The organism is Pseudomonas sp. SJZ080, from assembly GCF_007828295.1.
In the GTDB taxonomy this organism is placed as follows: Bacteria; Pseudomonadota; Gammaproteobacteria; order Pseudomonadales; family Pseudomonadaceae; genus Aquipseudomonas; species Aquipseudomonas migulae_A.
This window is the reverse complement of sequence record NZ_VIUK01000013.1, coordinates 114,119-171,064: the sequence shown is the minus strand read 5'-3', so window position 1 is coordinate 171,064 and position 56,946 is coordinate 114,119. Positions and strand designations below refer to the sequence as shown.

Annotated in this window: 51 protein-coding genes (2 of these 51 only partly in view); 30 read left to right on the top strand and 21 right to left on the bottom strand. The window is 58.1% G+C overall.

What is annotated here, in order from left to right:
• Nucleotides 1–395, top strand: the 3' portion of a protein-coding gene (locus FBY04_RS18485; RefSeq protein WP_084319559.1) for a DJ-1 family glyoxalase III. The gene continues 157 nt to the left of window position 1, outside the view; the window shows 395 of its 552 coding nt (coding positions 158–552); its start codon lies off the left edge, out of view; the stop codon is at nucleotides 393–395.
• Here the strand turns inward: FBY04_RS18485 and FBY04_RS18480 are convergent.
• On the bottom strand, nucleotides 392–1,630 hold the full coding sequence (locus FBY04_RS18480) for an MFS transporter (protein WP_084319557.1): 1,239 nt from the start codon (nucleotides 1,628–1,630) through the stop codon (nucleotides 392–394). The two genes, FBY04_RS18485 and FBY04_RS18480, sit on opposite strands and share 4 nt — an antisense overlap.
• Nucleotides 1,631–2,008: 378 nt before the next feature.
• On the opposite strand from FBY04_RS18480, the gene FBY04_RS18475 reads away from it, so the two are divergent.
• The 3 genes from FBY04_RS18475 to FBY04_RS18465 are packed head-to-tail and all read left to right on the top strand — an operon-like array spanning nucleotide 2,009 to nucleotide 4,684.
• Entirely contained in the window at nucleotides 2,009–3,448 is a 1,440-nt protein-coding gene (locus FBY04_RS18475; RefSeq protein ID WP_084319555.1) for a cytochrome ubiquinol oxidase subunit I, read from the top strand.
• 3 nt (nucleotides 3,449–3,451) lie between these two features.
• On the top strand, nucleotides 3,452–4,459 hold the full coding sequence (gene cydB, locus FBY04_RS18470; protein ID WP_084319553.1) for a cytochrome d ubiquinol oxidase subunit II: 1,008 nt from the start codon (nucleotides 3,452–3,454) through the stop codon (nucleotides 4,457–4,459).
• Nucleotides 4,460–4,516: 57 nt separating this feature from the next.
• Complete coding sequence (locus FBY04_RS18465) at nucleotides 4,517–4,684, top strand: DUF2474 domain-containing protein (RefSeq protein WP_064680606.1); 168 nt, start codon at nucleotides 4,517–4,519, stop codon at nucleotides 4,682–4,684.
• A 77-nt stretch (nucleotides 4,685–4,761) separates the two neighbouring features.
• Here the strand turns inward: FBY04_RS18465 and FBY04_RS18460 are convergent, their stop codons facing one another.
• Nucleotides 4,762–5,886 carry a class I SAM-dependent methyltransferase gene (locus FBY04_RS18460; protein ID WP_145316071.1) on the bottom strand — a complete coding sequence of 375 codons (1,125 nt, stop codon included), beginning with the start codon at nucleotides 5,884–5,886 and terminating at the stop codon, nucleotides 4,762–4,764.
• A gap of 164 nt (nucleotides 5,887–6,050) precedes the next feature.
• Nucleotides 6,051–6,782 (bottom strand): LuxR family transcriptional regulator, encoded by a 732-nt coding sequence (locus FBY04_RS18455; protein ID WP_084319549.1) that lies wholly within the window; start codon nucleotides 6,780–6,782, stop codon nucleotides 6,051–6,053.
• Between the two features lie 337 nt (nucleotides 6,783–7,119).
• Between FBY04_RS18455 and FBY04_RS18450 the strand changes: the two genes are divergently transcribed.
• Nucleotides 7,120–7,896: a ferredoxin--NADP reductase gene (locus tag FBY04_RS18450; RefSeq protein WP_145316069.1), complete on the top strand. Its 777-nt coding sequence runs from the start codon at nucleotides 7,120–7,122 to the stop codon at nucleotides 7,894–7,896.
• Between the two features lie 42 nt (nucleotides 7,897–7,938).
• On the opposite strand, the gene mscL is transcribed toward FBY04_RS18450, so the two are convergent.
• Nucleotides 7,939–8,355, bottom strand: a complete 417-nt coding sequence (gene mscL, locus FBY04_RS18445) for a large-conductance mechanosensitive channel protein MscL (RefSeq protein WP_084319545.1) — start codon at nucleotides 8,353–8,355, stop codon at nucleotides 7,939–7,941.
• Between the two features lie 669 nt (nucleotides 8,356–9,024).
• Here mscL and radA point away from each other — a divergent pair.
• On the top strand, nucleotides 9,025–10,392 hold the full coding sequence (gene radA, locus FBY04_RS18440; RefSeq protein ID WP_007946583.1) for a DNA repair protein RadA: 1,368 nt from the start codon (nucleotides 9,025–9,027) through the stop codon (nucleotides 10,390–10,392).
• Between the two features lie 101 nt (nucleotides 10,393–10,493).
• Here radA and FBY04_RS18435 read toward each other — a convergent pair whose 3' ends face one another.
• Entirely contained in the window at nucleotides 10,494–10,862 is a 369-nt protein-coding gene (locus FBY04_RS18435) for a PilZ domain-containing protein (RefSeq protein ID WP_145316067.1), read from the bottom strand.
• 159 nt (nucleotides 10,863–11,021) lie between these two features.
• On the opposite strand from FBY04_RS18435, the gene FBY04_RS18430 reads away from it, so the two are divergent.
• The 3 genes from FBY04_RS18430 to yjiA all read left to right on the top strand — a co-directional run bounded on the left by FBY04_RS18430 (nucleotide 11,022) and on the right by yjiA (nucleotide 14,433).
• Entirely contained in the window at nucleotides 11,022–13,088 is a 2,067-nt protein-coding gene (locus FBY04_RS18430; RefSeq protein WP_084319541.1) for a carbon starvation CstA family protein, read from the top strand.
• 14 nt (nucleotides 13,089–13,102) lie between these two features.
• A complete protein-coding gene (locus tag FBY04_RS18425; protein WP_007895266.1) occupies nucleotides 13,103–13,300 on the top strand; it encodes a YbdD/YjiX family protein in 198 nt (65 codons plus the stop codon).
• Between the two features lie 161 nt (nucleotides 13,301–13,461).
• Nucleotides 13,462–14,433 carry a GTPase gene (gene yjiA / locus FBY04_RS18415; RefSeq protein WP_145316065.1) on the top strand — a complete coding sequence of 324 codons (972 nt, stop codon included), beginning with the start codon at nucleotides 13,462–13,464 and terminating at the stop codon, nucleotides 14,431–14,433.
• Between the two features lie 121 nt (nucleotides 14,434–14,554).
• Here yjiA and FBY04_RS18410 read toward each other — a convergent pair whose 3' ends face one another.
• Genes FBY04_RS18410 through FBY04_RS18400 form a run of 3 tightly spaced genes read right to left on the bottom strand, consistent with a single transcriptional unit; the run spans nucleotide 14,555 to nucleotide 17,341 of the window.
• Nucleotides 14,555–15,244 carry a GntR family transcriptional regulator gene (locus tag FBY04_RS18410; protein WP_145316063.1) on the bottom strand — a complete coding sequence of 230 codons (690 nt, stop codon included), beginning with the start codon at nucleotides 15,242–15,244 and terminating at the stop codon, nucleotides 14,555–14,557.
• 25 nt (nucleotides 15,245–15,269) lie between these two features.
• Nucleotides 15,270–15,974 (bottom strand): FadR/GntR family transcriptional regulator, encoded by a 705-nt coding sequence (locus tag FBY04_RS18405; protein ID WP_084319536.1) that lies wholly within the window; start codon nucleotides 15,972–15,974, stop codon nucleotides 15,270–15,272.
• 53 nt (nucleotides 15,975–16,027) lie between these two features.
• Complete coding sequence (locus FBY04_RS18400; RefSeq protein ID WP_084319533.1) at nucleotides 16,028–17,341, bottom strand: C4-dicarboxylate transporter DctA; 1,314 nt, start codon at nucleotides 17,339–17,341, stop codon at nucleotides 16,028–16,030.
• Nucleotides 17,342–18,197: 856 nt separating this feature from the next.
• Between FBY04_RS18400 and lanM the strand changes: the two genes are divergently transcribed.
• Nucleotides 18,198–20,210: a type 2 lanthipeptide synthetase LanM gene (lanM, locus tag FBY04_RS18390; protein WP_178118291.1), complete on the top strand. Its 2,013-nt coding sequence runs from the start codon at nucleotides 18,198–18,200 to the stop codon at nucleotides 20,208–20,210.
• Nucleotides 20,192–21,223, top strand: coding sequence for a lanthionine synthetase LanC family protein (locus FBY04_RS18385; RefSeq protein WP_145316057.1), 1,032 nt, complete (start codon nucleotides 20,192–20,194; stop codon nucleotides 21,221–21,223). Before lanM ends, FBY04_RS18385 begins: the two co-directional genes overlap by 19 nt.
• 129 nt (nucleotides 21,224–21,352) lie before the next feature.
• Here the strand turns inward: FBY04_RS18385 and FBY04_RS18380 are convergent, their stop codons facing one another.
• The 3 genes from FBY04_RS18380 to FBY04_RS18370 form a co-directional block, all read right to left on the bottom strand.
• Nucleotides 21,353–21,910, bottom strand: coding sequence for a hypothetical protein (locus FBY04_RS18380; protein WP_145316055.1), 558 nt, complete (start codon nucleotides 21,908–21,910; stop codon nucleotides 21,353–21,355).
• A gap of 285 nt (nucleotides 21,911–22,195) precedes the next feature.
• A complete protein-coding gene (gene glyA / locus FBY04_RS18375) occupies nucleotides 22,196–23,449 on the bottom strand; it encodes a serine hydroxymethyltransferase (protein ID WP_084319525.1) in 1,254 nt (417 codons plus the stop codon).
• A gap of 222 nt (nucleotides 23,450–23,671) precedes the next feature.
• The gene (locus tag FBY04_RS18370; protein WP_145316052.1) at nucleotides 23,672–27,520 is read right to left on the bottom strand and encodes a bifunctional diguanylate cyclase/phosphodiesterase; all 3,849 of its coding nucleotides are present in this window, start codon (nucleotides 27,518–27,520) and stop codon (nucleotides 23,672–23,674) included.
• 285 nt (nucleotides 27,521–27,805) lie between these two features.
• Between FBY04_RS18370 and ettA the strand changes: the two genes are divergently transcribed.
• Both ettA and gdhA read left to right on the top strand, forming a co-directional pair.
• Nucleotides 27,806–29,470, top strand: coding sequence for an energy-dependent translational throttle protein EttA (gene ettA, locus FBY04_RS18365; RefSeq protein ID WP_084319521.1), 1,665 nt, complete (start codon nucleotides 27,806–27,808; stop codon nucleotides 29,468–29,470).
• 371 nt (nucleotides 29,471–29,841) lie between these two features.
• Entirely contained in the window at nucleotides 29,842–31,179 is a 1,338-nt protein-coding gene (gene gdhA / locus FBY04_RS18360; RefSeq protein WP_145316050.1) for an NADP-specific glutamate dehydrogenase, read from the top strand.
• Here gdhA and FBY04_RS18355 read toward each other — a convergent pair.
• The 4 genes from FBY04_RS18355 to FBY04_RS18340 form a co-directional block, all read right to left on the bottom strand.
• The gene (locus tag FBY04_RS18355) at nucleotides 31,176–31,670 is read right to left on the bottom strand and encodes a GreA/GreB family elongation factor (protein ID WP_145316048.1); all 495 of its coding nucleotides are present in this window, start codon (nucleotides 31,668–31,670) and stop codon (nucleotides 31,176–31,178) included. The genes gdhA and FBY04_RS18355 overlap by 4 nt on opposite strands.
• Before the next feature lie 70 nt (nucleotides 31,671–31,740).
• On the bottom strand, nucleotides 31,741–32,097 hold the full coding sequence (locus tag FBY04_RS18350) for a hypothetical protein (protein ID WP_145316045.1): 357 nt from the start codon (nucleotides 32,095–32,097) through the stop codon (nucleotides 31,741–31,743).
• Nucleotides 32,098–32,292: 195 nt separating this feature from the next.
• On the bottom strand, nucleotides 32,293–34,146 hold the full coding sequence (locus FBY04_RS18345; protein ID WP_145316043.1) for a DUF4105 domain-containing protein: 1,854 nt from the start codon (nucleotides 34,144–34,146) through the stop codon (nucleotides 32,293–32,295).
• 216 nt (nucleotides 34,147–34,362) lie between these two features.
• Complete coding sequence (locus tag FBY04_RS18340; RefSeq protein WP_008154254.1) at nucleotides 34,363–34,851, bottom strand: DUF3015 domain-containing protein; 489 nt, start codon at nucleotides 34,849–34,851, stop codon at nucleotides 34,363–34,365.
• A 276-nt stretch (nucleotides 34,852–35,127) separates the two neighbouring features.
• On the opposite strand from FBY04_RS18340, the gene FBY04_RS18335 reads away from it, so the two are divergent.
• Both FBY04_RS18335 and FBY04_RS18330 read left to right on the top strand, forming a co-directional pair.
• On the top strand, nucleotides 35,128–37,566 hold the full coding sequence (locus FBY04_RS18335) for a Lon protease family protein (protein WP_084319511.1): 2,439 nt from the start codon (nucleotides 35,128–35,130) through the stop codon (nucleotides 37,564–37,566).
• 333 nt (nucleotides 37,567–37,899) lie between these two features.
• A complete protein-coding gene (locus tag FBY04_RS18330) occupies nucleotides 37,900–38,241 on the top strand; it encodes a hypothetical protein (RefSeq protein WP_017340866.1) in 342 nt (113 codons plus the stop codon).
• 5 nt (nucleotides 38,242–38,246) lie between these two features.
• Here the strand turns inward: FBY04_RS18330 and FBY04_RS18325 are convergent, their stop codons facing one another.
• Nucleotides 38,247–40,076: a hypothetical protein gene (locus tag FBY04_RS18325; protein ID WP_145316041.1), complete on the bottom strand. Its 1,830-nt coding sequence runs from the start codon at nucleotides 40,074–40,076 to the stop codon at nucleotides 38,247–38,249.
• A gap of 171 nt (nucleotides 40,077–40,247) precedes the next feature.
• Between FBY04_RS18325 and FBY04_RS18320 the strand changes: the two genes are divergently transcribed.
• The 3 genes from FBY04_RS18320 to FBY04_RS18310 all read left to right on the top strand — a co-directional run bounded on the left by FBY04_RS18320 (nucleotide 40,248) and on the right by FBY04_RS18310 (nucleotide 41,925).
• Nucleotides 40,248–40,736, top strand: coding sequence for a TIGR00645 family protein (locus FBY04_RS18320; protein WP_034148219.1), 489 nt, complete (start codon nucleotides 40,248–40,250; stop codon nucleotides 40,734–40,736).
• A 141-nt stretch (nucleotides 40,737–40,877) separates the two neighbouring features.
• Nucleotides 40,878–41,186 (top strand): DUF6482 family protein, encoded by a 309-nt coding sequence (locus FBY04_RS18315; protein WP_084319507.1) that lies wholly within the window; start codon nucleotides 40,878–40,880, stop codon nucleotides 41,184–41,186.
• Between the two features lie 121 nt (nucleotides 41,187–41,307).
• Entirely contained in the window at nucleotides 41,308–41,925 is a 618-nt protein-coding gene (locus FBY04_RS18310; RefSeq protein ID WP_017340863.1) for an FKBP-type peptidyl-prolyl cis-trans isomerase, read from the top strand.
• A gap of 112 nt (nucleotides 41,926–42,037) precedes the next feature.
• Here FBY04_RS18310 and FBY04_RS18300 read toward each other — a convergent pair whose 3' ends face one another.
• The 3 genes from FBY04_RS18300 to FBY04_RS18290 all read right to left on the bottom strand — a co-directional run bounded on the left by FBY04_RS18300 (nucleotide 42,038) and on the right by FBY04_RS18290 (nucleotide 43,982).
• Complete coding sequence (locus tag FBY04_RS18300) at nucleotides 42,038–42,295, bottom strand: hypothetical protein (RefSeq protein WP_084319505.1); 258 nt, start codon at nucleotides 42,293–42,295, stop codon at nucleotides 42,038–42,040.
• A gap of 206 nt (nucleotides 42,296–42,501) precedes the next feature.
• Entirely contained in the window at nucleotides 42,502–42,843 is a 342-nt protein-coding gene (locus FBY04_RS18295; protein ID WP_010467527.1) for a zinc ribbon domain-containing protein YjdM, read from the bottom strand.
• A gap of 170 nt (nucleotides 42,844–43,013) precedes the next feature.
• The gene (locus FBY04_RS18290) at nucleotides 43,014–43,982 is read right to left on the bottom strand and encodes a polyprenyl synthetase family protein (protein ID WP_015096895.1); all 969 of its coding nucleotides are present in this window, start codon (nucleotides 43,980–43,982) and stop codon (nucleotides 43,014–43,016) included.
• 240 nt (nucleotides 43,983–44,222) lie between these two features.
• Between FBY04_RS18290 and rplU the strand changes: the two genes are divergently transcribed.
• The 5 genes from rplU to FBY04_RS18265 all read left to right on the top strand — a co-directional run bounded on the left by rplU (nucleotide 44,223) and on the right by FBY04_RS18265 (nucleotide 47,984).
• A complete protein-coding gene (gene rplU, locus FBY04_RS18285) occupies nucleotides 44,223–44,537 on the top strand; it encodes a 50S ribosomal protein L21 (protein WP_007950961.1) in 315 nt (104 codons plus the stop codon).
• A 35-nt stretch (nucleotides 44,538–44,572) separates the two neighbouring features.
• Nucleotides 44,573–44,848 carry a 50S ribosomal protein L27 gene (rpmA, locus tag FBY04_RS18280; protein ID WP_017340859.1) on the top strand — a complete coding sequence of 92 codons (276 nt, stop codon included), beginning with the start codon at nucleotides 44,573–44,575 and terminating at the stop codon, nucleotides 44,846–44,848.
• Nucleotides 44,849–45,041: 193 nt separating this feature from the next.
• Nucleotides 45,042–46,265: an Obg family GTPase CgtA gene (gene cgtA / locus FBY04_RS18275; RefSeq protein WP_145316039.1), complete on the top strand. Its 1,224-nt coding sequence runs from the start codon at nucleotides 45,042–45,044 to the stop codon at nucleotides 46,263–46,265.
• 123 nt (nucleotides 46,266–46,388) lie between these two features.
• On the top strand, nucleotides 46,389–47,507 hold the full coding sequence (proB, locus tag FBY04_RS18270; protein ID WP_017340857.1) for a glutamate 5-kinase: 1,119 nt from the start codon (nucleotides 46,389–46,391) through the stop codon (nucleotides 47,505–47,507).
• A 12-nt stretch (nucleotides 47,508–47,519) separates the two neighbouring features.
• Nucleotides 47,520–47,984: a CreA family protein gene (locus FBY04_RS18265; RefSeq protein ID WP_007938427.1), complete on the top strand. Its 465-nt coding sequence runs from the start codon at nucleotides 47,520–47,522 to the stop codon at nucleotides 47,982–47,984.
• 184 nt (nucleotides 47,985–48,168) lie between these two features.
• Here the strand turns inward: FBY04_RS18265 and rpsT are convergent, their stop codons facing one another.
• Nucleotides 48,169–48,447, bottom strand: coding sequence for a 30S ribosomal protein S20 (rpsT, locus tag FBY04_RS18260; RefSeq protein WP_008154937.1), 279 nt, complete (start codon nucleotides 48,445–48,447; stop codon nucleotides 48,169–48,171).
• A 252-nt stretch (nucleotides 48,448–48,699) separates the two neighbouring features.
• On the opposite strand from rpsT, the gene murJ reads away from it, so the two are divergent.
• The 6 genes from murJ (at nucleotide 48,700) to ispH (ending at nucleotide 56,221) form a co-directional block, all read left to right on the top strand.
• Complete coding sequence (murJ, locus tag FBY04_RS18250; RefSeq protein ID WP_145316036.1) at nucleotides 48,700–50,238, top strand: murein biosynthesis integral membrane protein MurJ; 1,539 nt, start codon at nucleotides 48,700–48,702, stop codon at nucleotides 50,236–50,238.
• 129 nt (nucleotides 50,239–50,367) lie between these two features.
• Nucleotides 50,368–51,318 carry a bifunctional riboflavin kinase/FAD synthetase gene (gene ribF, locus FBY04_RS18245; protein ID WP_084319501.1) on the top strand — a complete coding sequence of 317 codons (951 nt, stop codon included), beginning with the start codon at nucleotides 50,368–50,370 and terminating at the stop codon, nucleotides 51,316–51,318.
• Nucleotides 51,319–54,150: an isoleucine--tRNA ligase gene (ileS, locus tag FBY04_RS18240; protein WP_084319499.1), complete on the top strand. Its 2,832-nt coding sequence runs from the start codon at nucleotides 51,319–51,321 to the stop codon at nucleotides 54,148–54,150.
• The gene (gene lspA, locus FBY04_RS18235) at nucleotides 54,143–54,655 is read left to right on the top strand and encodes a signal peptidase II (RefSeq protein ID WP_084319497.1); all 513 of its coding nucleotides are present in this window, start codon (nucleotides 54,143–54,145) and stop codon (nucleotides 54,653–54,655) included. The genes ileS and lspA overlap by 8 nt, the downstream gene beginning before the upstream one ends.
• Nucleotides 54,656–54,662: 7 nt before the next feature.
• Nucleotides 54,663–55,100 carry an FKBP-type peptidyl-prolyl cis-trans isomerase gene (fkpB, locus tag FBY04_RS18230; protein ID WP_174602658.1) on the top strand — a complete coding sequence of 146 codons (438 nt, stop codon included), beginning with the start codon at nucleotides 54,663–54,665 and terminating at the stop codon, nucleotides 55,098–55,100.
• A gap of 173 nt (nucleotides 55,101–55,273) precedes the next feature.
• Complete coding sequence (ispH, locus tag FBY04_RS18225) at nucleotides 55,274–56,221, top strand: 4-hydroxy-3-methylbut-2-enyl diphosphate reductase (RefSeq protein ID WP_084319493.1); 948 nt, start codon at nucleotides 55,274–55,276, stop codon at nucleotides 56,219–56,221.
• Here ispH and FBY04_RS18220 read toward each other — a convergent pair.
• A complete protein-coding gene (locus FBY04_RS18220; RefSeq protein WP_084319491.1) occupies nucleotides 56,190–56,744 on the bottom strand; it encodes a GspH/FimT family pseudopilin in 555 nt (184 codons plus the stop codon). The genes ispH and FBY04_RS18220 overlap by 32 nt on opposite strands.
• A 131-nt stretch (nucleotides 56,745–56,875) precedes the next feature.
• Between FBY04_RS18220 and FBY04_RS18215 the strand changes: the two genes are divergently transcribed.
• On the top strand, nucleotides 56,876–56,946 hold the beginning of the coding sequence (locus FBY04_RS18215) for a GspH/FimT family pseudopilin (RefSeq protein ID WP_084319489.1). Its footprint extends 403 nt past the window's final position; only the first 71 of its 474 coding nucleotides appear in the window; its start codon is at nucleotides 56,876–56,878; the stop codon falls past the right edge of the window.

The following is a 56,946-nucleotide window of genomic DNA, read 5'->3' as shown; positions in this document are numbered from 1 at the left end:
CCGATGCGATGCTGGTGGATTTGCTGGCCCAGCCGTTTGACTTGATCGCACTGCCCGGTGGTGCAGTCGGTGCTCAGCATCTGGCTGCCCATCAACCCTTGCAGCAATTGATCAAGGATCAGGCGGCGGCAGGTCGTCTGTTCGCCGCCATCGCCGAAGCCCCGGCCGTGGCCCTGCAAGCCTTTGGCGTCCTGCGACAGCGGCGGATGACCTGCCTGCCTTCGGCGAGTCATCAGCTGTCGGGCTGCAACTTTGTCGATCAACCGGTGGTGGTCGATGGAAACTGCATTACCGCTCAAGGTTCCGGGGGCGCTTTGGCGTTTGCCCTGACGCTGGTGGAACAACTGTGCGGCAAGGCGACCCGGGCGACGGTGGCGGGGGAGTTGGTCGTTTAAACCCTGGCCTCCTCAGCCGGCACATGCATGCGATCACGGTTGGCCAGTGTGGGGAATAGCTTGATCCACACACCGGTCACCACCAGCGTGCCGATGCCGCCCATGACCACCGCCGGCACGGTGCCAAACCAGTGGGCGGTGAGGCCGGATTCGAACTCGCCCAACTGATTCGAAGCGCCGATGAACAGACCGTTCACAGCGCTGACCCGGCCACGCATTTCATCCGGTGTTTCCAGCTGAACGAAGGACGCGCGGATCACCATGCTGATCATGTCTGCCGCGCCCAACACCACCAGCACGGCCAGTGAGAACCAGAACGAAGTCGAAAGACCGAACGCGATGGTCGCGACGCCAAACACACCGACAGCGGTAAACATCACCCGACCGACCTTGCGATCCACCGAGAAACGCGCCAGCCAAAGCGACATCAGCAACGCACCGACTGCTGGAGCGGAGCGTAGCAGACCCAATCCCCACGGCCCGGTCAGCAGGATGTCCTTGGCGAACACCGGCAGCAATGCCGTCGCGCCCCCCAACAGGACGGCAAACAGATCGAGGGAAATCGCGCCGAGAATATCCGGACGACTGCGAATGAAGCGGACACCTGCCAGCAGCGAATCCAGGGTCGCCTTGCCTTTGTTCAGGGGCGTTTGCCGGGCGGGCAGGTTGAGCATCAACAGGCAGGCGATCACATAAAGGATCACGGTCGGCCCGTAGACCCAGACGCTGCCGAAGGCATACAGCAAACCACCGAGGGCCGGGGCGACGATGGTTGCCGATTGTTGCGCCGACTGTGCAGCGGCGACGGCGCGGGGGAACAGCGCAGCGGGAACGATGCTCGGTAGCAGCGCCTGGGTGGTCGGCATCTCGAAGGAGCGAGCGGCGCCGAGCAGAAACGCCAGGACGAAGATCATTTCCCGGGTAACGTGGCCGGTGGCACCGCCAATCGCCAGTGTCAGCGCAATCAACGCCTGCAGTGACTGACAGATGGCCGCGACTTTGCGGCGATCATAGCGATCGGCGACATGCCCGGTGTGCAACATGAACAGCACCCGCGGGGCAAATTCCACCAGGCCGACCAGGCCCAGATCCAGCACGTTGCCGGTCAGTTGATAGAGATTCCAGCCGATGGCGACAGTGAGCATCTGAAAGCCGCTGGCGGTAAACACCCGAGCCAGCCAGAACGCGATGAAAGGGCGGTGATGACGTAACAGCAAGGGCGCTTGGCTGGGCATCTGAGGCGGATCTTGAGCGAGGGGAGGTCCGAGATTATCACCAACCTGTAACTAGAAGTTGCAGGGCTGGCAAATTTAGATAGCTAGACACCGATCCTGCAGGAAATGTGTTGCGACTGATTGCCAGGGCTATGAGGCAACCTGTCACGCGGCAAAAGACCACACCGTCCATCCCCCAAAACCGGACTACTCTTTCAGCCATGCTTGATCCAGATCAAAACCTTTCTGGAATTGATCCGGCGGCCAGATGGCCAGATTCCCTACGTGTGATGTTGGTAAAAAGAAGAACGAATTCAAATTCGCCACACTCCATATCCGTGGGGGCAGTGGGTGCAGGCCGCAAGCCTTCAGCCGGTATTACCTGACAGAGGAAGACTTATGTTCGGTTTGGAGGCGCTTGATCTCGCCCGAATTCAGTTCGCGTTCACCATCTCGTTCCACATCCTGTTCCCGGCCATCACCATCGGTCTGGCGAGTTACCTGGCGGTACTCGAAGGCTTGTGGCTGAAAACCCATAACGATACCTACCGCGACCTGTACCACTTCTGGTCGAAGATCTTTGCCGTCAACTTCGGCATGGGCGTGGTCTCCGGGCTGGTCATGGCCTATCAGTTCGGCACTAACTGGAGCCGATTCTCGGATTTCGCCGGTTCCGTGACCGGGCCGTTGCTGACGTACGAAGTGTTGACGGCCTTCTTCCTCGAAGCCGGGTTCCTTGGGGTCATGCTGTTCGGCTGGAACAAGGTCGGGCGCAACCTGCACTTTTTCGCCACGGTCATGGTCGCCATCGGCACGTTGATCTCGACGTTCTGGATTCTCGCTTCCAATAGTTGGATGCAGACCCCTCAAGGCTACGAAATCATCAACGGCCAGGTCATTCCAACCGACTGGCTGGCGGTGATCTTCAATCCGTCGTTCCCGTACCGCCTCATGCACATGGCAACGGCTGCGTTCGTGGCGACGGCGTTCTTCGTCGGTTCTTCGGCGGCCTGGCATTTGCTGCGCGGCAAGGACAACCCGGCGATCCGCACCATGCTCTCGATGGCCATGTGGATGGCCCTGATCGTGGCGCCGATCCAGGCGGTCATCGGTGACTTCCACGGCCTCAACACGTTGAAGCACCAACCGGCGAAAATCGCGGCGATCGAAGGTCACTGGGAAAACCACGGCGATGAACCGACTCCGCTGATCCTGTTCGGCTGGCCGGACATGAAAGCCGAGAAGACCAGATTTGCCGTTGAAATCCCGTACCTGGGCAGCCTGATCCTCACGCACTCCCTGGACAAACAGGTGCCGGCGCTCAAGGAGTTCCCGCCTGAAGACCGGCCTAATTCGACCATCGTTTTCTGGTCGTTCCGGATCATGGTCGGTCTGGGCATGCTGATGATCTTCACCGGTTTGTGGAGCCTGTGGCTGCGCAAGCGCGACAAGCTGTACACCTCGCGACCGTTCCTCTATCTGGCGTTGTGGATGGGCCCGTCCGGCCTGATCGCGATCCTCGCCGGTTGGTTTACCACTGAAATCGGCCGCCAGCCGTGGGTGGTCTACGGTTTGATGCGCACGGCAGACGCGTCGTCCAATCACAGTTTCATGCAGATGAGCATCACGCTGGTCCTGTTCGTCGTGGTCTATTTCGCGCTGTTCGGGGCCGGCCTGGGGTACATGATGCGTCTGGTGCGCAAAGGGCCGAAGATCGACGAAGGCGCGGAAACGCCCGATGGCGGTCCAGGCAAGAAACGTACGCCGGCTCGTCCGCTGTCCGCCGCCGACGATCCCGCCGACGCCGACCACGACCCCAGCCTGCAAAAGGAGATTTGAATCATGGGTATTGATCTTCCGCTGATCTGGGCCGTGATCATCATCTTCGGCATCATGATGTACGTGGTCATGGACGGTTTCGACCTGGGGATCGGGATTCTCTTTCCATTCATCCCGGGCAAGACCGACCGTGACGTGATGATGAACACCGTCGCACCGGTGTGGGACGGCAATGAAACCTGGCTGGTCCTGGGGGGCGCGGCGTTGTTCGGCGCCTTTCCGCTGGCGTACTCGGTGGTGCTCTCGGCGCTTTACCTGCCGCTGATTTTCATGTTGATCGGGCTTATCTTCCGCGGCGTGGCGTTCGAGTTCCGCTTCAAGGCCAAGGACGACAAACGCCACCTCTGGGATAAAGCGTTCATCGGTGGTTCGATCGCCGCGACGTTCTTCCAGGGTGTGGCTCTGGGGGCGTTCATTGATGGATTGCCGGTGGTCAACCGTCAGTTCGCCGGCGGTTCACTGGACTGGTTGACGCCATTTACGATGTTCTGCGGTCTCGCACTGGTGGTGGCTTATGCGCTGCTGGGTTGCACCTGGCTGATCATGAAAACCGAAGGCAAGTTGCAGCAACAAATGCATGACCTGGCGCGGCCGCTGGCCTTCGTGGTGTTGGCAGTGATCGGCATCGTCAGCATCTGGACCCCGCTGGCCCATGCCGAGATTGCCGCTCGCTGGTTCACGCTGCCGAATCTGTTCTGGTTCCTGCCGGTGCCGATTCTGGTGCTGGTGACCATGTACGGCCTTATTCGCGCCGTGGCCCGCAATGCGCATTACACGCCATTCCTGCTGACGCTGGTGCTGATCTTCCTCGGCTACAGCGGTCTGGGCATCAGCCTTTGGCCGAATATCGTGCCGCCGTCGATCTCGATCTGGGACGCCGCCGCGCCGCCGCAGAGTCAGGGTTTCATGCTGGTGGGGACGTTGTTCATCATCCCGTTTATCCTGGGTTACACCTTTTGGAGCTACTACGTGTTCCGCGGCAAGGTCACCCACGAAGATGGCTACCACTAGCGCACACCGCAATGGCGCAGGGTTGAAACCTGCGCCATTTCAGAGGAGATCACGATGATGGCTGGCAAACATTCCTTGCAGGAAATCGAAGCCGCAGAGAAAAAACCGCTCTGGCAGCGACTCGGCTGGCTGGCGATGATCTGGACCGGCAGCGTGGTGGCGCTGTTCATCGTCGCGAGCCTGATGCGCATGTTCATGAATGCAGCAGGCCTGTCGACGCACTGATTCGCAAGATCCCATCCCGATGCCTTGTGGCACGGATTTACAACCCTCCTGCGCTGGAGGGTTTTTTTTGCCCGGAGTTATTTTCGGGCTTTGAGGATCACGAACTTCGGTGTGGCTGCCACTTGTTCGACGCCGCGGAACAACCGCGCCAGCTTGCTGTGATACCCCAGATGTCGATTGCCGACGATATACAGCGCGCCGCCCACCACCAGTGCTTCCCGGGCTTGCTGGAACATCCGCCAGGCCAGAAAGTCACCCACCACTTGTTGCTGATGAAATGGCGGGTTGCACAGCACCACGTCCAGTGATTGTGGTTCCTGCCCGGCCAGACCGTCACAGGGACGCACGATCACGTCCCGATCACCCAGCGCTGCGCGCCAGTTTTCGGCAGCCGATTGCACAGCCATGAAGGACTCGTCCACCAGCGTGTAGTGCGCTTCGGGATTTTGCAGGGCACTGGCGATGGCCAGTACACCGTTGCCGCAACCGAGGTCGGCGACCCGCACCGCGCCAAGGTTCGTCGGCAAGTGCGGGAGAAACGCCCGCGTGCCGATGTCCAGACCCTCGCGGCAAAATACGTTGGCGTGGTTGAGCAGCTCGATGGACGGCGTGTCGAGTCGATAGCGGGTCGGGTAGGGGGACGTCGCGGGAGCTTTGGCTTCAGCCGTTGCGATCAACAGCCGGGCCTTTTTCACCGCCAATGAGGCCTGCACCGGACCAATGTAGCGCTCCAGCAAGTCCCCCGCAGCCCGCGGTAGATGTTTGATCATGGCACCGGCAATCACTTGGGCGCCGGGGGCCAGCTGATTTTGCAGGCGGATCAGTTGTTCCTCCAGCAAGGCCAGGGTTTTCGGTACCCGGATCAGCACCCGGTCAAACGGGCCGGTGACTGTTTCGCTGGCAGGCACGCTCGGCACCGCATCAAACGCCTGGCCGTTGCGGATCAGGTTCTTTTCCAGCCCCTGGAAGGCCAGGAACGAATCGCCGCTCGTGGTGACTTGAACCTTACCTGCCAGGCTGGCGGCCAATGCGCCGAAGCTGTCATTGAGCACCAGCACGCGGGTGTTCGCGGTCGGTTGCTGTTCGGCCAGATGGTTGAGCAGGTATTCGTCGGCGGCATCAAACGCTTGCAGCGGTTCGTTCTGCTGTTCGGGCTGGCGGATCAGGTCGAGGCGGGCGAAGGGTGTTTCGAGCAAAGGCATGGGGCGGGGCTCTGGGTAATCAACGGGTTTCCCGCGGCCCAGGGGCGTTGTAGCGGGCGAGACCGTCCAAGTGTACTGCGTCGTGAAGGTTCACACGGCAACACTCTGGAGGCGTCGCAGATGGTACGTTTTTTTCTTTTGGATTACTTGCAGGTTTTAACCGGTCAACGGATCGAGGTGCGGTTGAGGTAGCCGGCCTTGAGGGCGGCGATAATGGCGGCAATCTTGTTGCTGACCCCGAGTTTATCGATCGCACTTTGAATGTGGAAATGGATGGTTCGTGCGCTCAGATTAAGAATTTTCGCGCTTTGTTCTGCCGTCTTGCCGTCCGCTGCCAGTTCCAGAACGTCGATTTCCCTTGGCGATAGATGCGGGCCTGGCGGTTTCGCAGGACTCTTGGGCAGCGATTGTGCGATCAACGCATGGAGATGACTGCACATGAACACTGAGAAGCCAAGATTCTCATACAGCTCCATTGCCGTGATCGGACAATGGCTTCTGGCCAGGCTCAAAATGCTGCATAGGCCACTCTCTTCGTCGTGAAACGATTGTGACCAGCCGTGCTCCAAACCTTGCGCTACAAGGGCCTCCCACAGTGAAGGAACCTTGCAGAAAAGGTTTTCGCTCCATAGAACCGGCATCATGGAGTGATTGCAATGGGCTACTACTGGATCTATTGATTTCAGATTCTTTTGTTCATATTCGTTGTTCCAGTCGAGAGGGTAATTGTTGCGTCGGATGGTATTGGCTTGATTGTTTTTTGTTGGGTAAGTAGTTGAAATGGCGAAAAATTGAAACCCGATATTTTTCGCAAATCCAAGTGCAATCCGATATGCATTTTCTATGTCGGTCGTGTACGACAATTGGGTAAGCTGCGTTTCCTTCCACTGCTCCATTATGTATCTCCATTATCCAATCTTCTCTGGGGTGCTGATTGGATCCGAGATCCAGCACGCAACGAGTGTAGGATGAATCCTACATGTACGGTGAGACTATTTGGCTTGTTAGACCTTTAAAAACTAAATATCTGGTTCTAACAATATAGGTGTAAAAAGGATGAACATTGAATGACAGCCTTAATGTGAATTTTGCAAATTAACTGTATGGTCCGTAAAAGTTTATGTTTTTGGCGATAGGTGTTTTCACAATACGCATTAAAGGCACTACAAACAGTAAGTGTTTAATTTGCATGTTTTGCGGGACACTGGAGTCACCCGTTCAATGGAGCGCCCCATGACTGCCAGCGCAGAAAAATTCACACGCCAGACCCTGCTCGACGTCCAGCCGTTGACCCCGAACCTGTTCACTCTGCGCACGACCCGGGATCCGGGCTTTCGATTTCGTGCCGGGCAGTTCGCCCGGCTGGGGGTTACCAAGGCCGATGGCAGCACTGTGTGGCGTGCCTATTCCATGGTCTCTTCACCCTATGACGAGTTCCTCGAGTTCTTTTCCATTGTGGTGCCGGGCGGCGAGTTCACCAGTGAGCTGAGCCGGCTGGGCGAGGGCGATACCCTGCTGGTCGACCGTCAGGCCTTTGGTTACCTGACGCTTGACCGTTTTGCTGACGGACGTGATCTCTGGTTGTTATCCACAGGCACCGGCGTGGCGCCGTTTTTGTCGATCCTGCAGGACTTCGAAGTCTGGGAGAAATTCGAAAGAATCATCCTGGTCTACAGCGTACGTGAAGCCAGGGAGTTGGCTTACCAGGCCCTGATCTCGGGGTTGGCGCAACGTGACTATCTGGCCGAGTACGCACACAAGCTGCAATTCATCGCCACCGTCACGCGCGAGGAGCATCCGGGCACCTTGAATGGCCGGATTACGACGCTGATAGACAATGGCGAACTCGAGCGGGTGGCGGGTGTGGCACTGACGGCCGAGCATTCGCGGGTCATGCTTTGCGGCAATCCGCAGATGATCGATGACACGCGCAAACTGCTTAAACAGCGCGACATGCACTTGAGCCTCAGCCGGCGCCCCGGACACGTCGCGGTGGAAAACTACTGGTAAAAAAAACGGCGCCCCGAAGGCGCCGCTCTTGAATGCATCACGTCACTCAGGCCGGTTGTTCTGGGCCTTGAGCAGATCGCGAATCTCGCTCAGCAGCTCTTCTTCCTTGGTTGGAACAGGCGGCAGCGTTGGTGCAACGGCCTCTTCGCGCTTCAAGCGGTTGATGGCTTTGACGCCCATGAAGATCGCGAACGCGACGATGATGAAGTCGATCATGCTCTGGATGAATTTGCCGTACGCCAGCACCACTGCGGGGATATCCCCGTTGGCTGCCTTGAGCGTAATGGCCAGGTCACTGAAATCCACCCCTCCGATCAACAGGCCGATTGGCGGCATCACCACGTCGCCGACAAACGACGAAACGATCTTGCCAAAGGCTGCGCCGATGATGATACCAACGGCCATGTCGACCACATTACCCTTGACCGCGAAGGCCTTGAACTCACTTATCACGCCCATAGGTTATTTCCTTGTTACAGATGAGGTTGGTAACGCAGTGTAAATCAGTCAAAGGCATCTCGCTCGAAACAACTGCTTACAGCGTTTGCCTGCTATCGACCGGGTCCTCGGGGAAAAGTTTACAAAGTGCCATCATTTCTGAGCGATTGCCCGCACTGCCCCATCACTCTGGGGGCATGCTCTATCGGTGCCAGCGCATTCAGTCTGTCACTCGTCCGCCTCTGCTTGCCGCAATGGAGAGGTGCATGAAAGTTTGAGAGGGAATAAGCGATTGCAAATATTGGTTTGTTGCAAGGAACAATTAGATCCGGGATCTTTTACATTGTTTGTTTGAATGTATAGGTCGTGGGGGATGGCAAGTTGTGCGCGCCATTATATTGCCAGTAATTTGATGTGTTTTGTTGAGCCCTGATTTATTGAAGTAATGTTGTACGTTCTCCTGTCCAGATATAAAAGGCTTGTACAGCTTTTGTTTTTTATTGATTGATCCGACCCAGATCTGGATTGGGCTGTCGATGCGCAAAGTTGTACAAATTCTGTGGGACTGTCACTCGAAGGTTACGTTTCCGATAATCGAATAATTGCTGCTGAAGTTTCTTTCATTGGGCAACAGCTTCGCGCCGATTCAGTCCAGCTGAGCTATCATCGCGTTTTTTGCCGGGAGTTCAGATGGCCAAGGCCAAACGCATGTACGGCTGCACCGAGTGCGGCTCAACGTTCCCCAAGTGGGCGGGCCAGTGCGGCGAGTGCGGAGCCTGGAACACCTTGACCGAAACCATGGTCGAGAGTGGCGGCGCTGCGGCCCCCAGCGGTCGCACCGGCTGGACCGGCCAACAGGCGCAGATCAAAACCCTGGCCGAAGTCAGTGTCGAAGAGATCCCGCGCTTTTCCACCGCCTCCAGCGAGCTGGATCGAGTCTTGGGCGGTGGTCTGGTGGACGGCTCGGTAGTGCTGATCGGCGGTGACCCCGGCATCGGCAAATCAACCATCCTGTTGCAAACCTTGTGCAACCTCGCCAAAAGCATGCCGGCGTTGTATGTCACCGGCGAAGAGTCCCAGCAACAGGTAGCCATGCGCGCCCGGCGCCTGGGATTACCGCAGGATCAACTGCGCGTCATGACCGAAACCTGCATCGAAACCATCATCGCCACTGCTCGGCTCGAAAAGCCCAAGGTCATGGTGATCGACTCGATCCAGACAATTTTCACCGAACAACTGCAATCGGCACCGGGCGGCGTGTCTCAGGTTCGGGAGAGCGCGGCATTGCTGGTGCGCTACGCCAAGCAGAGCGGCACGGCGATTTTCCTGGTCGGCCACGTGACGAAAGAGGGCGCATTGGCCGGGCCGCGAGTGCTTGAGCACATGGTCGACACCGTGTTGTATTTCGAGGGCGAATCCGATGGTCGTCTGCGCTTGCTGCGGGCAGTGAAAAATCGTTTCGGCGCGGTCAACGAACTGGGCGTGTTCGGCATGACCGACAAGGGCCTGAAGGAAGTCTCCAATCCGTCGGCGATTTTTCTGACGCGTGCTCAGGAGGAAGTACCGGGCAGTGTGGTCATGGCGACGTGGGAAGGGACTCGACCGATGCTGGTGGAAGTCCAGGCGTTGGTGGATGACAGCCATCTGGCCAACCCGCGCCGGGTCACGCTGGGCCTGGATCAGAATCGTCTGGCGATGTTGCTGGCGGTGTTACACCGTCATGGCGGCATTCCGACCCACGATCAGGACGTATTCCTCAACGTAGTGGGTGGCGTGAAGGTGTTGGAAACCGCTTCCGACCTGGCGTTGATGGCAGCGGTCATGTCCAGCTTGCGCAACCGGCCATTGCCCCATGATCTGCTGGTGTTCGGCGAAGTCGGTTTGTCTGGCGAGGTACGCCCGGTGCCGAGCGGTCAGGAACGTTTGAAAGAAGCCGCCAAGCACGGCTTCAAACGGGCCATCGTGCCCAAAGGCAATGCGCCGAAGGAAGCGCCACCAGGGTTGCAGATTATTGCCGTGACGCGCCTGGAGCAGGCACTCGACGCATTGTTCGAATAAATCCAATCCCTTTGTAGGAGCCGGCTTGCTGGCGACGGGCCTTGAGCCTTGTGTTGTGCTTAGTGCCACCTTCGCCAGCAAGCCGGCTCCTACAAGGGGGGTCATGCGTCTATAAGCGCGCCAAGCTCCCGCTCCAGCTCTTGCGGATCGCCGAGGTTGAGTTCAATCAACCGCCGCAGGCGCTCAATGGATTCCAGGCTGATGTGTTTGCAGACGAACCCCAGCTGGCCGTGGTCATCGTGGGTCAACATCACATCCATCTTGATCTCGACGTCTTCGTTCAAATGTATATCAACCAGGAAATGCCAGTCCGGATTACCCAGCCATGGCTCTGGCTTCTCGATCAGCAGTCCCTTGAGGGACAAGTCGATCAGCTTCACCGGCCAGATGAATTCTCCTTGGCTCAGCTCGGTTCGGGCATCGAACGCAATTCGTTTGAAACGGCGGCGATCGGCAGGGTGTTCGCTCATGGCGCAATCCTCTGAATGTTCGCTGAATATAGACCCGCATTGTCTAAGCCTGCCAGCCAGTGCAAGCGTCTCGACCAATGTCGGGGTATGGCCTTTGCCGTCAGGAGAGCTAAACTCGGGGTGGCTGTCTTTCTTGTCCACCCTGGCTGGAATCATAAAATGAAAAATAATAATAGCCTGGCACGCCATCTGCCCTGGCTGCTGCTGGCAATCGTAGGAGCGTGCGCCCTTGGCGTAGTGGCATTGCGCCGAGGCGAGGCGATCAATGCCTTGTGGATTGTGGTCGCTGCCGTGGCCATTTATCTGGTTGCGTACCGTTACTACAGTCTGTTCATCGCTAACCATGTGATGCAACTCGATTCGCGACGGGCCACCCCCGCCGTGCTCAACAACGATGGTCTGGACTACGTCCCCACCAACAAACACATCCTGTTCGGTCACCACTTCGCGGCCATCGCTGGCGCGGGCCCGCTGGTGGGTCCGGTCCTGGCGGCGCAGATGGGTTATCTGCCCGGCACGCTGTGGCTGATTGCCGGCGTGGTGCTGGCCGGTGCGGTTCAGGACTTCATGGTCCTGTTCATGTCCACCCGCCGCAACGGCCGTTCACTCGGTGACATGGTCCGTGAAGAAATGGGCCGCATCCCCGGCACCATCGCGCTGTTTGGCTGCTTCCTGATCATGATCATCATCCTCGCGGTGCTGGCGCTGATCGTGGTCAAAGCCCTGGCCGAAAGCCCATGGGGCATTTTCACGGTGATGGCGACCATCCCGATCGCGATGTTCATGGGCATTTACATGCGCTACATCCGCCCGGGCCGCATTGGCGAGATCTCCATCGTCGGCGTACTGTTGCTGCTGGGCTCGATCTGGCTCGGCGGGCAGATTGCCGCCGATCCGGTCTGGGCCAAGGCCTTCACCTTCACTGGCGTGCAGATTACCTGGATGCTGGTCGGTTACGGTTTCGTCGCCGCCTCGTTGCCGGTGTGGCTGATTCTGGCACCGCGTGACTACCTCTCCACGTTCCTGAAAATCGGCACCATCGTGGCGTTGGCGATCGGCATCCTGGTCACCATGCCCGAGCTGAAAATGCCGGCATTGACCCAGTTCGTCGATGGCACCGGCCCGGTGTGGAAGGGCGGTCTGTTCCCGTTCCTGTTCATCACCATCGCCTGTGGCGCGGTCTCGGGTTTCCACGCGCTGATCTCCTCCGGCACCACGCCGAAACTGCTGGATAACGAGGTCAACGCCCGTTACATCGGTTACGGCGCCATGTTGATGGAGTCCTTCGTGGCCATCATGGCGATGGTTGCCGCGTCGGTGATCGAGCCTGGTGTGTATTTCGCCATGAACAGTCCAGCGGCAGTCGTCGGTGGTGATGTGATGGCTGTGGCACAAACTGTCAGCAGCTGGGGCTTTGCAATTACCCCGGAAGCGCTGCAAGCGGTGGCCAAGGACATTGGTGAAACCACCATCCTGGCCCGTGCCGGTGGTGCACCGACCCTGGCGGTCGGTATCGCGCAGATCCTGCACAGTGTCCTGCCGGGTGAAAACACCATGGCGTTCTGGTACCACTTCGCGATCCTGTTCGAAGCGCTGTTCATCCTGACCGCGGTGGACGCCGGCACTCGTGCCGGACGCTTCATGCTCCAGGACTTGCTCGGCTCCTTCGTGCCGGCGCTGAAACGTACCGAATCCTGGGCCGCCAACCTGATCGCTACCGCCGGTTGTGTGGCGATGTGGGGCTGGTTGCTGTATCAGGGCGTGATCGATCCGCTGGGTGGCATCAACACCTTGTGGCCGCTGTTCGGTATCTCCAACCAGATGCTGGCCGGTATCGCGCTGATGCTCGGCACCGTCGTGCTGATCAAAATGAAACGCCAACGCTACGTCTGGGTGACCATGCTGCCGGCGGTCTGGCTGCTGATTTGCACCACCACTGCCGGCTTCATCAAGCTGTTCGACGCCAACCCGGCCATCGGTTTCCTGTCGCTGGCCAAAAAATACAGCGATGCGCTGGCCAACGGTCAGATCCTCGCCCCGGCCAAGGACATCACTCAAATGCAACACGTGATCTTCAACGCCTACACCAACGCAACGCTGACGGCGCTGTTCCTGTTCGTGGTCTTCAGTATCCTGTTCTACGCGCTCAAGGTCGGCATTGCCGCCTGGGGGCAAAAAGAGCGTACGGATAAAGAAGCGCCATTCCAGGCCTTGCCGGATGCTTGATCGAGGAATGCAGCATGTTCAATGACCTGAGTCGCCTCGGTAAATACCTCGGTCAGGCCGCGCGCCTGATGGTCGGCATGCCCGACTACGACAACTACGTCGAGCACATGCAGACCAAACACCCGGACAAACCGGTGATGAGCTATGAGATGTTCTTCCGGGAACGTCAGGAAGCCCGTTACGGTGGCAAGGGTGGGCCGAAGTGCTGTTGATGCAACAGCCGGCTTGATGCAATCCCTGTGGGAGCGGGCTTGCTTGCGAAAGCGGTGTGTCATTCAACATTAATGTCGACTGACACGACCTCTTCGCGAGCGAGCCCGCTCCCACATTTGTTTTGTGTTGATTTCTCATTTTGTGAAACAGGAGACTCCAGTTGTCCTCTCCCATTCCCGTCACGATCCTCAGCGGCTTCCTTGGCGCTGGCAAGACCACGCTGTTGCGCCACCTGCTCAAAGCCGAGCACGGCCTGAAAATCGCCGTGATCGAAAACGAATTCAGCGACGCCGGCATCGACACCCAACTGTTGGGTGATGAGCCGGTGCAAGTGATGACGCTGTCCAACGGCTGCGTCTGCTGCACGATCCACACCGACCTTACAAAGGCGCTGTACCTGCTGCTCGAACGCCTGGACAGCGGCGAAATCGCCTTCGACCGTCTGGTGATCGAGTGCACCGGCCTGGCCGATCCGGCCCCTGTGGCGCAAACCTTTTTCATCGACGAAGAACTGCGAGAGCGTTACATCCTCGACGGCATCATCACCTTGGTCGACGCGGCACATGCCGACACTCATCTGACCCAAACCATCGCCCAGGCGCAGATCGGTTTTGCCGACCGCCTGCTGGTGAGCAAGCGCGATCTGGTGGAAGAGCCTGCTTTCACCGCGCTAAGCGAACGCCTGACCCGGATCAACCGTCGCGCGCCCATCCGCGTGGTTGACCACGGCAAGATCGACCTGGCCGAATTGCTCGACGTGCGTGGTTTCAACCTCAATGCCGACCTCGGTGGCGGTGTGAGTTTGCGCCCGGTCAGCAAGGCGCCTTCCATCGACCGCATTTCCAGCCTGGTGCTGCGCACTGACAAGCCGCTGGATATCGACAGGCTCAGCGAGTTCATGAACGAACTGCTGGAAGATCATGGCAAGCAACTGCTGCGCTACAAAGGCGTGCTGAACATCCTTGGCGAACCGCGGCGCATGGTGTTTCAGGGTGTGCTGAAGCTGTACGGATTCGATTGGGATACGGAATGGGCGGACGGCGAGGCGCGGGAAAGCGTGATCGTGTTTATTGCCGATGATTTGCCGGAAGACAAGATTCGCGAGGGGTTCGCGCGGGTGGCGGCGGAGTAAGGCCTGACATCTTCAGCGAGCTCGATGCCGCCTTCGCGAGCAAGCCCGCTCCCACATTTAACCGAGTTCCTCCAGGGGGAATGCGGTCGAATGTGGGAGCGGGCTTGCTCGCGAAGACGATCTAACCAGCAATACGATTTTGGCGGGACATCGGTTGTGAGTTCAGTAAAACTGCCTCCAATTGATCCAAATGCTGACTGAGCAAATCCTCGGCGGTCACTGCATCCCCGCGCTCCACCGCATTCACAATTTTCTCGTGATTCTGCCAATCACAATAACCCTCCACCTGCACATCAAATTGCGCAATCGCCAGCGAAGTCAGCGGCACCAGGCTGTCCAAAAAATGCGCCAACGGTACATTCCCCGCCATTTCAGCCAACTGCAGATGAAACTCCCCGGCCAGCCGAGTCGCCGCGCCACGCGCCGTGCACAGGCGCTCGCTATCGATCAAGTTGCGCAAGTGTTTCAGATGCTGAGGATGGGGCTGCTGACAGGCCAGCCTCACGACGGTGGTCTCAGTCAGTCGCCGGGCATGCAGCGTCTGCCGAATCTGCTCGCTGTCGAGCACGGCGACGCGGGGGCGATGGTGAGTGCGCAGCACGATGACTTGCTGATGGGACAGTTGCGTCAACACGCCACGAATGTCACTGCGTCGAACGCCGAACATCTGCGCCAGGCTTTCTTCAGTGAAACGGCTGGTCCCATGGATGCGTTGCTCGAGAATGGCGTCGAAGACTCGCGAGTAGAGATCATCCGCCGGCGGAGAAAAGGGCAGGGCGACAAGAGTGTGCGGTGAGGCGAAGCTGTTCATGGCTTGTCTCCGGTTTCAATAGGTTTCAACTGCCGAGGTTGTCGTCCGGAATATTCAATTCGATGCCCATCCGCTTTCCTTCGCGAAGGATATGGCGGCGCATTTCGGCACTGGCCTGGGCGCTGTTCTTACTGCGAATCGCGCGCACCACGGCCTCGTTCTCTTCCAGACGCTCAGCCAGATGCTCGGGGGAGTTGCGCAGCACTTCGGCGCTTTGCTTGAGGGCATTGCTCGTCTGCTGTACCACGCTCTGGAAGATCGGGTTCGAGGTCAGGGTAAACAGCTCTTCGTGGAAGGCGATGTAGGCGTTTACGCCGGCCTCGCTGTCGTTGGCCTCCAGGGCTTCGCGCATGTCCATGAGGGTCAGGCGCAGTTGCCCGACTTCCTTGCTGCTGATGGACTGCGCAACCAGACCGACGATAAACGGCTCAAGGGTGTAGCGCAGTTGCAGCACGTCTTCCAGGCTTGCACCGGCCACCGCACTGTCGTGGCTTTGGCTGTCGCTGAGATTGGCGTCCAGCACCACCACGCCTTTGCCCGGCATTGAACGCACCAGCCCGAGGGTTTCCAGCACGATCACCGCTTCGCGCAGGCTCGGGCGGCTGATGCCCAGTTGTTCGGCCAGTTCACGCTGGCCCGGCAACATCTCGCCGGAGCGCCACTGGCCACGGGCCAAGGCGGCCCGGAGTTTTTCTACCACTGAATTGACGACGGTTGACGAGGTAATCACTGTTCGCTCCAAGTCGCGATAAATGTGCCTGCCCGCAGGCAGGCACACGTTGTTTAAAATTCCTGCTGATGCGCCGGGGCAACCGGTTTTCTCGGCTGGAAGGTATAACCGACCTGACCGGAAAGTACTTTGTTCGCCCGTTGGATATCGATGTCTTTTTCCCAGCGCGCGATGGCCACGGTGGCGACGCAGTTACCAATCAAATTGGTCAGCGCCCGACCGATGCCCATGAACCAGTCCACCGCCAACACCAGCACCAGGCCGACCACCGGAATCGCCGGAATCGCGGTCAGCGTCGCCGCCAGAATCACCAGCGCCGAGCCGGGAATCCCGTGGGCGCCTTTGGACGTGATCAATGACACCAGCAGAATCGTCAGCAAATCGGTCATGGCCAGCGGCGTGCCGGTGGCATTGGCGATGAAGACGATGGCAAGGGTCAGGTAGATCGAAAAACCGTCGAGATTGAACGAGTACCCGGTTGGAATCACCAGACCCACCGTCGAACTGCCAATGCCCAGGTGCTCGAGCTTGCGCATGATTTGAGGCAGCACGGCATCGGACGAGGCGGTGCCCATGACGATCAGCAATTCTTCGCGCAGGTATTTGAGCAAGGGCCACATCTTCAGGCCCGAAAGGCGCATCACCAGGCCGAGAATCAATGTCACAAACGCCACACAGGTCAGATAAAACAGGCCGACCAGGCTGCCCAGGTGCTGCAGCGAGTCCAGGCCATATTTGCTGGTAGTGAAGGCAATTGCGCCGAACACACCGATCGGCGCCAGACGCACGATCATGCCCATGATGCGGAAGATCACGTGGCTCAGTTCATTGATCAGTCGGGAAATGCCTGACGCTGCTTCGCCCACCAGGTTGAGTGCACTGCCGAACAGCACTGAAAACAGCAGCACTTGCAGAATGTTGTTCTCCGCGAAGGCGCCGATGACCGAGGTCGGTATCAGGTTCATCAGGAACTGGGAGGTGGTTTGCATGTGCTGGCCGCGCTGGGCGATGTCGCCCATGTCGGCAGCGGAAAGCTGCTCCAGATGAATGTTCGCGCCGCTGCCGATACCGGTGGTGAACGCTAACACCAGGCCAATCACCAGGGCGATGGTGGTCAGGATTTCAAAGTAGATCACCGATTTCAGGCCGATCCGCCCGACCTTCTTCAGGTCGCCGGCACCGCTGATGCCGCTGACCACCACGCAGAACACGATCAGACCAATGAGCATCTTGATCAGCTTGATGAAGCCGTCACCGAGCGGTTTGAGCTGGGCGGAATATTCGGGAAGGGTCAGCCCGCAGACGATGCCGAGCACCAGTCCGAGAACCACTTGAAGGAAGATTGAACGCGAGCACCATCTGAGCATGGGAGGAATCCTGGTCGGTGTCCTGGCTGCCGTGCGCGGGGCGCATCGGATTCAGGACTTAATTATTGTGGTCTTACCGGTATGTCCAGTGCAGGCGCAGTCTACGCTGGGATTTTTTGGGAATACAAGAGGAAATCGAGAAATTGGCATGACCGGTCTGACCAGTGGTTGGCCAGCGGAATTGGGTTTTTCAGCGATGGTGACCAAGGACCGATGCAACGCTCACAGGAATATCGTCAACAGTCGGCGTCAAAAATGGGCGGTGATGAGTGTTCATGGGCATAAGGTTGTAAATGGATATTAAGCTGAACGTTCCAACGTTTTGATTGAGCCAGGTGTTATGGCACCAAGCGATTACCAATTCAGGTTTTTGTAATATCAGGAAAGTAATCCAGGGACAGGTTTTATTGGCTTGGACGGCTGGCAGCGCGTCTGAGTTTTACAAGGTGTTAAGAGGGTGGATATCTAAGTTGTTTATTGTGGTTGTGGTGGGGGCTCGGTCAGTAAGAAGGTTGTAAGCATTTCGTTTCATTTAAAGAGAGATGATTGTGGCTAGTAGATGGTAATTTCGATTTTCGCCACCTAAGGCGAATAATTATTTTATCAGGAGATACTACATGCAAGAGCTAATTTTGGATCTGTCCGGTGAGTTTGGTGCGGATTTCCAGTCTTATGTGAGTTCTGGTAACGCTATTGTTGCAGCTGAAGTAGGTTGTGACACTACTCTGAGTTGCTCGACCCTGTCATGCACCGCACTCGGCTGCTGCCTCCCGTAATAATTCAAGGCGGGCTCTGGCCCGCCTTGTTTCCCAACAAGAGTCAGGTTTGCCTGTCTTCTGAATGTCGAGTGAACATCATGAACGCAGCAAAGGCGCAAGAATATGACGCACTGAGCAAAATGATCGATGTTTTACACAATGATGATAAAGCTGTTCGGTATTACTTTGGTGTCGATCGTAAGACGTTGCTGGAAGAATATCGAGATACATTGTCTTCTGGCAAAGAAAAAGATGCACCAATAAGTGGCGCGTTCGAAGCGCAAGTTGAAAAGATTCTTTCATTGCTGCTGAAGAGTGATGCCGAAAAAGTCGTGTTCGGCAAATTTTATGCTCGTTGGTATGATTTATTGAAACATGTTTTTGAAAGTGATCTTAAATACAAAGACATGTGTGAATGGATTGATGTGGAAGTGTTTCTGCCTGCCATTCGCTCTCATTTGACTTTACTGGTTAAAAGTCTGGCAGAGAAATCGCTGGTTCATCATCTGAATAGCCGGTTAGCTGACGGCGCTGATCTGGATCTGGACACTTTTGATCAGGAACTGGCAGGCGAGGGGCTGGCACATTTCCTGGCATCGTATCCGGTGCTGACGCGGTTGCTGGTAGAACGGATCGAAGATACGTCGGCGTACCTGTACAAAATCCTCACATGTTTTGCCGAGGACTTTCAACAGCTCAAGAGCACTTTTGCCTTGTCCGACAGGCGTGTTAGGGCGATCTCCCTGGGGCTAGGAGATGCTCATGCCAACGGCGAAACCGTCTGTTGCGTGCGGGTTGGTAGTCATGAACTGATTTTCAAGCCAAGAAACAATCGTGAAGCGTTGTTTTACAGTGCTTTGCTCGAGCAATTGCGCACGGAGACGGGCAACAGCTGCTTCGCCGTCTACGCGCCTCTGATGGTTTCTTTGGATGATCATTGCTGGATTGAAAAAATAGAAAACGTCCCGTGTGCAGCGGATAGCGACTTACCGCTCTTTTTTCAGCGTCTTGGGGCACAGGTGGCAGTGATCCACGCCTTGAACGGCATCGACTTCCATTATGAAAATATCATCGCCTGTGGCAGCAGTCCGGTAATGATCGATCTGGAGTGCCTGTTCACTCCGGCCATGGTTGATTTAAAGGTTGATGTGCCTCATGGCCGGGCGCTTTTCAAGGTCATCAAGCTCAACAGCCAGTCGGTGTTTACAACAGGTTTTGTGCCTAATTCTGCACGCTCGGAGAATGACCAAAGTGGCTTGAGTCGGCAGCGGCAGTTCGTCGCCATCAGAAAAATGCTTGTGCTTGAGGATGGGTTTTATTGCTTGAAGCCGCATGAAGTCGACAACCGCCCGATGATGCGGCACCTGCCCGTTTTTGCAGGCGAGACGCGTTCGGTCACTGATTACAGAGACGCATTTTTCTCCGGTTTCGAGCTTGGTTACGATGAAATCGTCAAGCGTCGAGATGCCATTCTCGAATTACTGGAAAGGCATGCCCAAGGGTTGAAGTCCCGGGTACTGATCAAAAGTACCCAGCGCTACGCTGACTTTATCGCAATGATGACTCACCCCCGGTTTACCCAATGTCAGCTGAAGCATGACTTGCTGTTGGCGACCTTGTGGTCCGATATCGGCGATACGCTTAATGAATACGACATTCCCAGGCACGAGATCAATGAGCTGAAGAAGGCCAATTTTCCTTGTTTCACTCAATCCTTGCTGTCTGACCATTTGCTCAACGCCCACGGACAGACCGTTGCTCTTTTGCCGATTGAACGCCCCTTTGAGAGTTGCCGGCGCAAGTTGGAAATGCTGTCGCCCAAAGACAAGGCGTTCCAGATTCAGATACTGCAGGCGTGTCTGTTGCCCGGAGCCAGCGAACCACTTAATCGAAGCCATCATCTTGTAGCTGTGCCCGATCTTGGCCGCGCGCAGTACCTCGACGGCGCCATGCGCATTGCCGAAATCATTGAAAAATGCCGAATGGAAGGCGAGGACGGCGATGTTGGCTGGACGTTCATGGATACGCATCCACACACCAGACGCAATTTCATAACGCACATGGGCAATAGTTTGTACAACGGAATGGGGGGCTGGCGATTTTCTACCTGAGTCTGTTCCGGGTCAGTGGAGCGACGCATTACCGGGATGAGGCCGAGCGAATCCTGCTTACGATCAATCAATCCCGAGAGCATTTTCCAAACAAGCTGGCAGTCAGTGCGTATTTCGGTCTGACATCCTACCTCTACGTGCTGGTCAATTATGAGTTGATAACTGGCCGCAAGACCTATCAGGCAACCGTCGAAGAACTGTTGTTGAAACTGATGGACTTTCCACGTGAAGGCGATGAATTCGATTTCATTCAAGGTTGGTGTGGCGCCCTGACCGTTCTGGTGAATCTCTATCAGCTCGAAGAACGTGAAGGAGTGCGCTCCCTGATTGAAAAGCTCTCGCATGCCATTCAATCGGCACTGACACTGGACAACGGAACATTGTGGCTCCACTCAACGGGTAAACCGCTGTGGACGGGCTTTTCTCATGGTATTTCCGGGGTATTGCAGGCAATGGGCAAGGCTTGGAGCGTCACGAAAGATCCGTTGCTCGCAGAGTTGATCACCCAGTGGTTGCAGGCAGAAAACCGCCTCACGGTCGATGGTTTCTGGCTTGATCTGAGGGAAAACGCACAATCTGCGTGCGCGACAAAGTGGTGCCATGGCGACGGCGGTATTCTCCTTTCCCGAAGCGGGTTGACGCAGACGATGAGTGAAGCGCTGGGCGCCGCCACCCACGCTGAACTCGAGCAGGATGCCGAGCGATGCGAACGCCATCTCTGGGAGCAAAGCCTCGGTTCCGGGTACAGCCTGTGTCATGGTGATTTCGGCAATTTGATGTGCTTGCTGAAGTTCTATCGCGACACAAACAATGAGCAGGGCATCGCAAAGGTAAAGTGTGCGCTCTCCCAAGTGGCTCATAATTTCTTCAATGAAGATTTTCTGGATGAACACACCATTCCCGACCTGGGCATGATGCTCGGGATCACGGGCGTCGGTCAGGCTCTGTTGCACGCCGTGGATGCCGGTTTGCCGGATGTGTTAGCGCTCGACTTCGCGCGATCGACTGACTGACCTGCGCAGGTACTGCAAAAAAACCGGCCATCATTGGTCGGTTTTTTTTGCTGTCTTATGGATTGATTCAGTCGCGGTCTGCGATTAAACCGCTACTGATCATAAACAACGGAGTCCGGCTGGATACGATCAATGGCCATTGGGAGTGTATCGTGTAGTGATGTTGATCTTGAAGGTCGCAAGTTCTCCGCCCCGGTTGGGATAGTCAGTAATCACTTGCAAGCCTGGCTCATCGCCGTAAGTGCAAACAGGTCGTTCCTGAGGACCGCTATACAGTAAAAACTCATGTTCATTTGATTCTGACAGGTCAGTCATTTTAAGGCTTTTGCCGTTAGCATTCTTGAGACGGAAAAAAGTAGGCGCCCCGCCGTCATGTACAGTCCAGTTACGCAGCGATCCTTCCATACTTAATGTGTCTCTGTAGTTTCCATCCCTGCCTTTAATCTTGATGATGTAGACACCATTGATATAAGCAAAGAAAAACGACTCCTCGGGATTCATCGAATAATCGCTGAATGTAATGAGGTTGTGCGTGCTTTTGAGCTCTTCCTGGTGGAGCTGACGTAGTTCTTCGCTGGTTCGCGGGTCGTCTATCTTTTTTTGCAGTATCTTTTGTGCTGTCGATACAGCTTTGTCGTTGATTTTGAGTGTCGCGGTGAACGATTGTTGCGGATCTGGGTTGCTCATTGTCTGTTTTACTTCCATGTAATGTAATAAATATTTATAGGGTCTGTTGTCCTTGAGCTGGAAAAGTGGCTCAGGGGTTTGCAAGTGTTGTAAGTTTTACGGCTTTCGTTTAAATACACTAGCAGGTAAGTTGTTGGTTGAGTGCTGTGTTGTTGTTTCAAAGTTTATATGGGCGATAACTGTCTATAAGGTCTGACGTTTAATGGAGGGCGATGTACTTTCTGGTAGACGAAAAAAAACCGGCACACGTGCCGGTTTTTTTTAACTGCGGTTTAACAGGGCTGTTTAAGCACCGTACACCGGCAGCTTCTTGCAGATGGCTTTGACCTTCTCACGAACGGCGTCGATCACCGCTTCGTTGTTCAGATCAGCCAGGATGTCGCAGATCCAGCCGGCCAGTTCTTTGCACTCTGCTTCCTTGAAGCCGCGAGTGGTCACAGCCGGAGTGCCGAAGCGCAGGCCGGAGGTGACGAACGGGGAGCGTGGATCGTTTGGCACGGAGTTCTTGTTCACGGTGATGAATGCTTTGCCCAGAGCGGCGTCAGCGTCTTTACCGGAGATTTCCTGCTTGATCAGCGACAGCAGGAACAGGTGGTTTTCAGTACCGCCGGAAACCACGTCGAAACCGCGCTCGATGAATACGCTGGCCATGGCCTGGGCGTTTTTCACCACTTGTTGCTGGTAAGCCTTGAACTCAGGCTGCAGCGCTTCCTTGAAGCAGATCGCTTTAGCAGCGATCACGTGCTCCAGCGGGCCACCCTGGGCGCCCGGGAATACCGCGGAGTTCAGCTTCTTCTCGATGTCGGCGTTGGCGCGAGCCAGGATCAAACCGCCACGTGGACCGCGCAGGGTCTTGTGAGTGGTGGTGGTCACGACGTCAGCGAATGGTACCGGGTTCGGGTAGACGCCAGCGGCGACCAGACCGGCCACGTGGGCCATGTCGACGAACAGGTAGGCGCCAACCTTGTCAGCGATTTCGCGGAAGCGCGGGAAATCCAGGATCTGCGAGTAGGCAGAGAAACCGGCCACGATCATTTTCGGCTTGTGCTCAACGGCCAGGCGCTCGACTTCGTCGTAGTCGATCAGGCCATTTCCGTCGATGCCGTACTGAATGGCGTTGTACAGCTTGCCGGAGGAGGAAACGCTGGCACCGTGGGTCAGGTGACCACCGTGAGCCAGGCTCATGCCCAGGATGGTGTCGCCCGCTTGCAGCAGGGCCAGGTAAACGGCGCTGTTGGCTTGTGAGCCGGCGTGCGGCTGAACGTTGGCGTAATCGGCGCCGAACAGTTCTTTGGCGCGGTCGATGGCCAGTTGCTCAACGATATCGACGAACTCGCAACCACCGTAGTAGCGCTTGCCCGGGTAGCCTTCGGCGTATTTGTTGGTCAGTACCGAGCCTTGAGCTTCCATCACCGCAGGGCTGGTGTAGTTTTCCGAAGCGATCAGCTCAATGTGCTCTTCCTGGCGCTGAGCTTCTTGCTCCATGGCGGCAAAGAGATCGGCGTCGTACTTGGCAATAGTCAAATCACGGCTGAACATGGCGGTCCTCAAGGATCGGGGGCAGAAAAGGGGGGCATTCTAACCCAATGGGTTTTAGATGGCATATGAAAGGACATCATGTCGCAGACAAGTGGTGTTCATGCGGGGATTGGCGGTGATTGTGCAGGCCTCATCGCCAGCAAGCCGGCTCCTACAGTTGGAATGCGATCCCCTGTGGGAGCGGGCTTGCCCGCGAAGGGGCCATCTGCAGCACTACAAATTTCAGTCGAACATGAACAACGCATCATTACTGAACTGCGCTTCAAATCGCCCCGCCGGCATCGGACGCCCGAACAGATACCCCTGAACCTCGTCGCAACCATGCTCACGCAGGAAGTCGAGCTGCTCATGGGTTTCCACGCCTTCAGCAATCACCGCCAGATTGAGGCTGTGCGCCATGGCGATGATCGCTCGGGCAATCTGCGCATCCTGCTCGCCTGACGGCAATCCGTCGACAAAGGTCCGGTCGATTTTCAGCACGTCGATCGGGAACTGCTTGAGGTAGTTGAGCGACGAATAACCGGTGCCGAAGTCGTCGACCGCAATACTCAGCCCGAGGTTCTTCAGCCCGGCCAGAATCTGCATCGCCTCGCTGACTTCGCGCATCAGGATACTTTCGGTCAGTTCCAGCTCAAGGCATGCCGGCGGCAGGCCGGTTTCCTTGAGGATGGTGGCGATCCGCGTGCCGAGCTGGCCGTCGGAGAACTGTCGTGCGGAAATGTTCACCGACACCTTCGGCACCCGCACCTTGGCCTGATGCCAGGTCTTGAGCTGACGGCACGCCTCGCTGATCACCCAGTCGCCGACGTCCACCACGAGACCCAGCTCTTCGAGCACCGGAATGAAATCCCCAGGCGGTACCAGGCCACGGCGCGGATGACGCCAGCGCAGCAAGGCTTCGGCGCCGGTCAGGCGTTTGCCGTCGCCGCTGAATTGCGGCTGGTAGTACAGAACGAATTCGTTTTGCTCCAGGGCGTGGCGCAAGTCGCTTTCCAGCTCCAGGCGCTCCAGGGCGCTGGCGTTCATGTCCGCCTGATAGAACTGGAAGTTGTTCTTGCCGCGCTCCTTGGCGTGGTACATCGCGGTGTCGGCGTTCTTCATCAACTGACTGAGTTCGTTACCGTCCTGCGGACTCAGGGCGATGCCGATACTGGCGGTGACGAAAAACTCGCGGCCTTCGAGCACGAACGGTTTCACCAGGCTGGCGAGGATCTGCTCCGCCACGTGAATCGCCCGGTTCAGAGCGATTTCCCGGTTGATGCGCGGTTGCAGCAGCAAGGTGAATTCGTCGCCGCCCATGCGTGCCACGGTGTCGTCGTCATCGACGCAACCGAGCAGGCGCGTGGCCATTTCCTTGAGCATGCGATCGCCGGCGGCGTGGCCCAGGGAGTCGTTGATCGGTTTGAAACGGTCCAGGTCGAGGAACATCAGCACCACCCAGGACTTCTGCCGTTCCGCCGATTGCAGCGCGGTGTGCAGGCGATCCTGGAACAGCGTGCGGTTGGGCAAGTGGGTCAGGGCGTCGTAATAGGCGAGACGGTGAATCCGTTGTTCGCTGGCCTTGCGCTCGCTGATGTCGCTGAAGAAGCACACGTAACTGGCCAGGTCACCTTCGTCGTCGAGCACCGCCGTGATGCCGACCCACGCCGGGTAATGCTCGCCATTGCGGCGCTTGAGCCAGACTTCGCCTTCCCAGGTGCTGTGCTGATTCAGTTGCTTGAGCACATAGCGCAGATGCGCTTCCTGCTGCTCGTCGACGGTCAGCATGTTCGGCAACTGGTCGAGCACTTGCTCCACCGCATAACCGCTCACGCGACTGAACGCTTCGTTGGCCTGGACGATGTAGCCCGCCGGGTCGGTGATCAGGATCGCCGAGGTCGAGTGTTCGAATACCGTGGCCGCCATGCGCAGGTCTTTTTCGGCGCGGCGCTGCTGGCTGATGTCGCGACCGACACCGAGCACGCCTTCGAAGGCGCCGTGTTCATCCCAGACCAGCACCAGACGCAGCTCGATCGGAATCTTGCGCCCGTCGGCCCGCAGGCAATCGAACAGGAACAGCTGGGTTTGCACCTGACTGCGCAGCAGCGCCAGTTGGTCGGGTTTATCCAGCGCTTTGCTGACGCGGTCCATCAGGCTGTAAATGCCGGACAATTGCTGAGGGTTGGCAATGGTCGTCTGCCAGCCGTTCTGGAAGATCCAGTCGGTGTCGTAACCCAGCACGGCCTGCACCGACGGGCTGACGTAGTTGAGCGAGAGCCTGCTGTCGGTGGAGAAGATCACGTCGCTGATGCTTTCGGCGAGCATCCGGTAACGCTGCTCGCTGTCGCGCAGGGACTCGCTGGCCTCGATCTGTTCGGTGATGTCCTTGGCCACACCGATGATCCGCGTGACCTGGTCATGCTTGTCCCGCGCCAGCGCCTGCTCACGAATGTCGAAGCGCCGCCAGTTGCCGTCCCGGTGACGGAAGCGCAGCTGGCATTGCAGCAATTGGGTGTAGCCCGCGTGACGCTGGGTCTGGCGTGAACGATGGTAGTGGTCGGCATCTTCGGGGTGCAGAAGGATTTCCCAGAAGTACTCGCCCATCTGGTGCAGCTCGGTGCGGTTGTAGCCGAGTGTCTGGCCCAGGTGGTGGTTGCTGAAGATCATGCGCTGGCTGATCACGTCCTGCACGTAGAGGTGATCCGGCACCGTGCGCACCACATCGGACCAGAAGCCTTCACGCTCGAGCAGCGACAGTTCGATGAGTTTGCGGCTGGTGATGTCGCTGATGCTCAGGATCACCGCTTTATAGTCGTCCTGGTTTTCCGGCAGGCGCAGCACCAGCCACAGGTGCTGGTCACGGCCAGTGGCGTCCGGGAGTTTTATCTCCAGCTCAAGCTGTTTCTGCTGGTTGATCATCGCGTCGAGCACTTGATTGCCGATGGCGGTGCCTTCCAGCGGGTTGCCCTCGATCAGCAATTTCCAGGCGTGTTCGCAGGTGTTGACGTTGAGCAGTTGCAGGGCAACCTGGTTGACCTCGGTGATGCGCAGTTCCTGCAGCAATTGATGCCGTTGTTCCGCTGATTCCAGCCAGCCGCGCAGTTGTTCGCTGTTGTGCAACCGGGCTTTGTCGAGCGCAGGCTTGAGTCCCGACACGTCCAGGACACACAGCGCCACGCCGGTACCTTCGAAAATATCCTTGTAGCGTCGACGACCTTCAGTCACCTGGCGCTGACGGCGGCGCATGTTCAGCAGGGCAATCAGCGGCAGCAGGGAGAGCGCCAGTCCCAACAGGCATTTGCCGATGAACGCCGGCAACAGTTCTTCAATCACGCGCTTGCGATCGAACAAACCGCGCAATTGCCAGTCGCTGCTGCTCAGCGGAACCGTCAGCACGCTGTTGGCCACATCGTCTTCGGTCAGTTCGCCCGGCTTGGCCAGGGGCTGCGATTCATCGCGGCTGATGACCTGGTGATTGAAACGGTTTTCCACCAGCCACAGTGGGCGGATTCCGGTTTCGTTCTGTTTGGTCAGTGACGAGAAAAAGGTCGGTTTCAGGCGCAGGGCCCAGTAGCCACGAGTGCTGCCGCTGGCCTGATGCAGCAGCAGGTGCACCATCGAGCCGTTATCGGCGTTGCTGAAATAGTGGGCCTGGCGTCGGCTGTGACGGACCAGCTCGGAGAGGTAGTCGGCGTCCTCGCTGTCGGCGGCGCTGTCCGTGAGGATTTTGCCGGAGGGACTCAACAACGCGAGGCTGAGCAGGTCGGGCAGGGATTTTTGCAGTTTGCGAAGCAACTCCTGCTGTTCGTCGGCGCTTTGTGGCTGTTCGACGATCGGTAGCAGGTTGAGGGCGATCTGCGCGTTGAGCGACATGTTCAGACTGACTTGCGCGGCCAGATCGGCGGTGTAGTCGATGGTGTACTGACGCTGGTTTTTCTGGGTTTCATGCAGCTGATCCAGCAGTTGCCAGAACAGCAGGGCGAGCAGCATCAGCACGAGTGTCGCCAGCGCACCCTTTAAGGTTCCGCGCAGGGGGGCGCCAGGCGCGACAGTCGGCGCACGGGGGATCAGGGGCGGAGTGACATTGGACAAACTGTAATCCTGCGGTTTGGCTGGACTGGCGCGACGTGCACTATAAGCCGGACGCCCGGAGGGCGGCTAGCATGCCTTGAGTTGTGGCAAAGTGCCAGACCCTCCCGGCTGGACTGCCTCTCGTCATTCAGGTAGCTTTGCCGGTTACGCGGGAGCGTTCCAGCTCCTAGAATCAGGCTTTTTCAGCGCGCACATATTGATAGCTTTCAATCGGGCGACGCGCACGGCCTGGCCAGGCATCGCCTGCGCCCTAATCATTCATCTGTCACTGACCCAAGGTTCTCCATGGCTCAATACGTCTTCACCATGCATCGGCTGGGCAAAGTTGTTCCGCCGAAGCGGGAAATCCTGAAAAACATTTCGCTGTCCTTCTTCCCCGGCGCCAAGATCGGCGTGCTCGGCCTCAACGGTTCGGGTAAATCCACGTTGCTGAAAATCATGGCTGGCGTCGACACCGAGTTCGAAGGTGAAGCCCGTCCGATGCCGGAGCTGAACATCGGCTACCTGCCGCAAGAGCCGATCCTGGACCCGACCAAAACCGTGCGTGAAGTGGTCGAGGAAGCGGTCAGCGTGATCAAGAACGCCCAGGCGCGCCTGGACGAGGTCTACGCGGCTTACGCTGAAGAAGATGCCGACTTCGACAAACTGGCAGCCGAACAGGCCAAGCTCGAAGCCATCCTGCAAGCCAGCGACGGTCACAACCTGGACCGCCAACTGGAAGTCGCCGCCGATGCGCTGCGTCTGCCGGCGTGGGACGCCAAGGTCGAATTCCTTTCCGGTGGTGAAAAGCGTCGTGTGGCCCTGTGCCGCCTGCTGCTGTCCGCCCCCGACATGCTGCTGCTCGACGAACCGACCAACCACCTGGACGCCGACTCCGTCGCCTGGCTGGAACACTTCCTTCACGACTTCCCGGGCACCGTCGTTGCGATCACGCACGACCGTTACTTCCTGGACAACGTCGCCGGCTGGATTCTGGAACTTGACCGCGGCGCGGGCATTCCTTACGAGGGCAACTATTCGGGTTGGCTCGAAGCCAAGTCCGATCGTCTGGCTGCCGAATCCAAGCAGCAGTCGGCCCACGAAAAAGCCATGAAGGAAGAACTGGAGTGGGTGCGCAAAGGCGCCAAGGCCCGCCAGTCCAAATCCAAGGCTCGTCTGCAACGCTTCGAAGAAATGCAATCGCAGGAATTCCAGAAGCGCAGTGAAACCAACGAGATCTACATCCCGGCCGGTCCGCGCCTGGGTGACAAGGTCATCGAGTTCAAGAACGTCACCAAGGGCTACGGCGATCGCGTGTTGATCGACAACCTGTCGTTCTCGATGCCGAAAGGCGCCATCGTTGGCGTGATCGGCGGTAACGGCGCGGGTAAATCCACGCTGTTCCGTATGCTGATGGGCAAGGAAACTCCGGATTCGGGCACCATCGAAGTCGGCGAAACCGTGCAACTGGCGTGCGTCGACCAGAGCCGTGAAGACCTGGACGGCAGCAAGACCGTGTTCCAGCAAATCTCCGACGGTTCGGATCAGATCCGCATCGGCAACTACGAGATTCCGTCGCGTACTTACGTCGGTCGCTTCAACTTCAAGGGCGGCGATCAGCAGAAGTTCGTCAAGGACCTGTCCGGTGGTGAGCGCGGTCGCTTGCACCTGGCCCTGACCCTGAAGGAGGGCGGCAACGTCCTGCTGCTCGACGAACCGTCCAACGACCTCGACGTTGAAACCCTGCGTTCCCTGGAAGAAGCCCTGCTGGATTTCCCGGGCGCCGCCATTGTGATCTCTCACGATCGGTGGTTCCTTGACCGCGTCGCGACCCACATCCTGGCGTACGAAGACGACTCGCAAGCGGTGTTCTTCGAAGGCAACTACACCGAGTACGAAGCCGATCGCAAAAAACGCCTCGGCGAAGCGGCTGCCCAGCCGCATCGTGTACGGCACAAGAAACTGGCCTGATTCCAGGTTGGTTGCATGAAAAAACGGAGCCTTCGGGGCTCCGTTTTTTTTTGGTCTTTTGGTGGCGCCGCGGTGCGACATTTCGCGAGCTGCCCCCACATTATTTGATTTTCAGTGGACTGCGGATTCGTGACCACCACAGATCACATGTGGGAGCGGGCTTGCTCGAAGAGGCGAAATCCATGACGGTGCACTATTCAAATCGCGACTCCCTGTTTGGGTGCAAATATCGTCCAGATCCGCATTAATTTATATCCAGCGCACCATTTATTTTCATAAGTGCGACATTTTGCGCTGTCGTGGTGCGCGGTCAGTTTGCTAAAGTCCGGCCCAATCTCTTCCAACGACAATAAATTTGCCGAGACTTATCCATGATCGAATCCGTTGAATCCTTCCTTGCCCGTCTGAAAAAACGCGACCCGGACCAACCCGAATTTCATCAGGCCGTCGAAGAAGTCCTGCGCAGCCTTTGGCCGTTTCTTGAAGCCAATCCGCACTATCTGACCTCCGGAATCCTGGAGCGGATTTGCGAACCGGAGCGGGCAATCGTTTTCAGGGTTTCGTGGGTCGACGATCAAGGCAAAGTGCAGGTCAATCGCGGATTCCGCATCCAGATGAACAGCGCTATCGGTCCGTACAAGGGCGGGCTGCGTTTCCATCCTTCGGTGAACCTTGGGGTGTTGAAGTTTCTTGCCTTTGAACAGACCTTCAAAAACTCGCTGACGTCGTTGCCGATGGGCGGTGGCAAGGGTGGGTCGGACTTCGATCCAAAAGGCAAAAGCGATGCTGAAGTCATGCGGTTCTGCCAGGCCTTCATGAGCGAGCTGTATCGTCATATCGGAGCGGACGTCGACGTTCCGGCCGGTGATATCGGCGTCGGGGCTCGCGAGATCGGTTTTCTGTTTGGCCAATACAAGCGCCTGAGCAACCAGTTCACCAGCGTGTTGACCGGCAAGGGCCCGAGCTATGGCGGCAGCCTGGTTCGCCCGGAAGCCACCGGTTTTGGTTGCGTGTACTTCGCTGAAGAAATGCTCAAGCGCAGCGGTGCAACCGTCGAAGGCAAGCGCGTGGCCATCTCTGGTTCCGGCAACGTTGCGCAATACGCGGCGCGCAAGGTCATGGACCTGGGCGGCAAAGTGATTTCGTTGTCCGACTCCGAGGGCACGCTGTACTGCGAAAGCGGTTTGACCGAAGAGCAGTGGCGGGCAGTACTGGAACTCAAAAACGTCCAGCGCGGGCGTATCAGTGAACTGGCCGGCCGTTTTGACCTGGAGTTCAAGGCCGGCCAGCACCCGTGGGCGCTGAGTTGCGACATCGCTCTGCCCTGCGCTACACAAAACGAACTGGATGCCGAAGCGGCTCGCACGTTGTTGCGCAACGGCTGCATCTGTGTGGCGGAAGGGGCAAACATGCCGACTACCCTCGAAGCGGTGGACCTGTTTATCGAGGCGGGGATTCTGTTTGCGCCGGGCAAGGCTTCCAATGCCGGCGGTGTCGCGGTGAGCGGGCTGGAAATGTCACAGAACGCCATGCGCTTGTTGTGGACCGGTGGAGAAGTGGACAGCAAGCTTCACGCGATCATGCAATCGATCCACCACGCTTGCGTGCATTACGGCGAAGAGAATGGCCGGATCAACTACGTCAAAGGCGCGAACATCGCCGGCTTCGTCAAGGTTGCCGACGCGATGCTCGCCCAGGGCGTGGTTTAAGCCGGTTCGATACGGATGATCTCGATCATCTGATCGCCGGCCGGGCGTTGCCACAGCACCTCGTCGCCGAGTTGCGCCCCGAGCAACGCCCGGCCCAATGGTGAGCCCCAGTTGATCAGGCCCGCAGAGGCGTCGGCCTGATCTTCGCCGACCAGTTGCACGGTCTGCTCGGTGTTGTGTTCGTCGGCGAAGGTCACATGGCTGCCGATCTGCACTTTTTGCGTTGAGTTCGCGGCGGTCACGACCTGGGCGCTTTGCAGGCGCTGGTTGAAATACCGCAAATCTCGTTCGAGGTCCGCCAGGCGTTGCTTGTCGGCGTGCTCACCTTTGGCCGATTGCTCACTGTGCAATTGTTGCAATTGGGCGACCTTCTCCTGCAACTGGGCCAACCCCGTGGGCGTGACGTAATTGGGCTGCGCGCTGACCTGCCGTTCGACTGGCTGATCGGCTTGTGCGGCGGCGTTATCTTCATTGACGAAGGCGCGACTCATGGTTTTCTCCCGTTATAGGGTTTGGGCCATGGTCATGGTCTTTTAGTTTCGATGGATGTCTGAAAGCGACTCATTGCGAGCGAAACGCACGGGCGGCGTCCTGGTCTTTCTGTTGCTGCCAGGCTCTTTCACGCTCGTCCCAATGGTGGCTGCGATAGTCCTCGCGATCCTCGCTTTCGCGCATGGCCTGGCACTGGCGAAAACCATCGCTCCAGCCTTCGGCGTATTGCTTGTCTTTGAGATAACGCGGCACGTTCTTGCGAAACTCACCGGTGATCGCCCCGGCCGCTTGCCGGCCACTGCTGCAGCCGTCGTCGAAACCATCGGCGAAGGCCGGTGGATAGCCCTTGGCAATCAGGTCTTCGTGGGTCGTCTGGCAGCCCGCGATCAACATCAATACAGCCACTACACCCACGCAACGCCACATCTCGGACTCCCGGCCATTCGACGACCTATACGTGAAGTCTAGGAGTGGATTCGTGAGGCGTTCGTGAAAGGAGTGTGATGAATCTGTCAGGTAGCGAAATCCCTTTGTAGGAGCCGGCTTGCTGGCGATGGCGTCACTGCGGTCATTCAGGTTACACCGCAGTGATGCCATCGCCAGCAAGCCGGCTCCTACAGGTCAATAGTGATACCACTTCATCTCAAGCATCACTTCGTTCTCGGGCGAGGCGAGGTGGCTGAATTCGCGCTGGGCGCTCAGGCGCAGGCCCAGGTTGCGCGACAACTCCCACTGTTGGTTCAGACTCACACTACGACGTACTTCGCCATTGGTGAAGAAATCGCCTTTGGCTTCAAGGCTGAAATTGCCCAGCGGGTTCTTCCACAACAGACCGCTATTGAAACCCGCCGCCGGTGCAATGAAACCCGCGAAGTCGTTGTGGTGCTCAACGCGCACCGTGCCCAAGGCAAAACCAAGCATGTCCTCGCTCAACTGCCAGGTGCCGCCGCCACCGCCGTTGACGTGGCTGACCAGCGTTTCATCGTCATGTTTGCCCGGCACGCGCTCAAGGCCGCCGGTGACTTGCCACGACAACGGCTGCAACAGCTCGTTGCGCGGCGTCAGGGAGCGAATGGTCGCCAGGTCCAGTTGCTGCAACTGCCATTGATTGCCTTCGTACTGGCGCAGTTTCATCTGCAGGATTTCAATCTGCGCGCCGAGGGGAAAACTTTCGGAGTTGTCGTTGAGGTCGTGATAGGCCATGCGCAGGCCATATTCACCAAACGCCTTGTCGCCCCGGGTGCCGATGCCCGCCTGCCAGGTGCGGGACTCATGGCCGTCCTCAGGCAAACCGGGTTGCGGAATGTCCAACTCGGGGGGCGGGTTCTGGTTGATCGCCCGCAGCAATTCGAAACTGCGTTGGGCCCGTTGCGGGTCGCGTTCCTGGCCGTTGGCGCGGTAGCGTTCGAGCCGGTAAGCCGCGTCGATGATCAGTGCCTGGCGCGCGCGGGGTTGCGCCTTGAACGCCGGTTCCTGCAATTGTTTCTGGTCGGCGCTGACTTTCAGTACCCACTGCTGTTCTTCATCGGTGAGCGGCTCGGCGCGGCTCAGCAGCTCACGCTCGCGGGACGGACGATATTGAATGGATTCCACCAGGCCTGCTTCTTTCACGGCTTTGACGGTGTCGGTTGGAATCGCGGTCAGCGGGAATTGTTCAGTGAGGCGCAGGCTCGGGCGCGCTACCTGCAAAAGCTCCAGCAGGCGATAGGAGCAGTTTTCGTCGAAGAAGAAATAGTCGAACTGGATCTGCTTGAGCTCCCAGACATGCTCGACCATGCGCTCGGTTTCTTGTGGCGTCAGGTTCAGCCGGTATTCCCACAGGTCACGGTTCTCGAGACTGCGATATTCCGAGAGTTTTTCCTGGTACGGCACCAGCGCGAACAGGCCCGGATAGCCGCCCATCAAGCCCTTCCAGGCGTAGAGGATGCTGTTGTCCGAGCCTTCGATGTAGGCGCCGAAGTTGATCGCATAGCTGAGCAGCGCCGTCTTGTCGCTCTGCACACCTGCCTGATCGATGCGCAGCAGGGTATGGCCGAACATCGATGACGGGCTGTTCAGATACGCCGCCGGGAAAATCATCACCGCGCTGTGGGGCGAGACATCCTTGAACCATTGCTTGAACTCGGTGCAGTCCAGGGGCGGCAGGTCGGTCAGGTTGAGTTGTGCTTTCAGCCAGCGAGTACGCGCCGGGTAGACACATTGCGCGTGTTGCTCGCCGGCACTGGCTGGGGCATAGAGCGCCTGCACGGTCGCGGCCAGTTCCCGGTCGGGATGTTCATTGCCGTCGGGCGCCAGAAAGAACTTCCTGTCGCTGACATAGCTGCGCCAGCCGCCCAGCTTGGCGGTTTCGTAATGACCGAGGGAAAGCCAGAAGGGATCATTGGCCAGTTGCTGCAAACGTTGATTGTCGATGTGTGGCGCGGCGGACAGCGGGGCGCAGACACAGAGCGCCAGCCAGGCAAGGCGTTTGAGCATAGTGGGCAACTTAAGTCGAAAAAAATAAAGACCCGGTACGGAAGATCCGTCCTTGCAGGAGCCGGCTTGCTGGCGATGGCATCACCGCGGTGTATGTGAACGACCGCGTCGATACCATCGCCAGCAAGCCGGCTCCTACAGTTGGAGGATATGGCCGAAAAGGGACAGGTCCAAAAAAACAAAACCCGCTCCCCTAAAGGAACGGGCGGGTCGAGCTTAAGCTTGAGTGGCGTACTTGGCCAGACGCGGATCGCTCTTCAGAACGGCCAGGGTGTTGGTATGCACGTCGTCAGCGGTCACGTCAGCCTTGCTGAAGATCTGCTGGAAGTGCTCATGAGTGACGGCGGCGAAGTGCGCACGGTCTTCCGGCGCCACGCCCAGTACCACGGCGTAAGTGGTCAGCGCTTCGCCCTGACCCTTGGCCATGTCTTCGGACAGCTCGTTCATCATGCCATTCATGGCAATCCAGGATTTGCCGCCATAGGTCAGCGACGCATTAGTCGAGCAACCGTTGGTACCGGAGGTCATACCGAAGGTTGCGTTACCGGAAGTGCCGTTGGTGGTGGATGCCAGGAAGTGAGCCGGGGTGCCACGCTGACCTTCGAACAGCATGTTGCCCCAACCGCAATCCGGGCCACCTGGTGCTTGGGCCATGGCGTTGATGGATACAGCGGTGAAGAGAGTACCGAGAAGAATCCGTTTCATAGCTTTGTTCTCTTTATGTGCATACCAATGGACAAGGGTTCTGGCCCGATCTGGCGCCAGTGGGCCGGTTATTGTTCCAGCCGCGCAGTTTGGAGTTTAGGCACGTTCCAAGGGTTCCGTCACATTTTGCGAAATATTCGTTGAAAACGTTGATTTAGACCCGGTCCGCCCGGGGATAGCCGTTTAGCTATGCTTTGGCTAAAGGCGCGCCTTGCCAGTGGGGTATGGGCAGCGCCAGAATGCCGCTATCTGCCCCGCCTGATGTAAGGAAGCCCGATGCCTGATCCTGTTGCTGCCAGCTTGCGTCTAGCGCCCGAAGCGCTGACTCGTCCGTTTTCCGCTGAACAGTTCAGCTTCTCTACCACCAATGATCTGGAGCCCTTCCGCGGTGTGCTTGGCCAGGAACGTGCGGTCGAAGCCTTGCAGTTCGGTGTGGCCATGCCACGCCCCGGTTACAACGTATTCGTCATGGGCGAGCCTGGCACTGGCCGGTTTTCGTTCGTCAAACGCTACCTGAAGGCCGAAGGCAAACGCTTGCAGACCCCGGCCGACTGGGTCTACGTCAACAATTTCGATGAGCCCCGCGAGCCCCGCGCCCTGGAATTGCCCTCGGGCACTGCCGGCGCGTTCATCGGTGATATCAACGGGTTGATCGACAACCTGTTGGCGACTTTTCCCGCGGTGTTCGAACACCCGTCCTACCAGCAGAAGAAAAGCGCCATCGACCGCGCTTTCAACCAGCGCTATGACAAGGCGCTGGACATCATCGAGCGCCTGGCGCTGGAGAAAGACGTCGCGCTTTACCGCGATGCCAGCAACATCGCGTTTACCCCGATGAGTGAAGGCAAGGCACTGGATGAAGCGGAATTCGCCCAGTTGCCGGAAGCCGATCGCGAGCGTTTTCACGATGATATTTCCGGACTGGAAGAGCGCCTGAACGAAGAGCTCGCCAGCCTGCCGCAATGGAAGCGTGAGTCGAGCAATCAACTGCGCCACCTCAACGAAGAAACCATCACCCTGGCCTTGCAGCCGTTATTGTCGCCGCTGTCGGAGAAATACGCCGAGAACGCGGCGGTGTGCGGTTACCTGCAGGCGATGCAGGTTTATCTGCTGAAAACCGTGGTCGAGCAACTGGTGGACGACAGCAAAGCCGACGCTGTTGCCCGCAAGATGCTGGAAGAGCAATACGCGCCGAGCCTGATGGTCGGTCATTCGGCCAGCGGCGGTGCGCCGGTGGTGTTCGAACCGCACCCGACTTACGAAAACCTGTTTGGCCGCATCGAATACAGCACCGATCAGGGCGCGCTCTACACGACGTATCGTCAACTGCGACCGGGCGCGCTGCACCGTGCCAACGGCGGTTTCCTGATCCTCGAAGCGGAAAAAATGCTCAGCGAACCGTTCGTGTGGGATGCGCTCAAGCGCGCCCTGCAATCGCGCAAGCTGAAAATGGAATCGCCGCTGGGTGATCTGGGTCGCCTGGCCACCGTGACCCTGACACCGCAACACATTCCGTTGCAGGTCAAAGTCGTCATCATTGGTGCCCGACAACTGTATTACACGCTGCAAGACCTCGATCCGGACTTCCAGGAGATGTTCCGCGTCCTGGTGGATTTCGACGAAGACATCCCGATGGTCGACGAGAGCCTGGAACAGTTCGCCCAGCTACTTAAAACCCGCACCTCCGAAGAAGGCATGGCGCCGCTGACCGCCGATGCGGTGGCGCGCCTGGCGACGTACAGCGCGCGTCTGGCTGAGCATCAGGGACGTTTGTCCGCGCGCATTGGCGACTTGTTCCAACTGGTCAGCGAAGCGGACTTCATTCGTCACCTGGCGGGCGACGAAATGACCGACGCCGGGCACATCGAGCGTGCGCTCAAGGCCAAGGCCACTCGCACCGGGCGCGTTTCGGCGCGGATTCTCGATGACATGCTGGCCGGGATCATCCTCATCGACACCGATGGCGCAGCGGTCGGCAAGTGCAACGGGCTGACGGTGCTGGAAGTCGGTGACTCGGCGTTCGGTGTACCGGCGCGGATTTCCGCCACGGTCTATCCGGGCGGCAGCGGCATTGTCGACATCGAGCGTGAAGTTAACCTCGGCCAGCCGATTCACTCCAAAGGCGTGATGATCCTTACCGGGTATCTGGGCAGCCGTTACGCCCAGGAATTCCCGTTGGCGATTTCCGCGAGTATCGCGCTGGAGCAATCCTACGGTTACGTTGATGGCGACAGTGCGTCGCTGGGAGAGGCGTGCACGTTGATTTCGGCCTTGTCGAAAACGCCGCTCAAGCAGTGCTTTGCGATCACCGGTTCGATCAACCAGTTCGGTGAAGTGCAGGCGGTTGGCGGGGTCAACGAAAAAATCGAAGGCTTCTTCCGCCTCTGCGAGGCTCGCGGGCTGACCGGTGAACAGGGGGCGATCATTCCTCAGGCCAACGTCGCCACACTGATGTTGGACGAGAAGGTGCTGGCGGCGGTGCGCACGGGGCAATTCCATGTCTACGCGGTGCGTCAGGCCGATGAAGCGCTGAGCCTGTTGGTTGGCGAGCCTGCCGGTGCGCCGGATGAAAATGGCGAGTTCCCTGAAGGCAGCGTGAATGCGCGGGTGGTGGAGCGTCTGCGGGTGATTGCGGAAATGATCAGCGAAGAAGACCTGAAAGAAGCCGAGAAAGAAGCTGCGCAGGAAGCCTTGGTCGAAGCCAAACCGGCCTGATACAACTCCCGGGGCCACCCCGATCCACTGTGGGAGCGGCGGTGCGACGTTTCGACTTGCTCGCGAATCGATTTTTCATTCAACACATCTGTTGACTGATCTACCGCTTTCGCGAGCAAGCCCGCTCCCACATTTGTATTGGATGAATCCTGAAAAAGTGCCATCACTCTGACGTCAACATTCACACAATGACCATTCGGCGCCTTCTGGTCTCAGTTGACGTGCTGGTCAGACTTTTCTTCTATTCTCAGCTCAAGGATATCGACAGTAATCACTGGATCGAGACAGCTCTCCCGTGGGGGCTGAATACCGGATCTACCGAGGGTCGCCGCCATGTCGCGCAACCTCTGCCTCACCCGTCAATGCCTGGGTCTTGTGACCCGTATCGAGTGCGCCATCAAGCCATTGGCTGGCGATACGGGCATGTGGACCTTGCTGTTTGCCGCCGGAATGGCCGGCGAGCAACCGTCAGCCATCAAGGCCCAGGGCCCGTTTCATGGCCCCTTCGTGGCTGAATCAATCCTCGACACCATAGTTGAAAGCCTGACCCTGCACGGCTACGAGCTGGCCGACGATCCACAAATCTGGTGCCTGCACCTGCAAGCCCAGCTGCGGGAAATCAACGGAGGCCGTTGCCGCAACCTGGGCGGCTTCGAGTTTCGTCCCGACCATTGAAAGGGCTACTGGTCAAGGCTGGACGTATCAGCCTTGTCGAGCTTGACCTCGAAACCATATTGCACGGTGGTGAGATCGGTTCGCTGATAAGTTTCCAGACGAGTGGGCTGGCCATAGAAGTAATGCACGCCGAATAACGCCGGGCCTTCTGCGCTTGCGTCGTGAATGACCGAAAGAATCTCCTTGAGGTAGTGACCGCTATCGTACCTGGCGAAAAAGCGCCAGTCCTGTGCGGGAAACAGCTTCAGATCAACCACCAGCGCATTGCCTTTCAATTCCAGGCCTTTAGGCAGTTGGTGGGCGTCGAGTGTCTGCTTGTCGATCGTCGCCAGGAACAGCGGCATGGAGCCCACCGCGTAGGCCGGCGTTTGCGCAAACAGGTTCAGATCGTAAGTGATGATGCCGCGCAGGGGATCGATCTGATACGCCTCCGGCGGAAGGTCGATCGGCTCATCGCGTTTTCCGTTGCTGTCCTCGGTAAAGAAGCTGACCGGGCTATCGCCGGGGTTGAAAGAAGTGCCCAGCAGTTCATCGTTGAAACTTCGGGTGTGATCGAACTCAATGCGCGCGGCGCTCGGGTCGTCCACCGATTGCCGAATGCTGACGCTCTTTTTCAGTTGTTCCTCGCTCAGCGTCGCACCTTTGAGCCAGCTCGGGGCCTGATCGTCGTAAACCACCACTGGCAAGGTCAGCGGCTGGATGGTTTTGTCGGTGGTGTGCTGGTCGAAGCGACGCACTGGCAAATCCAGGTCCTTGCGTGTGACCGTGGCCGCCGAGAAGTCGAGCAGGCTGACTTCAAGGGTCTCAATCTGTCCGTTGAAATACACCCTGGAGTAATGGTTCTTTTGTTGCTTCTCAAAGGCGCGCTGCTCTTCTTCGAGCTGTTTTTCGAACGTCTCGCTCCAGGCTTTTTGTTGCTGCATTTTTGTGAGCTGTTGTTGATAGAAGGCAATTTGCGCGGCGGTTTCGTTGATTGAACCGGAGCGCGAAAGAAATTGCCCGGTGGCGTCCTTCGCCTGGACGATCAGCGGCTTGAGTGGCGTTGCGCCCACCTCGGGCGCCAGCGGTGCGCTGTTGTTGAATTCGATCTCGGCGTAATTGTTTGTCAGTTTCAGCAAGGTGACGCTGAGGTTGTCGTTGGTGCGTGTCTGGCCAACGTCCTTTTTTGTCAGCTCGAAGCTATAAAGCCTGCGAGGTGCGATGACTTCCACTTTGCCTTGCAGGCTCACCGGCTGCGGCTGGTGCTTGTTGTCGACGTCCAGGCCATCGATGAACGGATAAGTCACTGTCAGGTCGTCGGGGTTGGTCAGATTGGAGCTCGACGGGCTTAGCTGAATACCGGGGTCGGTTTCCGACCATTCCGGCTGGAACGCGATCACGCGTTTGTTGCTCAGGGTCACCGACTGCCATTCCAGGCTATGGGGAAAGAGGAACGCGGCCGGAATGTCGAAGTTGAAGGGGAACACCGGTTGCAGGTCGGTCAGGTAATCGGAGCTGGAATCCTTGTGCAGCACAATCAGGCCATTGATGTACGTATCGACCAGCGCCTGGGGCGTGGGATAGTGCTTGAGCACCGCAAGGACGTCCTCACCGTACTCGGTGACCACGGGTTTGCTGTCGAGTTTGAGTTGTGCCCGTTCGAACAACAGCAGCGAGCCACCCAGCTCGGCCACGACATCCTTGAGTTTCGGGTCCTGAATGGCATCCAGGGCCTTCTCGAACTGCGCGGTTTTTTCCTCGAGGCTGACCTGGCGTTTGTCATCGCTGGGTGAGCAGCCGCTCATCAGCAGAGCCAGACAAATCCCGGCGCTCATTAAAGGCAATCGCACATCCATTTCCCGTCTTCCTGTCCGATGTCGCTGAGCTGTCAATGGTTTGGACACTAGCAGAAAAACCTTGTCACACACGTGCAGGTTGCGGATTTCCCGATGGTTTCTGGCTGCTTCTGGGTATGGACAGGCGGCTGGTATACTCGCGGCCATTTTCAACCCAATGTGTGAGATTCAATGGAACGCTTTATCGAAAATGCAATGTACGCCTCCCGCTGGCTGCTGGCGCCGATCTACTTTGGCCTGTCCCTCGGTCTGCTGGCATTGGCGCTGAAATTCTTCCAGGAAGTCTTCCACGTCATTCCCAACGTGTTCTCGATGGCTGAATCGGACCTGATCCTGGTGCTGCTGTCGCTGATCGACATGGCACTGGTGGGCGGTTTGCTGGTGATGGTGATGATTTCCGGCTACGAGAACTTCGTCTCCCAACTGGATATCGATGACAACAAGGAAAAGCTCAACTGGCTGGGCACCATGGATTCGTCTTCATTGAAGATGAAGGTCGCAGCGTCCATCGTGGCGATTTCGTCGATCCATCTGTTGCGCATCTTCATGGACGCCAAGAACGTCGATCCCGAGCATTTGAAGTGGTACGTAATCATTCACATGACTTTCGTGGTATCGGCCTTTGCCATGGGATATCTGGATAAACTCACCAAGCACTGACACGCACGGCCCTTGCAGGAACGAGCCTCGCTCCTGCAAGAAGTGTGAAACAGACGGGCGGCGTCGTTTATGGCTTGTACTTTGAGGTCCTGAGGCCTATCCCTTAAAGATGTTGTCTCGCCACTGTGTGAGGTGCGTTCCATGAACTTCGAAGAGCTACGTGCTTATGCCATCGCCGGGAAAGTCGATGAGCTGAACCTGATCTCCATGGAAGGCGGTATCTACCTGCTGGAAGCACGCATGCATGGTGCTGCGTATCCCTTGAATGATGCCAAGGGCCAAGGCATTCACCTGCGTTCGGTCGAGCATGCGCGTCAAGTGCTTCATGCCTTTCCCACCTTGCCGTTCAACCTCGTGCACACCTCGGTTCATGATGAAATGTGCGGGTTGGTTGCGAATGCAGAGGAAAGCCTGAAGGTGCCGATCAATACAGGTGCCTGGCGACACTGACAGCGCTCATCAGCGCATCGACATCTGTGCTAGTCTGCTGGCCCTTTTGGTTCCGGGCGCTCCGGGATGCGCTGTGCACGCACGGCAAGTTCCAGGGCCGTCCGCACAGCGGAGCAGTGTCATGTCCGAAGTAAATCTGTCCACCGACGAAACCCGCGTCAGCTACGGTATTGGCCGTCAGCTGGGCGACCAACTGCGCGACAACCCGCCGCCGGGCGTCAGCCTGGACGCGATCCTGGCTGGCCTGACCGACGCATTCGCCGGTAAGCCAAGCCGTGTGGGTCAGGAAGAAATGTCCGCGAGCTTCAAGGTTATCCGCGAAATCATGCAGGCTGAAGCGGCTGCCAAAGCTGAAGCGGCTGCTGGCGAAGGCCTGGCGTTCCTGGCTGAAAACGCCAAGCGCGATGGCATCACTACCCTGGCTTCCGGTCTGCAATTCGAAGTGCTGACTGCCGGCGAAGGCGCCAAGCCATCCCGTGAAGACACCGTGCGTACTCACTACCACGGCACCCTGATCGACGGCACTGTGTTCGACAGCTCCTACGATCGTGGTCAGCCAGCTGAATTCCCGGTTGGCGGCGTGATCGCCGGCTGGACCGAAGCGCTGCAACTGATGAACGCCGGCAGCAAATGGCGCCTGTACGTGCCGAGCGAACTGGCTTACGGCGCTCAAGGCGTTGGCAGCATTCCGCCGCACAGCGTACTGGTCTTCGACGTCGAGCTGCTTGACGTTCTGTAAGCCCGACTACCTTGTAGGAGCCGGCTTGCTGGCGATAGCATCACCGCGATGTTCCTGAAACACCGCGGCGCCTGGATCGCCAGCAAGCCGGCTCCTACATGGTTTGCGTTACTCATACTTCGATCTTATGGTTCAGATCGCTCGTCGGGCGCAACGCCCGGGCATAGCAGAACAGAAACAGATTGCGTACCAGTTCCTTGAGCACCACCGGCTCGCTGGAACTCAAGCCGTTCACGTCCAGATCACCCTGATCCTGCAGCTCGTTCAAGGCTTCTTCTTCAAGCACCGCGCAGACTTCCCCGGTTTCCCGATGCAGGATCCTGAGGTAAGGATGAGGGCGGTCCAGCCAGGCATCGATCAAATAAGTCATGAGTCTCATCTCCATTGATGGGTTTCAATGAGAATAATTCTTATTCATCAAATAGCAAGGGCCTATTGGCGGTTTGTGGTTTTTTCCGGGTAAAGATTGCGTAAGGTCAAAACGGCTGGCGTTTGGCTATTGCGAGGGATTGCTGGGCGAAGCGGAGGAGGGCGAAGCGCCATCCCACGCAGGGCGCGGGATGGATCACAGCAGGTTCAGACTTTTCTGACGAATTCGGATTTGAGCTTCATTGGGCCGATGCCGTCGATCTTGCAGTCGATGTCGTGGTCGCCATCGCACAGGCGGATGTTCTTGACCTTGGTGCCAACCTTGACCACCAGCGACGTGCCTTTGACCTTGAGGTCCTTGATCACTGTGATGGTGTCGCCGTCCTGCAGGACGTTGCCTACCGAATCTTTTTTCACGGTGTCATCGGAAGCTGCTTCAGCTTCGCCGCTGGCGGACCATTCGTGGGCGCACTCGGGGCAGATCAGCTGTGCGCCGTCTTCGTAAGTGTATTCGGAATTGCATTTCGGGCAGGGTGGCAACGTGCTCACTAAGGCTCCTTGGATTCAGGATCGCTAAAAAGCGCACATTATATAGGGTTTTACGCGGGAGAGGGATGTACGACCTGTAGAAGCCGGTTTGCTGGCGATGTATACGCCTCGGTGTGTCAGGAGTTCCGAGGTGATGCAATCGCCAGCAAGCCGGCTCCTACAAGGGGCGATCAGTGCGTGCGGGCTACGGCGAATTCACTCAGCTCAACCAATGCATCGCGATACTCGCTGGCAGGCAGCGCTTCGAGGCATTTGATCGCGCGAGCCACATAGTCGCGGGCCAGTTGCGCGGTGTACTCAAGGGAGCCGGAAGCTTCAACGGCCTCGCGAATGCTTTCCAGGTCCTCGATGCCGCCTTTTTGAATCGCCTTGCGCACCAGTGCCGCCTGTTCCGGCGTACCTTCGCGCATGGTGTAGATCAGTGGCAGGGTCGGTTTGCCTTCAGCCAGGTCGTCGCCGACGTTCTTGCCCAGGGTCTCCGCGTCGCCCTTGTAGTCCAGCAGGTCGTCGACCAGTTGGAAGGCCACGCCCAGGTGATCACCAAAGGTGCGCAGGGCTTCGGCCTGTTCCGGCGTCGCCTCGCACAGCGCTGCGGCACTGTGGGTCGACGCCTCGAAGAGCATCGCAGTCTTGCCGCGGATGACTTCCATGTAGGTTTCTTCAGTGGTGCTTGCGTCGCGGACCTTCGACAGCTGCAACACTTCGCCCTCGGCGATGATGCGCGTGGCTTGCGAAAGGATCTTCATCACCGGCATGGAGCCCAGTTCGACCATCATTTCGAAGGAGCGCGAATACAGGAAGTCGCCCACCAGCACACTCGGGGCGTTGCCCCACATGGCATTGGCGGTCGAGCGGCCACGGCGCATGCCGGACATGTCGACCACGTCGTCGTGCAGCAAGGTGGCGGTGTGCAGGAACTCGATGGTCGCGGCCAGGAGACGCAGGTCGTCGCCCTCGCGGCCAAGAGCCTTGCCACACAGCAGCACCAATAAAGGACGCAGGCGTTTGCCACCAGCCGAGGTGATGTAGTCGCCGATTTTCGATACCAGCGGCACTCGGGAAGTCAGCTGCTTCTTGATGATGCCGTCGACGGCGCTAAAATCGTCCGCCACCGCGCGGTAGAAAGCTTGGGGTTGCATCAGCGACAGTTGCTCCAGAAGGGTTGCGCGGCATGCTAGGACCCACGTCGGCGGGTGTCAAGGCGCGATGGACGGCCTCTTGCATCGCTCCGGCAGCTTGCGTACAATCGCGCACCCTGAACTTCCTGGGCAGCACCTGCCTTACGCAATTGCAAACGGGCCTTCCAGCCTTATGCAGCCATGCCAGCCAATACCTCTTCTTATAAAGAGCTGGGTGAGCAGGATTATCGGAGAAATACCATGTCGTACGCAGTAATCGTTACTGGTGGCAAGCAGTACAAAGTCGCCCCAGGTGAATACCTGAAGATTGAAAAACTGGAAGTCGCTACCGGCGAATCCGTAACTTTTGATCGCGTTCTGTTGGTCGCCAATGGCGATGACGTGAATATCGGTGCTCCAGTTGTTGCTGGCGCTACCGTTGTGGCTGAAGTGATCTCCCAAGGTCGTCACGATAAAGTCCGCATCATCAAGTTCCGTCGTCGTAAGCACCACATGAAGCGTATGGGCCACCGCCAGTGGTACACCGAGATCAAAATCACCGGTATTCAGGCTTAATTTCAGCCTAATTCCTCACTAGGAGAATTGAACTCATGGCACACAAAAAAGCTGGTGGTAGTACCCGTAACGGTCGCGACTCAGAAGCCAAACGCCTTGGCGTGAAGATGTATGGCGGCCAGGTTATCATTCCGGGCAACATCATCGTGCGTCAGCGCGGCACCCAATTCCACGCCGGTTACGGTGTTGGCATGGGTAAAGATCACACTCTGTTCGCTAAAATCGACGGCGTGATCAAGTTTGAAGTAAAGGGCGCCTTCGGTCGTCGTTACGTAAGCATTGTTCCGAAGACTGAAGTCGTCGCGGCATAATTACGTGGTTGCTGGAAAAGCCCTGTCTTGCGACGGGGCTTTTTCGTTTGTGGGGTGAGTCTCTTGCAAAGCTGTTTGTAATGGGCTCCAGCGCTGGATTTGCGGTCGTTGATTGAGGTCGCTGCGCTCATTTTTGCAAGAGTCTTATGTCTAGATTTTTTCGGCTCGTCCGTATGGCGAGAGGCGTTTTGTTATGAAGTTTGTTGATGAAGTATCGATTCGAGTAAAGGCCGGTGACGGCGGCAACGGTTGCATGAGCTTCCGTCGCGAGAAATTCATCGAAAACGGCGGCCCGAACGGCGGTGACGGTGGTGATGGCGGCTCGGTCTACATGATCGCCGATGAAAACCTCAACACCCTGGTGGACTACCGTTACACCCGGCACTTCGATGCCGAGCGCGGTTCCAACGGCGGCAGCACCGACTGCACCGGCAAGAAAGGTGAAGAGCTGGTGCTGCGTGTTCCGGTCGGCACGACTGTCATCGATGCTGCCACCCAGGAAGTGATCGGCGACCTGACCAAGGCTGGCCAGAAACTGCTGGTGGCGCATGGCGGCTGGCACGGTCTGGGCAACACCCGTTTCAAGTCCAGTACCAACCGCGCTCCGCGTCAGACCACTCCGGGTAAACCGGGTGAGGCGCGTGATCTGAAGCTGGAAATGAAGGTGTTGGCGGACGTCGGCCTGCTGGGCTTGCCGAATGCGGGCAAAAGTACCTTCATTCGTTCGGTGTCGGCTGCCAAGCCGAAAGTCGCCGACTACCCGTTCACCACGCTGGTGCCGAACCTGGGCGTGGTCAGCGTCGATCGCTGGAAGAGCTTCGTGGTCGCGGACATTCCGGGTCTGATCGAAGGCGCTTCCGATGGCGCAGGCCTGGGGATTCGCTTCCTCAAGCACTTGTCGCGTACCCGTTTGCTGCTGCACCTCGTGGACATGGCGCCGCTCGACGACACCAGTGCCCCGGACGCTGCTGAAGTGATCGTCAGCGAACTGACCAAGTTCAGCCCGTCTTTGGCTGAGCGTGATCGCTGGCTGGTACTGAACAAGTGCGACCAGATCCTTGAAGAAGAGCACGATGCTCGCGTCAAGGAAATCGTTGATCGCCTGGGGTGGACCGGCCCGGTTTACGTGATCTCCGCCATCTCCAAGCTGGGCACCGAGCGTCTGTGTCACGACATCATGCGTTACATGGAAGATCGTGCCGATCGCCTGGCGAACGACCCTGCTTACAAGGAAGAGCTGGCTGAACTCGATCAGCGCATCGAAGACGAAGCCCGTGCTCAACTGCAGGCTCTGGACGACCAGCGTGCCCTGCGTCGCAGTGGCGTGAAGTCGGTCCATGACATCGGCGACGATGATTGGGACGAAGAAGACGTGGATGATGAGGACGGTCCGGAAATCATTTACGTGCGCGACTGATCTGTTGCGATAAACTTGAACGCCGCTCCCTGGAGCGGCGTTTTAGTATCTGGAAATCGGTAGTCACGAATAACGTTATGGGCAGCGCTGGGTCGCGCTGTCCTCAAGCTAAGGTTGAAGATGATGCGGAGCAAGGTGACAGGTGCGCAGCGTTGGGTCGTGAAAATCGGCAGCGCGTTGCTGACGGCGGACGGCAAGGGCCTGGATCGCGCGGCAATGGGTGTCTGGGTCGAACAGATGGTGGCCTTGCATGAAGCGGGCGTCGAGCTGGTGCTGGTGTCCTCCGGGGCAGTAGCGGCGGGCATGAGTCGTCTGGGCTGGACCGTACGGCCCAGTGCGATGCACGAACTGCAGGCGGCTGCCGCTATCGGTCAGATGGGGCTGGTTCAAGCCTGGGAATCGAGCTTTGCCGAGCATGGCCGACACACCGCGCAGATTCTCCTGACGCACGACGACCTGTCCGACCGCAAGCGCTACCTGAACGCCCGCAGCACCTTGCGTGCCTTGGTCGAGTTGAAAGTCATCCCGGTAATCAACGAAAACGACACCGTGGTCACCGACGAAATTCGTTTTGGCGACAACGATACGCTGGCGGCGCTGGTGGCCAACCTGGTCGAAGCTGATTTGCTGGTGATCCTCACCGATCGCGACGGCATGTTCGACGCCGATCCTCGCAACAATCCCGATGCCAAGCTGATTTACGAAGCACGCGCTGATGATCCGGCGCTGGACGCGGTGGCGGGCGGTACCGGTGGTGCGTTGGGTCGTGGCGGCATGCAGACCAAGTTGCGTGCGGCGCGCCTGGCGGCGCGTTCCGGTGCGCATACCATCATCGTCGGTGGGCGCCTTGAGCGTGTGCTGGATCGCTTGAAGGCGGGCGAGCGTATTGGCACTTTGCTGTCGCCGGAGCGCGGTATGCTCGCGGCGCGCAAACAATGGCTGGCCGGCCATTTGCAAACCCGTGGCACGCTGGTGCTGGATGCGGGGGCGGTGACGGCGTTGTCCCAAGGCAACAAAAGCCTGCTGCCGGTCGGCGTCAAGCTGGTCCAGGGCAGTTTTCGTCGCGGCGAAATGGTGGTGTGCGTGGCGCCGGACGGTCGTGAGATTGCCCGTGGCCTGGCCAACTACAGCGCGCTGGAAGCGCAGAAAATCATCGGTCAGTCGTCTGAGGCGATTGTCGGTCTGTTGGGTTACATGGCGGAACCGGAACTGGTTCACCGCGATAACCTGATCCTGGTCTGAAGGAATACCTGAATGCGTGTTGCAAAAGGATTGTTGGGTCTGCTGTTGGCAATGCCGCTGCTGGCCTCGGCCGAGGAGATTGGTCAGGTGTCGACGGTGTTCAAGTTCGTCGGCCCGAATGACCGCATCGTGGTCGAAGCATTTGATGATCCGAAGGTCGAGGGCGTGACCTGCTACCTGTCCCGGGCCAAGACTGGCGGCGTGAAGGGTGGTCTGGGTTTGGCTGAGGATCGCGCTGAGGCGTCTATCGCTTGTCGTCAGGTGGGGCCGATCAACTTCAAAGGCGAGTTGAAGGATGGCGAGGAAGTGTTCAAGGAGCGTACATCGCTGGTGTTCAAGACCATGCAGGTGGTGCGATTCCTCGACAAAAAGCGCAATACGCTGGTGTATCTGGTTTACAGCGATCGCTTGATCGAAGGCAGCCCGCAGAATGCGGTGACGGCGATTCCGATTCTGCCGTGGACGCACGCTCAATAAGCTAGCGAAGATCCAAATTGTGGGAGTGGGCTTGCTCGCGAATGCGGTGTGTCAGGCGATATTGATGCCGGCTGATACAGCGCATTCGCGAGCAAGCCTGCTCCCATATTTTTTGCGGTGCGTTTACTAAATGACAGGCAATAAAAAACCGACCCTGGGGTCGGTTTTTCAACAAGCTTATCGCTTATGCGGCAACAGCAAGGTTCAGAGCCTTGACGTGACCGTTCAGGCGGCTCTTATGGCGAGCAGCCTTGTTCTTGTGGATGATGCCTTTATCGGCCATACGGTCGATAACTGGCACGGCCAGAACGTAAGCAGCTTGAGCTTTTTCAGCGTCTTTTGCGTCGATGGCCTTAACTACATTCTTGATGTAGGTACGAACCATGGAACGCAGGCTGGCGTTGTGGCTGCGACGCTTCTCAGCCTGTTTTGCACGTTTTTTGGCGGAAGGTGTGTTGGCCACCGTCGAGCTCCTCGAAAGACTTTTTAGGAAATAGCAAACAAAATAGGCCGCGAATCATGCCGATGAGTTGATGTCTTGTCAAGGGCGGTTGAGACGTTCCGCTAAGTGGTAGGTATAAAGAGGCGGGATATTTATTTCCGGCGCTTGACCTGTAAACTCGCGAGCTTTGGCTCTGTGCTGCTGCGGCGCGGAGTATCGCATAAGTGGGCGCGTTGTTCGCCTGCTGTTTATCGACAGGCACAAACTCTTTCAATGAATCTGCTCAAATCGTTGGCCGCCGTCAGCTCTATCACGATGCTTTCCCGGATTCTGGGGTTCGTCCGTGACACCCTCATTGCACGCACATTTGGCGCGGGAATGGCGACCGACGCCTTCTTCATCGCCTTCAAGCTCCCCAATCTCCTGCGCCGGATCTTCGCCGAAGGGGCCTTTTCCCAGGCGTTCGTGCCGATTCTTGCCGAATATAAAAGCCAGAAGGGCGAGGAGGCGACACGCACTTTTGTTGCCTACGTCTCCGGCCTGCTGACGCTGGTACTGGCGCTGGTCACCGCACTGGGCATGCTCGCAGCGCCATGGGTGATCTGGGCGACCGCGCCAGGTTTTACCGACACGCCGGAAAAGTTCGAGCTGACGTCCAACCTGTTGCGGGTGACCTTTCCTTATATATTGCTGATCTCCCTGTCTTCACTGGCCGGGGCGATCCTCAACACCTATAACCGCTTCTCGGTGCCGGCCTTCGTGCCGACCTTGCTCAACGTCAGCATGATCGTCTTTTCGGTGTTCCTGACGCCGTATTTCGATCCGCCAGTGATGGCCCTGGGTTGGGCAGTGCTGGCCGGTGGGCTGGCGCAATTGCTTTATCAGCTGCCGCACCTGAAAAAAATCGGCATGCTCGTGCTGCCGCGCCTGAACCTGCGCGACAGCGGCGTCTGGCGGGTCATGAAACAAATGCTGCCGGCGATTCTCGGCGTTTCGGTGAGTCAGATTTCGCTGATCATCAACACCATTTTTGCGTCGTTCCTGGTCGCCGGCTCCGTGTCGTGGATGTATTACGCCGACCGCTTGATGGAATTGCCGTCCGGTGTGCTGGGCGTGGCGTTGGGCACGATTCTGCTGCCGACCCTGGCCAAGACCTACGCCAGCAAGGACCGCGCCGAGTATTCGCGGATTCTCGATTGGGGCCTGCGGCTGTGCTTCATGCTGGTGCTGCCATGCTCGCTGGCGCTGGGGATTCTGGCTGAGCCGTTGACGGTTTCGTTATTCCAGTACGGTCAGTTCAACGCCTTCGACGCGGTCATGACCCAACGGGCGTTGATTGCCTATTCGGTCGGTTTGCTCGGGATTATCGTGATCAAAGTGCTGGCGCCAGGCTTTTATGCGCAACAAAACATCCGCACGCCGGTAAAAATCGCGATTTTCACGTTGGTCGTCACGCAGTTGTTCAACCTGGTGTTGATCGGTCCGCTGGCCCACGCCGGGCTGGCACTGGCGATCAGCGCCGGTGCCTGCATCAACGCCGGCCTGCTGTTCTATCAGCTGCGCAAGCAGCAGATGTACCAGCCACAACCGGGCTGGGGTAAGTTCGGTGCGAAGTTGGTGATCGCGGTGTTGGTGATGTCAGCGGTGTTGCTGGCCGGGATGCACTTTATGCCGGCCTGGGATCAGGGGCACATGCTCGAGCGATTCCTGCGTCTGGGCGCGCTGGTGGTTGCTGGCGTGGTCTCTTATTTCGGCATGTTGCTGCTGATGGGCTTCCGTTTGCGCGACTTCAATCGCAAGGCGCTGAGTTGAGGCTATTGCCTCGATAAACACGGGCGAGCCGGCGGTTTTGTCGGTTCGATCACTTTGGGTTACGGTGTTGCCTGTCGTCGGCCGCCGGGTGTGGTTATAATCGACCACTTTATGAGCAAGAAGCGCGTTATGCAGCTGGTTCGAGGCCTCCACAACCTGCGCCCCCAGCATCGGGGCTGTGTCGCCACTATTGGCAACTTTGACGGTGTTCACCGTGGCCACCAGGCTATCCTGGCGAGGCTGCGTGAGCGAGCGCTCGAGTTGAGCGTGCCCAGCTGCGTGGTGATTTTCGAGCCGCAGCCGCGGGAATTTTTCGCCCCGGACACGGCGCCGGCCCGTCTGGCGCGTCTGCGAGACAAGTTGCAGCTGCTGGCTGACGAAGGTGTCGACCGGGTTCTGTGCCTGGCCTTCAATCAACGCCTGAGCAAGCTCAGCGCCAGCGAGTTCGTCGATACCATTCTGGTGGACGGCCTTGGCGTGCAGCACCTGGAGGTCGGCGACGACTTCCGCTTCGGCTGTGACCGGGTAGGGGATTTCGATTTCCTGCAACAGGCCGGCGTCATGCAAGGCTTCACCGTCGAAGCGGCGCAAACCGTTGAACTGGACGGTATACGCGTCAGCAGCACCCAGGTGCGAAATGCCCTGGCCGCTGCAGACTTTGCCTTGGCCGAACGCCTGCTCGGTCGTCCGTTCCAGATTACCGGGCGTGTGTTGCACGGCCAGAAGCTGGCGCGCCAACTGGGTACGCCAACCGCCAACATTCAACTCAAGCGCCGTCGCGTGCCGTTGTCCGGGGTTTTCCTGGTCGACATCGACATCGACGGCAAGACCTGGCCAGGCGTCGCCAACATCGGCGTGCGGCCAACGGTCCAAGGGGATGGCAAGGCCCACCTCGAAGTACATCTTTTAGATTTTGCCGGCGATCTGTATGACCGGCGTTTGACGGTGGTTTTCCACCACAAGCTGCGTGAAGAGCAGCGTTTCGCCTCTCTGGAGGCGCTTAAGACGGCGATCAATGCGGATGTCGCCGCCGCCCGTGCCCTGTCGCACCTAGCGCCAATCGCTAATGAAGAGCCATAAATGACCGACTATAAAGCCACGCTAAACCTTCCGGACACCGCCTTCCCAATGAAGGCCGGCCTGCCTCAGCGCGAACCGCAGATTCTGCAGCGCTGGGACAGCATTGGCCTGTACGGTAAGTTGCGCGAAATTGGCAAGGATCGTCCGAAGTTCGTACTTCACGACGGTCCTCCGTACGCCAACGGCACGATTCACATCGGTCATGCGCTGAACAAGATCCTCAAGGACATGATCATCCGCTCGAAGACCCTGTCGGGTTTCGATGCGCCTTATGTTCCGGGCTGGGACTGCCACGGTCTGCCGATCGAGCACAAAGTCGAAGTGACCCACGGCAAGAACCTGGGCGCGGACAAGACCCGCGAACTGTGCCGTGCCTACGCCACCGAGCAGATCGAAGGCCAGAAGTCCGAATTCATCCGTCTGGGCGTGTTGGGCGACTTCGCCAACCCGTACAAGACCATGGATTTCAAGAACGAGGCCGGTGAAATCCGCGCACTCGCCGAAATCGTCAAGGGCGGTTTCGTGTTCAAGGGCCTCAAGCCTGTGAACTGGTGCTTCGACTGCGGTTCGGCCCTGGCTGAAGCGGAAGTCGAGTACGAGAACAAGAAGTCCTCGACCATCGACGTGGCGTTCCCGATTGCCGATGAAGCCAAACTGGCTGCCGCTTTCGGTCTGTCGTCGCTGGGCAAACCGGCTTCGATCGTGATCTGGACCACCACCCCGTGGACCATCCCGGCCAACCAGGCGTTGAACGTTCACCCGGAATTCAACTACGCCCTGGTCGATGTCGGCGACAAACTGCTGGTCCTGGCTGAAGAGCTGGTCGAATCCTGCCTGGCCCGTTACAGCCTGGAAGGCTCGGTCATCGCGACCACCACCGGTAAAGAGCTGGAGCTGATCAACTTCCGTCACCCGTTCTACGATCGCCTGTCGCCGGTTTACCTGGCCGACTACGTTGAACTGGGCGCCGGCACCGGCGTGGTTCACTCCTCGCCGGCCTACGGCGTAGACGACTTCGTGACCTGCAAGAAATACGGCATGGTCAACGATGACATCCTCAACCCGGTACAGAGCAACGGTGTTTACGTACCGTCGCTGGAGTTCTTTGGCGGCCAGTTCATCTGGAAAGCCAACCCGGCCATCGTCGATAAACTGACCGAAGTCGGTGCGTTGCTGCACACCACCATCATCGAACACAGCTACATGCACTGCTGGCGTCACAAAACCCCATTGATCTATCGCGCCACCGCACAGTGGTTCATCGGCATGGACAAAGAGCCTGCGACCGGCGAAACCCTGCGCAAGCGCGCGCTCAAAGCCATCGAAGAGACTCAGTTCGTTCCAGCCTGGGGCCAGGCGCGCCTGCACTCGATGATCGCCAACCGTCCGGACTGGTGCATCTCCCGTCAGCGCAATTGGGGCGTGCCGATCCCGTTCTTCCTGAACAAGGAAAGCGGCGAGCTGCACCCGCGTACCGCCGAGCTGATGGAGGAAGTCGCCAAGCGCGTCGAAGTCGAAGGCATCGAAGCCTGGTTCAAGATGGACGCTGCCGAGTTGCTCGGTGACGAAGCGCCGCAGTACGACAAGATCAGCGACACCCTGGACGTCTGGTTTGATTCGGGTACCACGCATTGGCACGTTCTGCGCGGTTCGCACCCGATGGGCCACGAGACCGGCCCGCGCGCCGACCTGTACCTGGAAGGGTCGGACCAACACCGCGGCTGGTTCCACTCATCGCTGCTGACCGGTTGCGCTATCGACAACCACGCGCCGTATCGCGAACTGCTGACCCACGGCTTCACCGTGGATGAGTCCGGCCGCAAGATGTCCAAATCGTTGGGCAACGTGATCGCGCCGCAAAAGGTCAACGACACCCTGGGCGCCGATATCATGCGTCTGTGGGTAGCTTCTACCGATTACTCGGGTGAAATGGCGGTTTCCGAGCAGATCCTGCAACGCAGTGCGGACGCTTACCGGCGGATCCGTAACACCGCGCGCTTCCTGCTCTCCAACCTGACCGGTTTCAACCCGGCCACCGACATCCTGCCGGCCGAAGAAATGCTGGCGCTGGACCGTTGGGCCGTTGACCGCACGCTGCTGCTGCAACGCGAGCTGCAAGAGCACTACGGCGAGTACCGCTTCTGGAACGTCTACTCCAAGATCCACAACTTCTGCGTGCAGGAGCTGGGCGGTTTCTACCTCGATATCATCAAGGACCGTCAGTACACCACTGGCGCCAACAGCAAGGCCCGCCGTTCGGCGCAAACCGCGCTGTATCACATCTCCGAAGCGCTGGTGCGCTGGATCGCGCCGATCCTTGCGTTCACCGCCGACGAACTGTGGGAATACCTGCCGGGCGAGCGTAACGAATCGGTGATGCTCAACACCTGGTACGAAGGCCTGACCGAACTGCCGGAAAACGTTGAACTGGGCCGCGCCTACTGGGAGCGGATCATGGCGGTGAAGGTCGCTGTGAACAAGGAAATGGAAATCCAGCGCGCGGCCAAGGCCGTCGGTGGCAACCTGCAAGCCGAAGTGACGCTGTTTGCCGAAGATGCGCTGAGCGCCGACCTGGCCAAACTGAGCAACGAACTGCGTTTCGTGCTGATCACCTCGACCGCCAGCGTTGCGCCTTTTGTTCAGGCACCAGCGGACGCAGTGGTCACCGAAGTCAGCGGCCTGAAGCTGAAAATCGTCAAGTCGGCCTTCGCCAAGTGCGCCCGTTGCTGGCACTGCCGTGAAGACGTCGGCGTGAACCCGGAGCATCCGGAAATCTGCGGTCGTTGCGTCGACAACATCAGCGGCGCTGGCGAGGTTCGTCACTATGCCTAATGCCGTTGGCCGTTTCGGACGGCTGAGCTGGCTCTGGTTGAGTTTGCTGGTCCTGGTCATCGACCAGGCCAGCAAGTTCTACTTTGAAGGCTCGTTGAAGATGTACCAGCAGATCGTGGTGATCCCCGATTACTTCAGCTGGACCCTGGCCTACAACACCGGCGCTGCGTTCAGCTTCCTGGCCGACAGCTCGGGCTGGCAGCGCTGGCTGTTTGCCTTGATCGCGGTGGTGGTCAGTGCGGTGCTGGTGGTATGGCTCAAACGTCTGGGGCGCAACGAAACCTGGCTGGCCATTGCGCTGGCCCTGGTACTCGGTGGCGCGCTGGGCAACCTGTATGACCGCATTGCCCTGGGCCATGTGATCGATTTCATTCTGGTGCATTGGCAGAACCGCTGGTATTTCCCGGCGTTCAACTTCGCCGACAGTGCAATTACTGTCGGTGCCGTGATGCTTGCGCTGGACATGTTCAAAAGTAAAAAGACCGGAGAAGCCGTTCATGACTGAACAGGTATTGGCTGAGCAACGCATCCGCCAGAACACGGAAGTCACCTTGCACTTTGCACTGCGCCTGGAGAACGGCGACACCGTCGACAGCACCTTCGACAAAGCCCCGGCGACCTTCCAGGTCGGCGACGGCAACCTGTTACCAGGTTTCGAAGCGGCACTGTTCGGCTTCAAGGCGGGCGATAAGCGTACGCTGACGATTCAGCCGGAAAACGCGTTCGGCCAGCCAAACCCGCAAAACGTGCAGATCATCCCGCGCTCGCAGTTCAAGGACATGGACCTGTCGCCGGGTTTGCTGGTGATCTTCAACGATGCGGCCAATACTGAGCTGCCTGGCGTTGTGAAGGAGTTCGATGACGAGCAAGTGACCATCGACTTCAATCATCCGCTGGCCGGCAAGACATTGACCTTTGACGTCGAGATCATCAGCGTCAAATCGTTGTAACTGACCCCACCGGCTCGCGATAACATACGTTCTTTCTGAATCTACGCGGTGTCCTGTAGGAGCGAGCTCGCGATGGGCGTCAACGAAGACGCAAACATCCTGGCGAAACGAGTCTTCTTTTCGTTTTTCGCGAGCAAGCTCGCTCCTACACAGGGCAAGACACGAGGCACAGCATGCAAATCAAACTCGCCAACCCCCGTGGCTTCTGCGCCGGTGTGGACCGTGCGATCGAAATCGTCAACCGCGCCCTGGAAGTCTTCGGGCCGCCGATCTATGTGCGCCACGAAGTGGTGCACAACAAATTCGTCGTCGAAGACCTGCGCGCTCGCGGCGCGATCTTCGTTGAGGAACTGGATCAGGTGCCCGACGACGTGATCGTGATCTTCAGTGCCCACGGCGTTTCCCAGGCTGTTCGCACCGAAGCCGCTGGCCGTGGCCTCAAAGTGTTCGACGCGACGTGCCCGCTGGTGACCAAGGTGCACATTGAAGTTGCGCGATACAGCCGCGACGGCCGTGAATGCATCCTGATCGGCCACGCCGGTCATCCGGAAGTCGAAGGCACCATGGGCCAGTACGATGGCAGCAATGGTGGCGCGATCTATCTGGTTGAAGATGAAAAAGACGTTGCCGCGTTGCAGGTGCACAATCCCGAAAAACTGGCATTCGTCACCCAGACGACCCTGTCCATGGACGATACCAGCCGCGTCATCGACGCCCTGCGTACGCGCTTTCCGGCGATCGGTGGTCCGCGCAAGGACGACATCTGCTACGCCACGCAAAACCGTCAGGATGCAGTCAAAACACTGGCCGATGAATGTGACGTGGTGTTGGTGGTCGGCAGCCCGAACAGCTCCAACTCCAATCGCTTGCGTGAGCTGGCAGAGCGCATGGCCACCCCGGCCTACCTGATCGACGGTGCCGAAGACCTGCAAAAAAGCTGGTTCGACGGTGTCGAGCGTATCGGTATTACCGCTGGTGCCTCCGCTCCTGAAGTGCTGGTGCGTGGCGTGATTCAGCAACTGCAGGCCTGGGGCGCTACCGGTGCCGATGAGCTGGCCGGTCGCGAGGAAAACATCACGTTCTCCATGCCTAAAGAGTTACGCGTCCGTTCTTTGCTTTAATCTTTTTCGCTGTACACAGCGCTTGTTCAGCCTTCTGGCTGTCCAGGCGCACGCGGCCGGAGCGGGCCAGGACCACCTGCAGGTGGCTGACCGGTTCGCGAGCCGCGCAAATATGCAATGTCCCCGCTTGAAAGGCCTTGCCCGGCATCAATGGTTCGCCTAGACGGCTGAAACGTACAAAACGGTTCACACTCCAATTGCCGATAATCGGCACACCGGCGTCACGTGCGTGCTCAATCAACAGTGGATTGCTTCTGTCTTCAGGGCCTTTGCCACTGATGTCCAGAATAATCCGCCAGCCCTGACCCCAGTCTCCATTGATGCCATGGATCACGACATTCTGGTTATGGGTGAGTGCCGCAGTCCTGGCATTGCGTATACCGCTGATCAACGACTCCGCTGCTACTTCTCGATGGTTCGACTCGGTGAGTGCTGCGAACGCCGGACTGACCAAATGCAGAACAATCCCGACAATCATCAGTCCCATAAGCAGTTCAATCAGACTGAAACCTTGCTGGCGCATGAAAACTCCCTCCCTGGAATGCGGTTGCCCGCGCAATCCTTGCGCGAGTAATAGGAAAACAACCGAACATCAGTCCGTCGAATGTTCTAGCGTGTAACAGCAGGTATAGCCGACGGCAACGGAGGGCACCGATGGATCATCGTACAAAAGGTTTCACGCTGATCGAGTTGCTGGTCGCGCTCGCCGTCTTTCTGATTCTGAT

Bases quoted from the DNA above. Each gene is read 5' to 3' on its own strand.
- FBY04_RS18480 (WP_084319557.1), bottom strand. From the start codon at position 1,630: ATGCCCAGCCAAGCGCCCTTGCTGTTACGTCATCACCGCCCTTTCATC.
- FBY04_RS18475 (WP_084319555.1), top strand. From the start codon at position 2,009: ATGTTCGGTTTGGAGGCGCTTGATCTCGCCCGAATTCAGTTCGCGTTC.
- cydB (WP_084319553.1), top strand. From the start codon at position 3,452: ATGGGTATTGATCTTCCGCTGATCTGGGCCGTGATCATCATCTTCGGC.
- FBY04_RS18465 (WP_064680606.1), top strand. From the start codon at position 4,517: ATGGCTGGCAAACATTCCTTGCAGGAAATCGAAGCCGCAGAGAAAAAA.
- FBY04_RS18460 (WP_145316071.1), bottom strand. From the start codon at position 5,886: ATGCCTTTGCTCGAAACACCCTTCGCCCGCCTCGACCTGATCCGCCAG.
- FBY04_RS18455 (WP_084319549.1), bottom strand. From the start codon at position 6,782: ATGGAGCAGTGGAAGGAAACGCAGCTTACCCAATTGTCGTACACGACC.
- FBY04_RS18450 (WP_145316069.1), top strand. From the start codon at position 7,120: ATGACTGCCAGCGCAGAAAAATTCACACGCCAGACCCTGCTCGACGTC.
- mscL (WP_084319545.1), bottom strand. From the start codon at position 8,355: ATGGGCGTGATAAGTGAGTTCAAGGCCTTCGCGGTCAAGGGTAATGTG.
- radA (WP_007946583.1), top strand. From the start codon at position 9,025: ATGGCCAAGGCCAAACGCATGTACGGCTGCACCGAGTGCGGCTCAACG.
- FBY04_RS18435 (WP_145316067.1), bottom strand. From the start codon at position 10,862: ATGAGCGAACACCCTGCCGATCGCCGCCGTTTCAAACGAATTGCGTTC.
- FBY04_RS18430 (WP_084319541.1), top strand. From the start codon at position 11,022: ATGAAAAATAATAATAGCCTGGCACGCCATCTGCCCTGGCTGCTGCTG.
- FBY04_RS18425 (WP_007895266.1), top strand. From the start codon at position 13,103: ATGTTCAATGACCTGAGTCGCCTCGGTAAATACCTCGGTCAGGCCGCG.
- FBY04_RS18410 (WP_145316063.1), bottom strand. From the start codon at position 15,244: ATGAACAGCTTCGCCTCACCGCACACTCTTGTCGCCCTGCCCTTTTCT.
- FBY04_RS18400 (WP_084319533.1), bottom strand. From the start codon at position 17,341: ATGCTCAGATGGTGCTCGCGTTCAATCTTCCTTCAAGTGGTTCTCGGA.
- lanM (WP_178118291.1), top strand. From the start codon at position 18,198: ATGAACGCAGCAAAGGCGCAAGAATATGACGCACTGAGCAAAATGATC.
- FBY04_RS18380 (WP_145316055.1), bottom strand. From the start codon at position 21,910: ATGAGCAACCCAGATCCGCAACAATCGTTCACCGCGACACTCAAAATC.
- glyA (WP_084319525.1), bottom strand. From the start codon at position 23,449: ATGTTCAGCCGTGATTTGACTATTGCCAAGTACGACGCCGATCTCTTT.
- ettA (WP_084319521.1), top strand. From the start codon at position 27,806: ATGGCTCAATACGTCTTCACCATGCATCGGCTGGGCAAAGTTGTTCCG.
- gdhA (WP_145316050.1), top strand. From the start codon at position 29,842: ATGATCGAATCCGTTGAATCCTTCCTTGCCCGTCTGAAAAAACGCGAC.
- FBY04_RS18355 (WP_145316048.1), bottom strand. From the start codon at position 31,670: ATGAGTCGCGCCTTCGTCAATGAAGATAACGCCGCCGCACAAGCCGAT.
- FBY04_RS18350 (WP_145316045.1), bottom strand. From the start codon at position 32,097: ATGTGGCGTTGCGTGGGTGTAGTGGCTGTATTGATGTTGATCGCGGGC.
- FBY04_RS18345 (WP_145316043.1), bottom strand. From the start codon at position 34,146: ATGCTCAAACGCCTTGCCTGGCTGGCGCTCTGTGTCTGCGCCCCGCTG.
- FBY04_RS18340 (WP_008154254.1), bottom strand. From the start codon at position 34,851: ATGAAACGGATTCTTCTCGGTACTCTCTTCACCGCTGTATCCATCAAC.
- FBY04_RS18335 (WP_084319511.1), top strand. From the start codon at position 35,128: ATGCCTGATCCTGTTGCTGCCAGCTTGCGTCTAGCGCCCGAAGCGCTG.
- FBY04_RS18330 (WP_017340866.1), top strand. From the start codon at position 37,900: ATGTCGCGCAACCTCTGCCTCACCCGTCAATGCCTGGGTCTTGTGACC.
- FBY04_RS18325 (WP_145316041.1), bottom strand. From the start codon at position 40,076: ATGGATGTGCGATTGCCTTTAATGAGCGCCGGGATTTGTCTGGCTCTG.
- FBY04_RS18320 (WP_034148219.1), top strand. From the start codon at position 40,248: ATGGAACGCTTTATCGAAAATGCAATGTACGCCTCCCGCTGGCTGCTG.
- FBY04_RS18315 (WP_084319507.1), top strand. From the start codon at position 40,878: ATGAACTTCGAAGAGCTACGTGCTTATGCCATCGCCGGGAAAGTCGAT.
- FBY04_RS18310 (WP_017340863.1), top strand. From the start codon at position 41,308: ATGTCCGAAGTAAATCTGTCCACCGACGAAACCCGCGTCAGCTACGGT.
- FBY04_RS18300 (WP_084319505.1), bottom strand. From the start codon at position 42,295: ATGACTTATTTGATCGATGCCTGGCTGGACCGCCCTCATCCTTACCTC.
- FBY04_RS18290 (WP_015096895.1), bottom strand. From the start codon at position 43,982: ATGCAACCCCAAGCTTTCTACCGCGCGGTGGCGGACGATTTTAGCGCC.
- rplU (WP_007950961.1), top strand. From the start codon at position 44,223: ATGTCGTACGCAGTAATCGTTACTGGTGGCAAGCAGTACAAAGTCGCC.
- rpmA (WP_017340859.1), top strand. From the start codon at position 44,573: ATGGCACACAAAAAAGCTGGTGGTAGTACCCGTAACGGTCGCGACTCA.
- cgtA (WP_145316039.1), top strand. From the start codon at position 45,042: ATGAAGTTTGTTGATGAAGTATCGATTCGAGTAAAGGCCGGTGACGGC.
- proB (WP_017340857.1), top strand. From the start codon at position 46,389: ATGCGGAGCAAGGTGACAGGTGCGCAGCGTTGGGTCGTGAAAATCGGC.
- FBY04_RS18265 (WP_007938427.1), top strand. From the start codon at position 47,520: ATGCGTGTTGCAAAAGGATTGTTGGGTCTGCTGTTGGCAATGCCGCTG.
- murJ (WP_145316036.1), top strand. From the start codon at position 48,700: ATGAATCTGCTCAAATCGTTGGCCGCCGTCAGCTCTATCACGATGCTT.
- ribF (WP_084319501.1), top strand. From the start codon at position 50,368: ATGCAGCTGGTTCGAGGCCTCCACAACCTGCGCCCCCAGCATCGGGGC.
- ileS (WP_084319499.1), top strand. From the start codon at position 51,319: ATGACCGACTATAAAGCCACGCTAAACCTTCCGGACACCGCCTTCCCA.
- lspA (WP_084319497.1), top strand. From the start codon at position 54,143: ATGCCTAATGCCGTTGGCCGTTTCGGACGGCTGAGCTGGCTCTGGTTG.
- ispH (WP_084319493.1), top strand. From the start codon at position 55,274: ATGCAAATCAAACTCGCCAACCCCCGTGGCTTCTGCGCCGGTGTGGAC.
- FBY04_RS18220 (WP_084319491.1), bottom strand. From the start codon at position 56,744: ATGCGCCAGCAAGGTTTCAGTCTGATTGAACTGCTTATGGGACTGATG.